This window comes from Pseudoalteromonas sp. Xi13 (assembly GCF_003952205.1).
In the GTDB taxonomy this organism is placed as follows: Bacteria; Pseudomonadota; Gammaproteobacteria; order Enterobacterales; family Alteromonadaceae; genus Pseudoalteromonas; species Pseudoalteromonas atlantica.
This window is the reverse complement of the sequence record NZ_CP034439.1, coordinates 3,485,344-3,542,083: the sequence shown is the minus strand read 5'-3', so window position 1 is coordinate 3,542,083 and position 56,740 is coordinate 3,485,344. Positions and strand designations below refer to the sequence as shown.

At 42.2% G+C, this 56,740-nt stretch carries 55 protein-coding genes and 4 tRNA genes (2 of these 59 running past the window's edge); 31 read left to right on the top strand and 28 right to left on the bottom strand.

Annotated features, from left to right (window positions below):
• Together ubiE and EJ103_RS16020 are read right to left on the bottom strand one after the other, a co-directional pair.
• A protein-coding gene (ubiE, locus tag EJ103_RS16025; protein WP_004587478.1) for a bifunctional demethylmenaquinone methyltransferase/2-methoxy-6-polyprenyl-1,4-benzoquinol methylase UbiE crosses the window boundary here: on the bottom strand, window positions 1-731 show its 5' portion. Its footprint begins 25 nt before the window's first position; 731 of the gene's 756 nt are visible here — the first part of the coding sequence; it begins with the start codon at window positions 729-731; its stop codon lies beyond the left edge, outside the window.
• A gap of 95 nt (window positions 732-826) precedes the next feature.
• Window positions 827-1,813, bottom strand: a complete 987-nt coding sequence (locus tag EJ103_RS16020; RefSeq protein ID WP_055019619.1) for a GGDEF domain-containing protein — start codon at window positions 1,811-1,813, stop codon at window positions 827-829.
• A gap of 355 nt (window positions 1,814-2,168) precedes the next feature.
• Between EJ103_RS16020 and EJ103_RS16015 the strand changes: the two genes are divergently transcribed.
• Together EJ103_RS16015 and EJ103_RS16010 are read left to right on the top strand one after the other, a co-directional pair.
• Window positions 2,169-3,947: a DUF885 domain-containing protein gene (locus EJ103_RS16015; protein ID WP_126008585.1), complete on the top strand. Its 1,779-nt coding sequence runs from the start codon at window positions 2,169-2,171 to the stop codon at window positions 3,945-3,947.
• Window positions 3,948-4,043: 96 nt separating this feature from the next.
• Window positions 4,044-5,525 carry an FMN-binding glutamate synthase family protein gene (locus tag EJ103_RS16010; RefSeq protein ID WP_004587481.1) on the top strand — a complete coding sequence of 494 codons (1,482 nt, stop codon included), beginning with the start codon at window positions 4,044-4,046 and terminating at the stop codon, window positions 5,523-5,525.
• 37 nt (window positions 5,526-5,562) lie between these two features.
• Here the strand turns inward: EJ103_RS16010 and mtnK are convergent, their stop codons facing one another.
• The gene (mtnK, locus tag EJ103_RS16005) at window positions 5,563-6,780 is read right to left on the bottom strand and encodes an S-methyl-5-thioribose kinase (RefSeq protein WP_126008583.1); all 1,218 of its coding nucleotides are present in this window, start codon (window positions 6,778-6,780) and stop codon (window positions 5,563-5,565) included.
• A gap of 128 nt (window positions 6,781-6,908) precedes the next feature.
• Between mtnK and mtnA the strand changes: the two genes are divergently transcribed.
• A complete protein-coding gene (gene mtnA, locus EJ103_RS16000) occupies window positions 6,909-7,934 on the top strand; it encodes an S-methyl-5-thioribose-1-phosphate isomerase (protein WP_126008581.1) in 1,026 nt (341 codons plus the stop codon).
• A gap of 48 nt (window positions 7,935-7,982) precedes the next feature.
• Here mtnA and EJ103_RS15995 read toward each other — a convergent pair whose 3' ends face one another.
• The 3 genes from EJ103_RS15995 to EJ103_RS15985 are packed head-to-tail and all read right to left on the bottom strand — an operon-like array spanning window position 7,983 to window position 9,828.
• Window positions 7,983-8,525 (bottom strand): acireductone dioxygenase, encoded by a 543-nt coding sequence (locus tag EJ103_RS15995; protein ID WP_126008579.1) that lies wholly within the window; start codon window positions 8,523-8,525, stop codon window positions 7,983-7,985.
• Window positions 8,522-9,205, bottom strand: a complete 684-nt coding sequence (gene mtnC / locus EJ103_RS15990) for an acireductone synthase (protein ID WP_121638139.1) — start codon at window positions 9,203-9,205, stop codon at window positions 8,522-8,524. The genes EJ103_RS15995 and mtnC overlap by 4 nt, the downstream gene beginning before the upstream one ends.
• Window positions 9,205-9,828, bottom strand: coding sequence for a methylthioribulose 1-phosphate dehydratase (locus EJ103_RS15985; RefSeq protein WP_004587487.1), 624 nt, complete (start codon window positions 9,826-9,828; stop codon window positions 9,205-9,207). The genes mtnC and EJ103_RS15985 overlap by 1 nt, the downstream gene beginning before the upstream one ends.
• 212 nt (window positions 9,829-10,040) lie before the next feature.
• Between EJ103_RS15985 and EJ103_RS15980 the strand changes: the two genes are divergently transcribed.
• The 3 genes from EJ103_RS15980 to EJ103_RS15970 all read left to right on the top strand — a co-directional run bounded on the left by EJ103_RS15980 (window position 10,041) and on the right by EJ103_RS15970 (window position 13,431).
• Window positions 10,041-11,183 (top strand): methionine aminotransferase, encoded by a 1,143-nt coding sequence (locus EJ103_RS15980; RefSeq protein ID WP_126008577.1) that lies wholly within the window; start codon window positions 10,041-10,043, stop codon window positions 11,181-11,183.
• Window positions 11,171-11,944 (top strand): amidohydrolase, encoded by a 774-nt coding sequence (locus tag EJ103_RS15975; RefSeq protein ID WP_126008575.1) that lies wholly within the window; start codon window positions 11,171-11,173, stop codon window positions 11,942-11,944. Before EJ103_RS15980 ends, EJ103_RS15975 begins: the two co-directional genes overlap by 13 nt.
• Window positions 11,945-12,012: 68 nt before the next feature.
• Complete coding sequence (locus tag EJ103_RS15970; RefSeq protein WP_126008573.1) at window positions 12,013-13,431, top strand: mannose-1-phosphate guanylyltransferase/mannose-6-phosphate isomerase; 1,419 nt, start codon at window positions 12,013-12,015, stop codon at window positions 13,429-13,431.
• A 28-nt stretch (window positions 13,432-13,459) separates the two neighbouring features.
• Here EJ103_RS15970 and EJ103_RS15965 read toward each other — a convergent pair whose 3' ends face one another.
• From EJ103_RS15965 to EJ103_RS15955, 3 genes are all read right to left on the bottom strand, one after another.
• Window positions 13,460-15,616, bottom strand: coding sequence for an ATP-binding protein (locus EJ103_RS15965; RefSeq protein WP_126008571.1), 2,157 nt, complete (start codon window positions 15,614-15,616; stop codon window positions 13,460-13,462).
• Between the two features lie 116 nt (window positions 15,617-15,732).
• The gene (locus EJ103_RS15960; protein ID WP_004587492.1) at window positions 15,733-16,389 is read right to left on the bottom strand and encodes a response regulator transcription factor; all 657 of its coding nucleotides are present in this window, start codon (window positions 16,387-16,389) and stop codon (window positions 15,733-15,735) included.
• Between the two features lie 219 nt (window positions 16,390-16,608).
• Window positions 16,609-16,980, bottom strand: a complete 372-nt coding sequence (locus tag EJ103_RS15955) for a histidine triad nucleotide-binding protein (protein WP_029772877.1) — start codon at window positions 16,978-16,980, stop codon at window positions 16,609-16,611.
• Between the two features lie 88 nt (window positions 16,981-17,068).
• Between EJ103_RS15955 and EJ103_RS15950 the strand changes: the two genes are divergently transcribed.
• Complete coding sequence (locus EJ103_RS15950) at window positions 17,069-17,680, top strand: DUF2057 domain-containing protein (protein ID WP_126008569.1); 612 nt, start codon at window positions 17,069-17,071, stop codon at window positions 17,678-17,680.
• Window positions 17,681-17,849: 169 nt separating this feature from the next.
• Here EJ103_RS15950 and EJ103_RS15945 read toward each other — a convergent pair whose 3' ends face one another.
• Window positions 17,850-19,694 (bottom strand): M1 family metallopeptidase, encoded by a 1,845-nt coding sequence (locus tag EJ103_RS15945; RefSeq protein WP_029774313.1) that lies wholly within the window; start codon window positions 19,692-19,694, stop codon window positions 17,850-17,852.
• Between the two features lie 133 nt (window positions 19,695-19,827).
• Here EJ103_RS15945 and murB point away from each other — a divergent pair, with 133 nt between their 5' ends.
• From murB to tuf, 8 genes are all read left to right on the top strand, one after another.
• Window positions 19,828-20,835 (top strand): UDP-N-acetylmuramate dehydrogenase, encoded by a 1,008-nt coding sequence (gene murB, locus EJ103_RS15940; protein ID WP_126008567.1) that lies wholly within the window; start codon window positions 19,828-19,830, stop codon window positions 20,833-20,835.
• Window positions 20,835-21,827 carry a bifunctional biotin--[acetyl-CoA-carboxylase] ligase/biotin operon repressor BirA gene (gene birA, locus EJ103_RS15935; RefSeq protein ID WP_126008565.1) on the top strand — a complete coding sequence of 331 codons (993 nt, stop codon included), beginning with the start codon at window positions 20,835-20,837 and terminating at the stop codon, window positions 21,825-21,827. The genes murB and birA overlap by 1 nt, the downstream gene beginning before the upstream one ends.
• Entirely contained in the window at window positions 21,824-22,549 is a 726-nt protein-coding gene (locus tag EJ103_RS15930; protein WP_126008563.1) for a type III pantothenate kinase, read from the top strand. The genes birA and EJ103_RS15930 overlap by 4 nt, the downstream gene beginning before the upstream one ends.
• A gap of 111 nt (window positions 22,550-22,660) precedes the next feature.
• Window positions 22,661-22,736 (top strand) — tRNA-Thr (locus EJ103_RS15925).
• Between the two features lie 40 nt (window positions 22,737-22,776).
• Window positions 22,777-22,861, top strand: a tRNA-Tyr gene (locus EJ103_RS15920).
• 45 nt (window positions 22,862-22,906) lie between these two features.
• Window positions 22,907-22,981 (top strand) — tRNA-Gly (locus EJ103_RS15915).
• Between the two features lie 11 nt (window positions 22,982-22,992).
• Window positions 22,993-23,068: transfer RNA gene (locus EJ103_RS15910), tRNA-Thr, on the top strand.
• Window positions 23,069-23,203: 135 nt separating this feature from the next.
• The gene (gene tuf / locus EJ103_RS15905; RefSeq protein WP_004589660.1) at window positions 23,204-24,388 is read left to right on the top strand and encodes an elongation factor Tu; all 1,185 of its coding nucleotides are present in this window, start codon (window positions 23,204-23,206) and stop codon (window positions 24,386-24,388) included.
• A 353-nt stretch (window positions 24,389-24,741) separates the two neighbouring features.
• Here the strand turns inward: tuf and EJ103_RS15900 are convergent, their stop codons facing one another.
• From EJ103_RS15900 to EJ103_RS15880, 6 genes are all read right to left on the bottom strand, one after another.
• Complete coding sequence (locus tag EJ103_RS15900; RefSeq protein WP_064384669.1) at window positions 24,742-25,938, bottom strand: dipeptidase; 1,197 nt, start codon at window positions 25,936-25,938, stop codon at window positions 24,742-24,744.
• A gap of 64 nt (window positions 25,939-26,002) precedes the next feature.
• Window positions 26,003-26,257, bottom strand: a complete 255-nt coding sequence (locus tag EJ103_RS15895) for a YheU family protein (protein ID WP_004589625.1) — start codon at window positions 26,255-26,257, stop codon at window positions 26,003-26,005.
• Window positions 26,254-27,246, bottom strand: a complete 993-nt coding sequence (locus EJ103_RS15890) for a hydrolase (protein ID WP_024033940.1) — start codon at window positions 27,244-27,246, stop codon at window positions 26,254-26,256. Before EJ103_RS15890 ends, EJ103_RS15895 begins: the two co-directional genes overlap by 4 nt.
• A gap of 111 nt (window positions 27,247-27,357) precedes the next feature.
• A complete protein-coding gene (locus EJ103_RS20175) occupies window positions 27,358-27,504 on the bottom strand; it encodes a hypothetical protein (RefSeq protein WP_004589623.1) in 147 nt (48 codons plus the stop codon).
• Between the two features lie 245 nt (window positions 27,505-27,749).
• The gene (locus EJ103_RS15885) at window positions 27,750-28,172 is read right to left on the bottom strand and encodes a TIGR02444 family protein (RefSeq protein ID WP_126008561.1); all 423 of its coding nucleotides are present in this window, start codon (window positions 28,170-28,172) and stop codon (window positions 27,750-27,752) included.
• Entirely contained in the window at window positions 28,156-30,078 is a 1,923-nt protein-coding gene (locus EJ103_RS15880) for an ATP-binding cassette domain-containing protein (RefSeq protein WP_126008559.1), read from the bottom strand. The genes EJ103_RS15885 and EJ103_RS15880 overlap by 17 nt, the downstream gene beginning before the upstream one ends.
• A 132-nt stretch (window positions 30,079-30,210) precedes the next feature.
• Here EJ103_RS15880 and EJ103_RS15875 point away from each other — a divergent pair, with 132 nt between their 5' ends.
• Window positions 30,211-30,414: a YheV family putative zinc ribbon protein gene (locus EJ103_RS15875; protein WP_004589620.1), complete on the top strand. Its 204-nt coding sequence runs from the start codon at window positions 30,211-30,213 to the stop codon at window positions 30,412-30,414.
• 23 nt (window positions 30,415-30,437) lie between these two features.
• Here EJ103_RS15875 and EJ103_RS15870 read toward each other — a convergent pair whose 3' ends face one another.
• Window positions 30,438-30,650 (bottom strand): SlyX family protein, encoded by a 213-nt coding sequence (locus EJ103_RS15870; RefSeq protein ID WP_004589619.1) that lies wholly within the window; start codon window positions 30,648-30,650, stop codon window positions 30,438-30,440.
• On the bottom strand, window positions 30,637-31,635 hold the full coding sequence (locus tag EJ103_RS15865) for a hypothetical protein (RefSeq protein WP_024033936.1): 999 nt from the start codon (window positions 31,633-31,635) through the stop codon (window positions 30,637-30,639). The genes EJ103_RS15870 and EJ103_RS15865 overlap by 14 nt, the downstream gene beginning before the upstream one ends.
• 204 nt (window positions 31,636-31,839) lie before the next feature.
• Here EJ103_RS15865 and fkpA point away from each other — a divergent pair, with 204 nt between their 5' ends.
• Window positions 31,840-32,586 (top strand): FKBP-type peptidyl-prolyl cis-trans isomerase, encoded by a 747-nt coding sequence (gene fkpA / locus EJ103_RS15860; protein WP_004589617.1) that lies wholly within the window; start codon window positions 31,840-31,842, stop codon window positions 32,584-32,586.
• A 58-nt stretch (window positions 32,587-32,644) separates the two neighbouring features.
• Here fkpA and EJ103_RS15855 read toward each other — a convergent pair whose 3' ends face one another.
• The gene (locus tag EJ103_RS15855) at window positions 32,645-33,115 is read right to left on the bottom strand and encodes an Rsd/AlgQ family anti-sigma factor (protein WP_004589394.1); all 471 of its coding nucleotides are present in this window, start codon (window positions 33,113-33,115) and stop codon (window positions 32,645-32,647) included.
• Between the two features lie 524 nt (window positions 33,116-33,639).
• Here EJ103_RS15855 and hemE point away from each other — a divergent pair.
• Window positions 33,640-34,704, top strand: coding sequence for a uroporphyrinogen decarboxylase (hemE, locus tag EJ103_RS15850; protein WP_024033935.1), 1,065 nt, complete (start codon window positions 33,640-33,642; stop codon window positions 34,702-34,704).
• Window positions 34,705-34,774: 70 nt separating this feature from the next.
• Here the strand turns inward: hemE and sthA are convergent, their stop codons facing one another.
• Both sthA and EJ103_RS15840 read right to left on the bottom strand, forming a co-directional pair.
• Window positions 34,775-36,205, bottom strand: coding sequence for a Si-specific NAD(P)(+) transhydrogenase (gene sthA, locus EJ103_RS15845; RefSeq protein WP_055255264.1), 1,431 nt, complete (start codon window positions 36,203-36,205; stop codon window positions 34,775-34,777).
• A gap of 13 nt (window positions 36,206-36,218) precedes the next feature.
• Window positions 36,219-37,352: a fatty acid desaturase gene (locus EJ103_RS15840; protein WP_055255265.1), complete on the bottom strand. Its 1,134-nt coding sequence runs from the start codon at window positions 37,350-37,352 to the stop codon at window positions 36,219-36,221.
• A 127-nt stretch (window positions 37,353-37,479) separates the two neighbouring features.
• Between EJ103_RS15840 and fabR the strand changes: the two genes are divergently transcribed.
• The 5 genes from fabR to leuD all read left to right on the top strand — a co-directional run bounded on the left by fabR (window position 37,480) and on the right by leuD (window position 43,185).
• Complete coding sequence (gene fabR, locus EJ103_RS15835) at window positions 37,480-38,112, top strand: HTH-type transcriptional repressor FabR (RefSeq protein WP_126008557.1); 633 nt, start codon at window positions 37,480-37,482, stop codon at window positions 38,110-38,112.
• 392 nt (window positions 38,113-38,504) lie between these two features.
• Window positions 38,505-40,058, top strand: coding sequence for a 2-isopropylmalate synthase (gene leuA / locus EJ103_RS15830; protein WP_004589389.1), 1,554 nt, complete (start codon window positions 38,505-38,507; stop codon window positions 40,056-40,058).
• Window positions 40,055-41,131 (top strand): 3-isopropylmalate dehydrogenase, encoded by a 1,077-nt coding sequence (gene leuB, locus EJ103_RS15825; protein ID WP_004589388.1) that lies wholly within the window; start codon window positions 40,055-40,057, stop codon window positions 41,129-41,131. The genes leuA and leuB overlap by 4 nt, the downstream gene beginning before the upstream one ends.
• A 54-nt stretch (window positions 41,132-41,185) precedes the next feature.
• A complete protein-coding gene (gene leuC, locus EJ103_RS15820) occupies window positions 41,186-42,586 on the top strand; it encodes a 3-isopropylmalate dehydratase large subunit (RefSeq protein WP_126008556.1) in 1,401 nt (466 codons plus the stop codon).
• Window positions 42,586-43,185, top strand: a complete 600-nt coding sequence (leuD, locus tag EJ103_RS15815) for a 3-isopropylmalate dehydratase small subunit (protein WP_004589386.1) — start codon at window positions 42,586-42,588, stop codon at window positions 43,183-43,185. The genes leuC and leuD overlap by 1 nt, the downstream gene beginning before the upstream one ends.
• A gap of 83 nt (window positions 43,186-43,268) precedes the next feature.
• Here leuD and EJ103_RS15810 read toward each other — a convergent pair whose 3' ends face one another.
• The gene (locus EJ103_RS15810) at window positions 43,269-44,780 is read right to left on the bottom strand and encodes a DUF3360 family protein (protein ID WP_126008554.1); all 1,512 of its coding nucleotides are present in this window, start codon (window positions 44,778-44,780) and stop codon (window positions 43,269-43,271) included.
• Between the two features lie 341 nt (window positions 44,781-45,121).
• Here EJ103_RS15810 and EJ103_RS15805 point away from each other — a divergent pair, with 341 nt between their 5' ends.
• Together EJ103_RS15805 and EJ103_RS15800 are read left to right on the top strand one after the other, a co-directional pair.
• On the top strand, window positions 45,122-46,108 hold the full coding sequence (locus tag EJ103_RS15805; protein ID WP_126008552.1) for a hypothetical protein: 987 nt from the start codon (window positions 45,122-45,124) through the stop codon (window positions 46,106-46,108).
• 43 nt (window positions 46,109-46,151) lie between these two features.
• Entirely contained in the window at window positions 46,152-46,745 is a 594-nt protein-coding gene (locus EJ103_RS15800; protein ID WP_126008550.1) for a hypothetical protein, read from the top strand.
• A 1-nt stretch (window position 46,746) separates the two neighbouring features.
• Here the strand turns inward: EJ103_RS15800 and EJ103_RS15795 are convergent, their stop codons facing one another.
• Window positions 46,747-47,121 carry a hypothetical protein gene (locus tag EJ103_RS15795; protein WP_126008548.1) on the bottom strand — a complete coding sequence of 125 codons (375 nt, stop codon included), beginning with the start codon at window positions 47,119-47,121 and terminating at the stop codon, window positions 46,747-46,749.
• Between the two features lie 98 nt (window positions 47,122-47,219).
• Here EJ103_RS15795 and EJ103_RS15790 point away from each other — a divergent pair, with 98 nt between their 5' ends.
• On the top strand, window positions 47,220-47,663 hold the full coding sequence (locus tag EJ103_RS15790; RefSeq protein WP_024033928.1) for a TerB family tellurite resistance protein: 444 nt from the start codon (window positions 47,220-47,222) through the stop codon (window positions 47,661-47,663).
• Window positions 47,664-47,666: 3 nt separating this feature from the next.
• Here EJ103_RS15790 and EJ103_RS15785 read toward each other — a convergent pair whose 3' ends face one another.
• Window positions 47,667-48,233 carry an NAD(P)H-dependent oxidoreductase gene (locus EJ103_RS15785; protein WP_126008546.1) on the bottom strand — a complete coding sequence of 189 codons (567 nt, stop codon included), beginning with the start codon at window positions 48,231-48,233 and terminating at the stop codon, window positions 47,667-47,669.
• A 117-nt stretch (window positions 48,234-48,350) separates the two neighbouring features.
• Here EJ103_RS15785 and EJ103_RS15780 point away from each other — a divergent pair, with 117 nt between their 5' ends.
• Window positions 48,351-49,250, top strand: a complete 900-nt coding sequence (locus EJ103_RS15780) for a LysR family transcriptional regulator (RefSeq protein ID WP_024033926.1) — start codon at window positions 48,351-48,353, stop codon at window positions 49,248-49,250.
• Here EJ103_RS15780 and norR read toward each other — a convergent pair.
• Window positions 49,243-50,799 (bottom strand): nitric oxide reductase transcriptional regulator NorR, encoded by a 1,557-nt coding sequence (norR, locus tag EJ103_RS15775; RefSeq protein ID WP_126008544.1) that lies wholly within the window; start codon window positions 50,797-50,799, stop codon window positions 49,243-49,245. The genes EJ103_RS15780 and norR overlap by 8 nt on opposite strands.
• A 160-nt stretch (window positions 50,800-50,959) precedes the next feature.
• Between norR and EJ103_RS15770 the strand changes: the two genes are divergently transcribed.
• Genes EJ103_RS15770 through hmpA form a run of 3 tightly spaced genes read left to right on the top strand, consistent with a single transcriptional unit; the run spans window position 50,960 to window position 53,663 of the window.
• A complete protein-coding gene (locus EJ103_RS15770) occupies window positions 50,960-51,229 on the top strand; it encodes a hypothetical protein (RefSeq protein ID WP_055255306.1) in 270 nt (89 codons plus the stop codon).
• Window positions 51,229-52,461 (top strand): NnrS family protein, encoded by a 1,233-nt coding sequence (locus tag EJ103_RS15765; protein WP_126008542.1) that lies wholly within the window; start codon window positions 51,229-51,231, stop codon window positions 52,459-52,461. The genes EJ103_RS15770 and EJ103_RS15765 overlap by 1 nt, the downstream gene beginning before the upstream one ends.
• 20 nt (window positions 52,462-52,481) lie before the next feature.
• Window positions 52,482-53,663 carry an NO-inducible flavohemoprotein gene (gene hmpA, locus EJ103_RS15760; protein ID WP_126008540.1) on the top strand — a complete coding sequence of 394 codons (1,182 nt, stop codon included), beginning with the start codon at window positions 52,482-52,484 and terminating at the stop codon, window positions 53,661-53,663.
• A gap of 60 nt (window positions 53,664-53,723) precedes the next feature.
• Here hmpA and EJ103_RS15755 read toward each other — a convergent pair whose 3' ends face one another.
• The 3 genes from EJ103_RS15755 to EJ103_RS15745 form a co-directional block, all read right to left on the bottom strand.
• Complete coding sequence (locus EJ103_RS15755; RefSeq protein WP_126008538.1) at window positions 53,724-54,092, bottom strand: hypothetical protein; 369 nt, start codon at window positions 54,090-54,092, stop codon at window positions 53,724-53,726.
• Window positions 54,092-55,711, bottom strand: coding sequence for a S41 family peptidase (locus tag EJ103_RS15750; protein ID WP_126008536.1), 1,620 nt, complete (start codon window positions 55,709-55,711; stop codon window positions 54,092-54,094). Before EJ103_RS15750 ends, EJ103_RS15755 begins: the two co-directional genes overlap by 1 nt.
• Before the next feature lie 108 nt (window positions 55,712-55,819).
• A complete protein-coding gene (locus EJ103_RS15745; protein ID WP_126008534.1) occupies window positions 55,820-56,479 on the bottom strand; it encodes an endonuclease in 660 nt (219 codons plus the stop codon).
• Between the two features lie 125 nt (window positions 56,480-56,604).
• Here EJ103_RS15745 and EJ103_RS15740 point away from each other — a divergent pair, with 125 nt between their 5' ends.
• A protein-coding gene (locus tag EJ103_RS15740) for a VOC family protein (RefSeq protein ID WP_054983318.1) crosses the window boundary here: on the top strand, window positions 56,605-56,740 show its beginning. Its footprint extends 215 nt past the window's final position; 136 of the gene's 351 nt are visible here — the first part of the coding sequence; its start codon is at window positions 56,605-56,607; the stop codon falls past the right edge of the window.

Genomic DNA, 56,740 nt, shown 5'->3' with positions numbered 1-56,740 from the left:
GCAACAATACCACCGGTTAGGTTTTGATACGTTGTTTGTTCAAAGCCTGCTTCTTCCATCATTGCTTTTAAGGTTTCTTGGTCTGGGTGCATACGAATCGACTCAGCTAAGTATTGGTATGACTCGCTATCGTTCGCCACTACTTTACCCATAGTTGGTAATAGATTGAACGAGTAAAAATCGTACGCTTTACTTAAAATTTCATGCTCAGGTTTGGAAAACTCTAATACTAATAAACGTCCACCTGGCTTTAATATACGGTACATAGAGCGAAGAGCTTTGTCTTTATCGGTTACATTACGTAGGCCAAAGGCAATCGTGATCACATCAAAGCTGTTATCTGGAAATGGCAGCATTTCGGCATTCATTTGCACGTAGTCGATATTGCCGACTAAACCCAAGTTGTGCAGTTTTTCGCGGCCCACTTTTAACATTGATGAGTTAATATCGCCTAAAACCACTTGGCCGGTGTCACCGACTAGTTGGCTAAATTTTGCTGTTAGGTCGCCAGTGCCGCCTGCTAAATCAAGGACGTGGTGGCCTTTGCGCACACCTGAGCTGGCTATAGTTTGACGTTTCCATAATCGATGTACACCAAAAGACATTAAATCGTTCATTACATCGTACTTTGCTGCAACCGAGTGAAATACGTCTGCAACCATTGAGGCTTTATCGTTTTCGGCTACGGTTTTATAGCCAAAATGCGTGGTCTTTTGCTCTGTTTCGTTCATGGTTAGTCTCTATCGTGGCAATAAAGACTAGTGTACTTGATTGTATACTGCAGGTGCAATTTGAATATGATTTATCAGGTAATTTAGCGTAAAACCTAGTGGCCAGCTGTAAAGCTACTTTGCCCCAGTGAGCGTGCTTTAAATGCCGCTTGCGAGGCTTTTTTAGCTAACTGGTTAAAGTCATCATTTTTGAGTTGCTGCGCTATGCCTAAAGATAAGTTAATGCCAGGCAGCTTAGTGCCGCTTTTTGAGCTAACAAAACGAAGCTTTTCTACGCCATTACGCACTTTTTCAGCAATAACATTGGCGGTTTCGGGGTCTATATCTGGCAGTAATACGGTAAATTGGTCCTTTGCTGTGCGCCCAGGTAAACCACTTTGAAAAACATATTTTTTTACTTGTTTAGCTACTTTGTTCAAAATAACTTCGCCAATTATATCGCCGTAATTATCTACAAAATGATCTAAATTATCTATTTGAATAGCAATTGCGCAAATTGATTTGTCTTGGTTGCTCCATAGTTGGGTTTGCTGCGTTAAATAATGACGTTTATACAGCCCCGTTTGTGAGTCAATAATGTGCTGCTTACGTAATTGCGCCAGCTGTTTTTGGGTTTTTTCGTGTAACTTTTTAGCTTTATATAGCTCGTGTTTAAAGTGCTTGTGTTGCTCAAGTAACGTGGCTGATTGGGTGTTTAACGTATCGAGTGCTTGGCGGCTTTGCTCTATATTATTCTCATCAAGCGTGTGCATGCACTCACTTACTTGGCCGGCAAAGCTAACAATTTGTTTTTCGGTTGATTGCGCATTGCGCGACAATGAATCAATAACCCCATTTACGTTATTAATCATTGCCACTTGCGTGGTATGCCCTTCGTTTAAAAACTCAAAGTAGAGCTGCTCAATCAAAATACTATCAATTTGGGCTTTATTAGTAATGGCCTCGTCTATGGCGTTATTTAGCTGAGGATTTACTTTACTAATATAGGTATAGGCAACGTGGTAATTTAACGGAGAGGGAGGCAGCGTATGACGTTCTAAAAACAGGCATACATTCGTCATTTTTTCTTGAGCTACAGCCATGGAATCATGGAACATCATTTTAACTACCAACTAAGTACGCATTAAATTACACATTAAAATAACTCTTCTATGAGGCGGCAATGCATCCAAGCTTTATTATTTTTTTACTACAATAATCGTTAAGCAGGCTATTTAAAAGTAAAAACCAGTATTAGTGAACTTAATTTTTTACTTTTGCTGCCTAATAGCTGATTTTATCATCAAAGAGCACGTATTTAGCTTAATTTAGGCGGATTCAGCTTATTTTACCCGCTCCAATTAAGCGTGTGTTATTGAGATTAATCGCATTTATCTTGCTATTTACTCAGCCTACGATAGTTTTGTGAAATCTATTGTATGGTTAAGTAAAACTAAAATGAATTATTCCTTACCCCCGCGAATTTGCCGCACACTGCTTGTGCTATCACTTTTTGGCACGCTAAGCGCATGTACATTAACAAGCCCCAACGCAAACACACAATTTGAACAAGTGGCGCAAAGTATTGTTGATTACCGCAAACGTGTTAATCCCTACACTCAGCCTGAAGGGGTTGATGGCTATTTATTACCTAATTTATCGGCTGAATTTTTAAAGCAGCAATATGAGGAAAAAACAGCATTATTAAGTCGTTTAGATGCAATTGATAGCGACCAGCTTTCAAGTGAAAACAGTATTAACCTCAGTATTATTCGTGCGCAAGTACAAAACAGTGTTGATGAATATGTATTTAATGCGCACTACATGCCGCTAACTTCTGAGTATGGGTTCCATTCTAGCTTGTCTTATATGATTAATAGTTCGCAGTACAAGCAACCACAACAGTTAGAAACGTATTTAGCCCGCCTTGAACAAGTGCCGCGCTTTTTTGAGCAAAATATACATTGGATGAAAAAGGGGCTCGAAACGGGGCTTACTCAGCCACAAGCGGTATTAGCTGGGTATGAAGACTCAATAAGCGCATACATAGTAGATGATGTAACACAGTCAGACTTTTACTCCCCGTTTAAAACGAACACAGCAGGGCTAAGTGAAAACGACTTTAAAGCGTTGCAGCAAAAAGCTAAACGCATCATAAAAAACGATGTTATTGCCTCTTACAAAGCGTATTTAACATTTTTTACTACGCAATATCAGCCGGGTGCACGTACTACGATTGGTATTTCGCAAACCCCTAATGGCAAGGCGTTTTATAAAAACCGCGCACAGTATTACACCACCACAAATATGAGCATTGATGAAATACATCAGCTGGGGTTATCTGAAGTGGCGCGTATCCGCAGTGAAATGCAGGCAATAATTAAAGAAGTAGGCTTTGAAGGCACGTTTGCCGATTTTATCCACTTTTTACGTACCGATCCGCAATTTTACGCCACCACTCCAGAGCAGCTATTAAAAGAAGCTGCTTATATAGCTAAAAAAATGGACGCGCAGCTGCCTAAGTTATTTCATACACTGCCACGTATGCCCTATGGCGTTGCACCTGTACCTGCAAATATAGCCCCTAAATATACAACAGGTCGCTATGTTGGCTCGAGCCGAAGCGATCAAGCAGGTTATTACTGGGTTAATACATATGCGCTAGATAAGCGCCCGTTGTATGTATTAGAGGCGCTGACCTTACACGAAGCCGTACCAGGGCATCATTTACAAATATCGCTTAATGCAGAGCTTGAAAACTTACCAAGCTACCGACGTGATGCCTACCTTTCGGCTTTTGGTGAAGGGTGGGGGCTTTATTCTGAATACTTAGGTATAGAAGCAGGCTTTTACCAAGACCCATACAGCCGGTTTGGCCGTTTAACCTATGAAATGTGGCGTGCAGCTCGTTTAGTGGTTGATACAGGTATGCACATGTACGGTTGGAGCCGCGAGCGCGCTATGAACTTTATGAGCGAAAACACGGCGCTTTCATTACACAATGTTAAAACCGAAACCGACCGCTATATTTCGTGGCCGGGGCAAGCTTTGTCGTACAAAATTGGCGAGCTGACTATTAAGCGTTTACGCACAGAGGCCGAGCAAGCGCTTGGGCCACGTTTTGATATTCGTGAGTTTCATCATCAAGTATTGCGTCATGGTTCAGTGCCGTTATCAGTGCTTGAAGAGCAAGTTCGTTTGTATATAAAAGCTGAGCTTGAAAACGCACAAAGCTAATTATCTAAAGGTATAAACCTTGAACAACGAAAGGTGTTGTGTCATTTTGACGCAACACCTTTTTTATTTTTAAAAACAGCCATCAAGGGGCCTTGGATGAGCGATTTTATTATTTTTAGTATTGATGTATTTGCGAGTATTTTTATTGTTGCATTAGGATTAATTGTACTTACCGTTATAGTTTTTTATTTTCGTGATATTACTCAAACAAAGCATGCAATTAGGCGAAATTACCCGGTTATTGGCCGCTTTAGGTACTTTTTTGAGCGCCAAGGCGAGTTTTTTAGGCAGTACTTTTTTGCCCTCGATAGAGAAGAAATGCCGTTTAACCGAGCAGAGCGCAGTTGGGTGTATCGTGCTGCAAAAGATGTCGATCGTACCGCTGCATTTGGCTCCACGCAAAGCTTAGAGGTAACAGGTACAGTGATGTTTATGAACTGTGCTTTTCCTACCTTAGATGAAGAGGCGCTGGACCCAAGTAATGTAACTTTAGGCCCTTATTGTAAAACGCCGTACACCACTAACTCCTTGTTTAATATATCGGGAATGAGCTTTGGTGCGCTCTCAAAACCGGCTGTCAGAGCGTTATCAAAAGGGGCAAAATTAGCCGGCTGCTGGATGAATACTGGTGAAGGCGGGTTAAGCCCTTATCACTTAGAGGGCGGAGCCGATTTGGTGTTTCAAATTGGTACGGCTAAATATGGTGTGCGTGACGAGCTTGGAAATTTAAGTATTGATAAACTTAAAGAAATTGCGGCGCATAAAAACGTAAAAATGTTTGAGCTTAAATTAAGCCAAGGTGCCAAACCAGGTAAAGGCGGTATGTTACCTGGTAAAAAGGTTAATGCTGAAATTGCTAAAATAAGGGGCATCCCTGAGGGTAAAGATTCAATTAGCCCAAATGGGCACCCAGAGATCAAAAAGCCAAGCGACATATTAGATATGATTGCCACAGTGCGAAACGCCACAGGCAAACCTACCGGCTTTAAAGCCGTTATTGGTGATTACACATGGCTAGAAACGCTATTTGCAGAAATAAACCACCGCGGGCTTGAATCAGCACCGGATTTTATCACTATTGATAGTGCCGATGGCGGTACGGGCGCAGCGCCACAACCCTTATTAGATTCGGTAGGTTTACCGCTACGCGAAAGCTTACCGCTGGTTGTTAATATGCTTGAAAAACACGGCTTAACAGGACGGGTTAAAGTCATTGTATCGGGTAAGTTAATTGTGCCCTCTAAGGTGGCATGGGCGCTTGCTTTGGGTGCTGATTTTGTTGTTTCTGCTCGTGGTCATATGTTTGCGTTAGGCTGTATACAGGCTATGCAATGTAATAAAGACACCTGCCCAACCGGTGTAACTACCCATAACGAGCGGCTACAGCGTGGGTTAAATGTTGCAGATAAAGCCCAGCGAGTTGCCAATTATAATAAATATATTCATTACGGTGCTGGCTTAATTGCCCACTCATGTGGTGTAACGAGTGCGCGGGAATTAAGGCGTAAACACGTGCGTATAGTGCAAGAAAGTGGGCTGTCGGAGCCGCTCGATAAAATTTACGAAAACTACCAATAACGGTATTGGTAGTAAAAAAGGCGCTTTGGCGCCTTTTTTAATTTAGCTGGCTTATTAATAAACTAAAAAAGGCATCTTTGTTGTCGCAGCTTTTGGCATTTAAAATAAGTTGCTCACCTAAGCTCAGCGTTTGTTTTTGTACTGCAAGGCGCGTATTTTCATCTTCAATGCTGTCAATATCTACCACATGCGCGAGCCCTATGGTGCGCCTAATTAGCTCTGTTCCACAATAGCCTATGGCGTCTTGTAATACGGTTTTCATAAAGTACTGTGGGTAGCCCTCGGTATTAAGGGTGCGATCTGTGCTGTGGTTGGCAATTAAAGCTAACCATTGTTGCTCAAATAAATTATAGCTTTCAACAATGCAGCTAAGTAAATGCGTTTGATAGTTTCGCCGTGCTACAAACTCTTCAATATGCCCTGCTTGTGCGCAGTAATTTAATAGTAAATTGCCAATAAAAGAGCCTATATCAAAGCCAACAGGGCCAAAAAAGCCAAACTCGGGGTCAATCACTTTAGTGGTATTGGTATCTACAAAAATACTGCCGCTGTGCATATCGCCGTGCAGCAATGTTTGCGGGTTAGATAAAAAATTAGCTTTTAATTTCGCAACTTCTAACTTAAGTGCCGTGTTATCACGCAAAGCGTGTACATGTGTAGTAAGTTGCTCGTCAAAGTGATTGCGTTCGTGATCTGTATACGGATCGCTAAAAAATAAATCTTCTGTAATTTGGCAAAGCTCAGGATTAGTAAATTGCTGTACGAGGGCCTTTTTATGCTGGGCGGTTAGGTAAAAATCTGAATTATAAAACCCGGTATGGCTTAAATACGTAGCTACGTGCTCGGCTAACTTAGGAAATTGCTCCGCGTTATTTTGCGCAGTGCGCAATATTTTTAAGTGACCTAAATCTTCTAAAATAGTAAGTGCGTAAGCTTGGTTATAGTGCAGTACTTTAGCGGTGTTTTGTGGGCAAATAGCGCCATGGTTAAGTAACACTTGCGCCTCTATACGGGCTCTATCAAGCGTGAGCGGCCATGATTCACCTACACAACGAGCATAAGGCAGTGCTTGCTTTAAAATAATGCTGTTATGGTGCTCATCGCTAATTCTAAATACTAAATTAAGGTTACCGTCTCCAAATTCGTACGCAGTTAAGTGTGCGCCAGCATTAAAAAAATCATACTGCTTAGAGTCAATTAGCGAGTTTACATATTCAATTGCGCGCTGCGCATCAAACGCGACATAGTTAGCCATAGTGAGTTCTCAAATAACCTTTTTGGGCATTCTATACCTTTAAATGTTTAGATGTCTACAAGTCTAACTTGAGAGTTATTCAAACTGATGTAAAATACCCTTACGCATTTTATTTAAGCAGCCTCACCATGCAAAACCTAATCGCAAGCAGTTTAAAATATGAAAACGGCACATTAAGTGTGCTTGACCAGTATTTACTTCCTCATCAGCAGGTATGGCACGAATGCCATAGTGTTGAGACGATGAAGGAGCTGATCATCAGTTTAAAAATTCGTGGCGCACCATTAATAGGCTTAGGTGCGAGTTTGCTGGTTGCTCATTTAGCGCGGCAGGGGGGAACTCAAGCGGCGCTTGCAAAAGCAATTGATGAGCTTGAAGCCACAAGGCCAACCGCTGTTAATTTAATGCATTGCATGGCTATATTAAGAGAGGCCCTTAAAAGCGATGATTTTGTAGCTGCTGTGGTGTGCAGCGCAGAGCGCCTTTTTATTGAAGACATTGCCCTATGTGAGCGTATGGCAACGCGCGGAGCTGAGCTTATAAACAGCGGCGACAATATTTTAACCCATTGTAATACCGGCGCATTAGCGACTGCTGGTATTGGTACAGCATTAGGCGTTATTTACAAAGCGCAGCAACAACACGGCAATATACATGTGTGGGTTGATGAAACGCGGCCCTTGTTGCAAGGCGGGCGTTTAACCGCGTTCGAACTTGAGCGCTGGCAAGTACCGTATACGCTTATTTGCGATAATATGGCAGCAAGTTTAATGGCCGCAGGCAAGGTAGATAAAATAGTGGTAGGCGCCGATCGTATTGCTGCTAATGGCGACTTTGCTAATAAAGTGGGAACTTATAATTTAGCTGTATTGGCCCATTTTCATGATATTCCTTTTTATGTTGTCGCGCCTTTAACTACGCTTGATACACAAACAGCTTGCGGTAGCGATATAGCAATAGAGCAGCGAAATAGCGCAGAGGTACGCGGCGTAAGTGGCAGTTTTGGTGAGGCGCTGTGGGCACCCACTAATGCCAATGTGTATAATCCCGCATTTGATGTAACACCTGCAAAACTAATAACAGCTTGGGTGTTAGATACCGGTGTTTACAATAAAAGTGATGTAGAGAGTGGGGCGTTAACAGCGCTTAAGTAGTTTTTAAACATCGCTCCACTTATCCCTTTGTGGAGCGTATTACGTTTGCTATGCGAGCAACGGAAACTGCTTCGCAATTTCAGACTCGGTGCTTTTTGCAACCCAGCCCTCGGTATTATTAAATAATCGAATGGCGGTAAATTCTGGGTCGCTCCCCATATCAAACCAATGTGGGGTAAGAGTTGGGACCGAAATTAAGTCACCTTGCTGGCATAATACTTGGTAAATTTTGGCATCAATATGTAGGCAAAATAACCCTTGGCCTTTTACAAAAAAGCGAACTTCGTCTTCACTATGAGTGTGCTCAAATAAAAACTTTTCTCGCATTTGTGCCGCTGCAGGATTACCTTTTGCAAGCGAAATAACATCTACCGTTTGGTAGCCATTTTGCGCTTTTAAGCGCGCTATATCATTTTTATACGCTGCAATAATTTGCTCATTTGTGGTGTGCTCATTAATGGGTGCGGTTGCTTGCCATTGTTCAAAACGTACATTTACTTTTGCTAATTGCTGAGTAATTTCGCTTAAATCACAAGTGTTTACCAGCGCATTACTCGGATTGTTGCTAGCATAAATTGTTAATTGGCTCATGCAAATTGCTCCAATTTAACTGTGCTAAAGTCATGTACGTATGGGTGCGCGCTATGTGCTTGGCCATCACGTATTAAGTGCAAGGTTTTAAGCCCTGCGGCTTTGGCTGCATCAAGCTCACCTGCCACATCACTTAAAAACAAGATTTCGTTAGCACTAAAGGGGAGCTGGTTAACTATAGTGTTATAGGCGGCTTGCTCTTGCTTTGCGCCGACTTTGGTATCAAAAAAATCATTAAACAGGGGGCGTATATCGCCATAGTCACTGTATTTAAAGAGTAACTGCTGCGCCCTCACCGAGCCTGATGAATACACATAGAGTGCGGTGCCTTGAGCGTGCTGAGCTTGTAAAAACTCAAACGCATCTGCGTATAGGTGGCCTTTAAAATCACCGTGCTCGTAGCCCGTTTGCCAAATTAGCCCTTGTATTTGCTTTAAAGGGGTAATTTTTTTATCTTCTTCAATCCACTTTAGTAACACGCTAATGACATTTTCTATATCGGCATCTGGCTCATTAATAATGGCTTTAACAGCCGCTATTTGCTCAGCGACATGGGTTTTATTTTCGTTTAAGCGCATAAACGTTGCTAGTTGTTTAGCTGCATACGGAAACAGCACCTCTTTTACAAATGAGATACGTGTTATGGTGCCTTCAATATCAGTTAAAATTGCTTTTATCATTATAGCTGTGCCCCAATACCTTCTATTTTTAACCGTTCGAGCTCGCAACTAAATAAAAACTCTAACCCTTCTAAGTGGCGAAGTGCTTGCTTGTAATTACGCCCTACTACATAAACGCCATGCCCACGAATTAACACTGCATGTTCAATGGGTGTATGTAAGTGGTGATCGCTAAGCAGCAAACTTAAGCGGTCTATGTCTTGGTCGTTTTCAAAAATAGGAATGCTGAGCGTATCTAAATGCGAGGTTACCCCACTGAGTGACTTTTGCATTTCGTAACCGCTTAAATTTAATGCATGGCTTTTAATTACACGCGATAGTACGGTGGCTGCTACTGAGTGAGTATGCAGCACCACGTTTGCGTGCGGAATAAGCTTATACATGCCTAGGTGCAGTTGCGTTTCGGCCGATGGGTTGCCAGCACCTTTAGTGCGATTACCTTGATGATCAAGCTCAATGAATGTGTGTGTACCGAGCTGACCTTTATCAAAGCCGCTAGCGGTAACCACATACCCTGTTGCGGTGCGCGCCGAAAAATTTCCGCCGGTGGCGGGAACCCAGCCTTTTTGACTGATCCATTTTCCGGCTTCAATAAGTTGCGAAATAGCGGTATTGTTGTGCATACATTCCTCACCAATGAGTGTAATACCAATGCGTAATAATACTTAATGCGTTTAAGGCGCTAAACCAAACGCGAGCTGCGTTTTTGCTACCTCAAAATAACTCAGTTAATTAAGCAAATTGATATAAAGCTATTTAATTTTAGACGGCTATACTTCTGTTTTAAGCAATGATAGCATCGCTTTAAGCGCAAAACCATCATTAAGGGCCTGTCGTGTTTGAAAGTAAATTACCAAATTTAAGTGTTAGTATATTTAGCCAAATGAGTGGCTTGGCAAGTCAGCATTCGGCAATAAATTTATCGCAGGGTTTTCCTGAGTTTGATGCGCCAGAACTACTGAAAAACCAGCTAAATTTTTATGTTCAGCAAGGGGTTAATCAATACTCGCCATCCAGTGGTGTGCCCCGTTTACAGCAACAAATAGCAAATTTAGTTTCGCGTAAATACGCGGCTAACATTGATGCAGCTGAGCAAGTTACGGTAACGTCGGGCGCCACCGAAGCATTATTTGTGGCTATTCAAACTATAGTACGCCCCGATGATGAAGTCATTGTGTTTGACCCCGCTTATGACTCTTACCAGCCCGCCATTGAGCTTGCTGGCGGTAAAACAGTTCATATTGCATTCCATGCCCCCGATTATGCTATTGATTGGCAAACGGTTCGCAGTGCAGTGAGCAAAAACACGCGCGCTATAATTATTAATACGCCACACAATCCAAGCGGAAAAATACTTAAAAGCGATGATATAAACGCGCTCAAATCGTTAGTAAGCGACCACGATTTATATGTAATAAGTGATGAAGTTTACGAACACATTACCTTTGATGGCGATAAGCACTTAAGCATGCTTTGTGATGAGCAACTACGTGAAAAAAGCTTTGTTATATCAAGCTTTGGCAAAACGTTTCACAGTACCGGCTGGAAAATGGGGTACTGTATTGCGCCTGCACCGCTTGCTATTGAATTTAGAAAAATACACCAGTATGTTACTTTTTCAAGCTTTACACCTGCACAACACGCATTGGCCGACATGCTTGAACAACAAGGCGAGCATGTCGATGAGCTGAGTAATTTTTATCAGCAAAAGCGCGACTTACTGGCACAGCACTTAAGTGACAGCCGTTTTAATATTTTACCAAGCCAAGGTACGTACTTTTTATTGCTCGATTACAGTGAGGTGTCTGATCTTAATGATGTGGATTTTTGCCACTGGTTAGTAGAGCAAGCTGGGGTTGCTGCTATTCCTTTAAGTGTGTTTTATAAGCAACCTTCAAATGATAAAGTGATTCGACTGTGTTTTGCTAAAAACGATGAAACCTTAATAGAGGCCGCGCAAATATTATGTCAACTTTAACGCTTACACTCGTTCAAAGTGCGCTGCATTGGCTTGATAAAGACGCCAATTTAGCCATGTTTGATAAAAAATTAGCAGCGATGAGCGCTCAACCTGATTTAATTTTACTACCCGAAACCTTCGCCACAGGCTTTGCTATTAACCTTGATTGCGCAGAGCCCGAAAATGGCAAAGTGCTGAGCTGGCTAAAAACCCAAGCACATAAACATAAAGCTGTTATTGCAGGTTCGGTTTTGGTTGCTCAAGGCGATAAAAAAGCGAATCGCTTTTATTGGGTGACCCCAAGTGGCGAGGTAAATTATTACGATAAACGTCATTTATTTCGCTTAGGCAGTGAGGGCGATTACGTTGTCGCAGGGCAAGCGCGTAAAACGTTTGAAATTAACGGTTTTAAGTTACTGCCGCAAGTATGTTACGACTTGCGCTTTCCGGTTTTTCAGCGCAACAATAATGATTACGATGTAATGATAAACGTTGCAAACTGGCCAGCAGTTCGTCGTCATATTTGGGATACGCTATTAATGGCGCGCGCTATGGAAAACCTATGTTATGTAGTAGCCGTTAACCGTGTTGGCGACGATGGCAATGGTGTTGCGCATAATGGCGGCACGGCTGTGTACGACTTTAAAGGCGATACACTCGCCAAAGCAAAAGACAATACACAAGAGTTACTTACCGTAACACTTGAAAAAGCACCGCTTGATGATTTTAAAGCCTCGTTTCCTGCTTATTTAGATGCCGACGCGTTTACCTTGGTATAAATCGCTAAGCATTAGCGCCTAGCCAATAAAGTGCTAAAATAGCCGCTGATATGTTTATTGGCGGCTTTATGAATACAACCCTTATAACACCGGTAATTTTAGCGGGCGGCATTGGCACACGGTTATGGCCGCTGTCTCGCCAAGCTATGCCTAAGCAATTTTTACCTCTGCTTGATAACAAACACTCACTATTACAAAGTACGTTAGCGCGTGTATCGGGCAAGGGGTTTGCAAAGCCAATACTTGTTTGTAACGAACAGCACCGTTTTATTGCTGCTGAGCAAAGTGCACAGGCCGCTCCTCATGCACTTTTGTTAGAGCCGCAGGGTAAAAATACCGCGCCGGCCATTGCGCTGGCAGCACACTACGCTTTACAGCAAGGCATAACAGGGCCAATACTGGTGATGCCTGCCGATCATCATATATCCAACTTTACTGAGCTCACACTTAAATTAAACGATGCAATTGAATTAGCCCAGCAAGGTATGTTGGTCACGTTTTCAATTACACCAACACAGCCCCACACTGGGTTTGGCTACATTAAGCAAGGTAGTAAAATAGTAGGCTCCAATTGCTATAAAGTGGCTGAATTTAAAGAGAAGCCAAGCTTGGCTACCGCTGAGCATTATTTAACTCAAGGCGGTTATAGCTGGAATAGCGGGATGTTTTTATTTACACCGCAAGCCTATTTAAATGAGCTAGAACGCTTTGCACCAAAAATTGCACACAGTGTTAGCGCGGCGGCTACTTTCTCTGACGATTTAGGGTTTACAAGGCCGGTAAGTGAGCCACTTAAAAACTGCCCAAGTGACTCTATCGATTACGCTATTTTAGAGCGCAGTAATAATGTAGCAGTGCTGCCTGTTGCTCTTAATTGGAGTGATGTAGGCAGCTTTAGTGCCTTGGCTAGCCTTATTAAAAAAGATGCACATGGCAATAATGAAAACGACAGCCATACCGCGCAAAATAGTACTAATAATTTCGTTATAAGCGAAAACGATCACAGCGTTGCTACCCTTGGGGTTAGCGACTTAGCTATTATTCATACCCACGATGCCACCCTCGTTGCCAATAAAAACAAGCTCGATGGTCTGCCTTTATTGCTCAAGCAATTAGCGGTTAGCCAAAGTGATAAACTCAATCACCATCAGGTTGTGTATCGGCCATGGGGCAATTACCGCACTTTGGTTGAAGGTGATGGTTTTAAAGTTAAAAAAATAACCGTAAACAGCGGGGCTAAACTTTCAACGCAGCGCCATCAGCATCGTGCAGAGCATTGGGTAGTGGTATCGGGTATTGCTGATGTTCGGATTGATGAGCAATTGCTAACTCTAAACCACGACCAATCTTGCTACATTGCAGCAAAACAAATACACAGCTTAGCGAACAATCAAAAAGAGCCGCTAATTGTCATTGAAGTACAAACTGGCACCGTACTAGATGAAAGTGACATAGAGCGTTTTGATGATAAGTATGGAAGAGAGTAAACAGCTTAATCTGCAATTGAAAAGCCCATTAACTCAACTGCCCGCGCACGTACTTTAAGTATTGTTCTAGGCTTCGCTGCCATAGCTCTAACGCCTCATCTAGCAGGTTGTTATGGGGTTTGTTATCAAGCAAGCGGCGCTCTATTTTTTTAAGCTCAATACCGTAACGGTTAAAGCCTAATTGCAGCGCGGTGCTTGCTTGGCGGTGCAATAATTTAATGCACTGCTCTGGTTGCTGGTCAATAAGTTCTTGGCATCGGGTTAGTTTAGTCCGTGCTGAGAGTACAAATTCATTGTAAATCGACGACACTTCATCCTCACTAAATGAGCTGGTTAGCGTTTCTGCTGCGGTTTCGTCGTATAAGGTGTCTACTAGCTCTACAGCTATATTTGTAGTTTGATTGGATTGTGAATCACTCAGTGCTTGGCGAAGCTTTTGCTGCTTAATTGGTTTGCCTACTATGTCTTTTATTCCCAGAGCTAAGTATTCTTTTACCTCGTCAGGGCTTAAGCTTGCTGTAAAAGCCAGTACGGGCGTGCGCTGGTTTTTATGCTCCAAACGCTGCAGTCGTTTTAATACTTCTTGGCCGGTAAAGTCTGGCAGGTTCATATCCAGTAAAATAACGTCAAAATGATGCGTTTGCAGCAGTTCAATAGCGCTTTTGCCATCTTTGGCGAGCTTTATTTTATGCTCATCTTCGGCCATAAATTCAATGGCAATTTTTTGATTTAAATCTAAATCTTCGACTAGCAGTACTTCAAGGCCGGTTAAGTAGTCTTTGTTTTGATGTCGCTGCTCTACCAAACTAAGTTCCCCTAGCGTAAAGGTGGTAGTAAAGCTAAATACGCTACCAGTGCCTAGTTGACTGGTTATTTCTAAACGGCTGCCTAGCTTTTCTAGTAAGCGGCTGGTGATGGCAAGCCCAAGGCCGGTGCCGCCTTTTTCTTTGCCGGCGCTACTTTGTACATAGGGTTCGGTTAAGTAGGCTATTTCGTCTTTTTCGATACCAGGGCCTGAGTCTTTAACGCTAATTTTTATGGTGTGCTCAAGCTGCCTGTCGCTTATTAAATCAACCTGAATTTTTACTATACCGTGGTCGGTAAACTTAATGGCGTTACCAACAAGGTTAATAATAATTTGCCTCAATTTTTGCTGATCGCAGTAGTAACAGGCTTGTTCAGGGATATTACATACCAGTTCAAACTTAAGCTGCTTTTGCTCCGCCAATGGGCTGAGTAATAAACACAAATTGTTTAACCAGGTTTTAAATTCAATGTCTTCTTCGTAAAGTGCTTCATCACTTTGATCTAGGCTTGCGTAGTCAAGCACTTTATCAACCAGTAAATTTAACGACTCGGCTGAATTAATGATGGCCTCACAATAGGCTTTATTGCGGGTGTCGGTGCTTTGGTTCATAACCAATTGGGCGCTGCCTAATATGCCATTAAGGGGGGTGCGAATTTCATGGCTAATCGTTGATAAAAACAGGCCTCTAATTTCTAAATCTTTTTGGGCTTTGTCGGCCAGCTTGTTAAGGTTTTTTTCTCTGCGTTCATTACACAAAAGCGCCATACCGGCGGCATAAAACATAGGTGCAATAACGCCATTTAAAAACAGTAAGCTGCTAAACCATGGGCTTTGCAATAGCAGGGGTTGTTCAATATTAACCATAAATAGTGAGCGGCTAATAAAGCTCAGGCCAACTAAAGTTAATATTAAAATGTAAACAATGGTGCCATTTGGGTAGGTTTTTCGGGCATATTTAATAAATAAAAACAGCAAAAAAGTGGCTTCTGCAATGTGCTGTACATCCGAGACGTAAATTCGCTCGCGTAAAGAAGGGTCAATAAAAGAATAATACCCCAACATTACTGCGCTAAACGCGGTAAAGGAGCACAGTAGCTTAAAGCCAATACCCCGATAATCTAAAAATTGGCATATAGCCAAGCTGTGCACAATTGATGCGCCAAACATCATACTGCTGGCAATACTAATCACAATAAGGTTGTGCGTTTTGCCAATAAGCGTAAAGCCAATTACTGCGCCTAGTAATAAAACCGGGTAAAAAATATAAAGCAGAGTACCTGGGGTACTTTTGTTGGTACGCCATGTTAAAAAGTTAAGAAGGGTCATTACAATAATAACGGCAATGCTGGCAAAAAAGAGGGTAAATGAGTCGAGCATAGAGGTTCCAGCAATGGGTACTTTAAATAGAGTAATAAAAAGCGATTAATTTAACAAGCATGCAGCATAAACAAAAACAGGCACCATAAGTGCCTGTTTTTAAATTACGAAATTGATTAACGAATTTCGTCTGGAATGTTTTGTTGAGCCCAAGATAGTAGCTCAATACGGTTACGACATTTAGTTTTTCTAAATGCGCTGTATAAATGTGTTTTAACTGTGTGCGGGCTGATGCTTAAATCTTCAGCAATTTCTTTGTTTTTAGAACCCTTACTCATTAACGAGATTATTGCTTTTTCTCGTTTAGTGAGTTTAATTGGCTCTATGTCACCTTCGGTCAGCTTGTGTAGTGCGTCTTTATTAAACTGCAGCATGCGGTTTAATGCATTACACATAATGTCACGTCTGTACCAAAGCTGATCTTCTAAAAGTAAGCGAATACCTTTCATTAATACATCAGCGTTATCTGTCGTATAAAACACGCCACGAATACCGCTCAACAGCGCGCGGTTAGCGAGCTCTGGGTTTTCGTCTAGGTTAAATAATACGATATCGCACTTGGTGCGCAGGTTAACTAGCTGTTCTTTTAGTTTACCCCATGCATCGTTACTTGATGTTTCAATGAACAGTAATCGAGTCCCTTCTGGTACATCTAAAATATTTGTACCCGTGGTTACGTCAAGGCCTTGCGTTTTTAACAAAGGTTCTAAAACGTTAATGCCAATGGTGTTAATTGGCTCTTGATCTAATAACAAAAAGGCTGAACTGCTCATGTTTTTATACTCTTTTTATAAAGCTGACTAGTTAAGTTTATCACGACTTCCACACCTTTTGTATTAGAAAGTCGGGTTTCGCCTTGTGAACAAGTACGATTTTACGATTATTTAAACATAAAATGTTGCAAATAAGTAATTATTTTTCACTTTATATACATGATAAACCATAACATTTGTAACTAGCTAAATACTAATAATTCCAGTGAATTTTTATTATTAAATTTTTAATTTTTTAGCTTCTTGATACGGAGGCCAGCCCATTTCTTTGCCTGCAAGCATATGTAAATGTATGTGATACACGGTTTGCCCGCCGTGTTTATTGCAGTTCATTACGACTCTGTAGCCATCGTCACTAAAGTTAAATTGCTTGGCTAATTTAGCAGCAACCTCGTATAAATTTCCAACTAAATGTGAGTTTTCGCTATTAATATCATTGATAGTGGCAATTGCTTTTTTTGGAATAATTAACACATGAAAAGGAGCTTGCGGGTTTATATCTTTAAATGCAAGGGTAGTGTCGTCTTCGTAAATAATGTCGGCAGGAATTTCGCGGTTAATAATTTTTGTAAATAATGTTTCTGTGCTCATAATCGTTTCAGTGTAAGGTTTGAATTTAAAGTCACTAATGACAAATTTTGTTTGCAGTGTCAAACTCAAAACAAATAAAGGAGTTTTTATGCGTAAACCAATGTTAATAACTGCAGCTGCGGCACTATTGATGAGTATGTCAGTAAGTGCCGGAAATATTCACTTTCCTGAAGAGTTAGTGCCTTTACAAGTCGGCGAAAGAGTGATTGAAAGCTCTCTATTTAGCCGCGTTGACGACATTGAACTTGAACCAGGCTCTTATCGATTAAAATTAAAATACACCGATTTATACGAGCTAGGCTTTGACGACCATGAGGTAATAGAGTCTGAACCGTTTTGGGTAGATATTACTATTGACGATAACAAAGACTACGACATGGTGTTTAATCGTGCCGATAACGCGGTATCAGCGAAAATATTTGCTGAGGCACCACAGGTAAGTTTAAAAGCAAAGGGCGCGTCTGTGGCACAGCCGCTTAGTGTTATTTCAAATACACAGCTTGCAAGTCAAAAGCCTGCTTTACAAAATACGGTGCCAGCGGGTCCAACGCGTCCAAGCCAACCTATAAAGCCTATTGCGCCTATTAATGGCAAAGGCATGCCAAGTGCACCGCAAATGCTAGAATTTTGGTGGCAGCAAGCCACGATTGCTGAGCGAAAGGCCTTTTTAGAAAAGGTAACGAACCAAGGCGCTGAATAATAAACTTATCTCAAGCTACTAATTTTAAGCGCTAACTGCGCTGAACTTAGTTACAGTTTTTAGCTTGAGAAAATTACAGTATTAAAAAAGGCCGATAAATCGGCCTTTTTTAATGGTTTTGCTGTTTTACCCTAAAGGTCTAAACACCTTTTGGGTTGGCACAGGTTGGCTATTTATCAAATAAAGCGTCAATGGTGCCTTGTGCAAGCGGGTGGTAGCCTGGGCGTGCTTTGATGTATACATCATGTGCCCATTCGCGCTTACCATTTTTAATAAGTGCTTTGTATAACGGCACAATTAATTTACGGCGGCCAATACCTGATAAGTGCTTATCAAGCGCTGGGTAAATAGGTTGGTAACCATTACCTACCGCTAACATAAACCATGCAAACGCGCGCTCTGCATTGGTTGATTGCGTTAAGTTAAATTGCTTATCAAGCTCGCTCATCTTATCTAAGCTTAAATCACGTGGTAGGTTATTTAAAAAGTGTAACCATTCGTGCACTGTCCACTGAGCCGTAGGTAATTGTGCTGCGCTTGTTTCACCTTTTAACCATGCTGCGCTTGCTGTATCTACTTTATCAAACGCATCCGATGTGGGGTTAGGTGCATCGCTTGGTAAACCTGGCTCAAAAATCCACTCATTCACTTTATCCATGCTTACAACGCCTGGATATTTTTCAATTAAGTTAGCTTTTAAATAAGTAACAAATTGCGCAGTGGTCAGCGATTTAAATGCAAACTCATTAAAGTAGGTCTTAACAAAGTCATCAAACTTATCTCGGCCGTATTTTTCTTCTAGGTAGATTAAAAATAGCTGCCCTTTAGTGTATGGCACTGAGCTAAATGCATCATCTGGATCGCGGCCATTAAGTTTTAAATTAAGGCGAGTATCGGGCGCATCAATCGTTTTAAGCTGAGCGCGTAAGCCTGCTGCATCTAAAGCTTGCTCCATTACGGCGCGGTCGCGGCCAAACACTTCTTCCATGATGCGGTTTTCAACGTACGAGGTAAAACCTTCGTTTAACCATAAATCTTCCCACGTAGCGTTGGTAACTAAGTTACCAGACCAAGAGTGTGCAAGCTCATGGGCAATAAGGTTTACTAAGCTTTTATCGCCAGCAACTACGGTAGGGGTAATAAATGAAAGGCGCGGGTTTTCCATACCACCAAACGGAAAGCTAGGCGGTAACATTAATAAATCGTAACGGCCCCATGCATACTCACCATACATTTCGTTGGTTTTGTCGATCATGGCTTGGGTGTCGTTAAACTCGGCAACCGAAGCGTCTAAAATTTCAGGCTCGGCAAATATACCTGTTTGTTTTGACATGGCTTTAAATTCTAAATTACCTGCACCAATCGCAATTAAGTACGGCGAAATAGCTTGAGGCATCTCAAAGTGGTAGTCGCCATCTTTGTATAGTGCGTCTTTGTTATCGGCGCTCATTACGGCACGTATATCTTTTGGTGTATGAATACGGGCAGAGTAAGTAACGCGCATGGCAGGGGTATCTTGTACTGGTAACCAGCTACGAGCGTGAATAGCCTGCGATTGGCTGTACATAAACGGGTGCGTTTTGCTGGCTGTTTGCTCTGGTGTTAACCATTGCAGGCCAGATGCTTCTGGGCGGCTGTTGTAGTAAATACGTACTTTTGGCGCTTGGCTTTTTAAAGTAATTGTTAGTTTTGAGCCTTTAACATCATCGCGATCTGCCAGTGTAAATTTAGCTTTGTGCCAATCGCCCGAGGTGTCTTGGTACATTACTTTATCAATGTCTAAGTCGCGGGTATCAAGTACCAGCTTTTTACTTGTGTCATTGTTCCACTTTAGCGTGTGCTCAACAAAACCTTCTAATTGCTTGTCGGCAAAATCGACATCTAAATCAAGGTTTAAGTGTGTTGTTACCACATCATCTAGGTTGGCGTATGAGTTTTGATCAATCGCGTTTGCCATTGCTTGCGAGCACATACCGGCCATAGCGAGGCTTAAAAAAAGAGGTTTAATTTTCATAAAATACCCTGAACACTAATAATAAGTGCAGGTTTTATATCATGATTGATACAGCGGGTTGAGTGATTTTTACATTCTTTGCGACAATAAGGTAAACTACTGCGATTAGTTACCAGTACACTCAGAGACCTTTGTGGCGCACTCATTAAAACCTTTACATACCTTTGCACTAAACAATCAATGCCAGCATTTTGTTGAAATAACCTCGGTTGAGCAACTTAAAGCACACCGTTTTAGTGTTCCGTTTTGTTTATTAGGGGAAGGTAGCAACACAATATTTTTAGAAAACTACGCAGGCACCGTAATTAAAATGGCCACTAAGGGCATTACTATTACCGAGCGTGAAAATGATGTACTAGTGAGTGCAGCTGCGGGCGAGAACTGGCATAAGCTAGTAAGCTATTTACTTGATAAAGATATTGCAGGGCTTGAAAACCTAGCGCTTATTCCGGGCACCGTTGGGGCGTCGCCGGTACAAAACATTGGTGCTTATGGTGTTGAGCTCGCTCAATTTGTAGAGTCGGTTGAATACATTGATATAGCCACAAAAACCAAAGTGACTTTAACTAACGCACAGTGTGAGTTTGCTTATCGTGACTCTATTTTTAAACATGCTTTAAAAAACAAAGCGGTGATCACTCAAGTTAATTTAGCGCTCCCTAAAATGTGGCAGCCAGTTTTAAGTTATGGCCCACTCAAAGTATTGCAAAATCCCACCCCTAAAATGGTATTTGAGCAGGTTATTGAAATTCGTAACGCTAAGCTGCCAAACCCATACACTTTAGCCAATGCGGGTAGTTTTTTTAAAAATCCGATTATTAGCAATGCGCGTTTAGAAGCGCTGCTTGTGCGGTTTGGTGATTTACCGCATTACCCCTATGGGGAAAACCATCACAAAGTGGCGGCAGGTTGGCTAATTGACCAAGCGGGCTTGAAGGGCTTTACAGTAGCAGGGATTGAGGTGCACCAGCAACAGGCGCTGGTATTAGTTAATCACGGTGATAGTAAAGGGCGCGATTTAATCACTATGATCACGCATATACAAAATACGGTGTTTACACGTTACGGCATAATGCTAGAGCACGAAGTAAGGCTTATAAACACAAAGAGTGAATGCCATATTATTACGGAGCACGCGTAATGAAAGCACCAGATGGAAATAAACTAGCTATATTAAACGCACTTAACCAAGGTGGCTTTGTATCGGGCCAAGTCCTTGGCGAGCAATTGGGTATAAGCCGCGCAGCAGTGAGTAAGCATATTCAAACACTGCAAGACATGGGGCTCGATATATTTAAAGTGACGGGTAAAGGTTACAGTTTAAACAATGCGGTGGGTTTGCTAAACCAAGCCGATATAACCAAACATTACCATGCATTAGGTGCCAATACAGCCCAAGTAGAAGTACACCCTATTATAGATTCAACCAACAGTGAGCTAATGCGCCGTATTCAAAATAAAGTCGCGCTTGAGTCTGGCACTGTTGTAGTTGCCGAAATGCAGCAAGCTGGGCGCGGAAGGCGAGGGCGGGTATGGCAATCTCCGTTTGGGGCTAATTTATATTACAGTTATTTTTGGCGTTTAGATGATGGCCTGCAAGCTGCTATGGGCGTGTCAATTGCAGTAGGGCTTGCGGTATACGATGCTATAAAAGCACTTTACGATATAGACATTGAACTTAAATGGCCAAACGACATATATATAAATAAGCAAAAACTAGCCGGAGTATTAGTTGAGCTAGATGGGCAACCGCAAGGCCCTTGTCAGCTAGTCATTGGTATTGGCATTAATCTACAAATGCCGCAAAACACCAGCGAACAGATTGATCAAGCATGGACTGATTTAAGCCAACACACCACCGCGCTTGATAAAAACCAGTTAGTTGCTTCGCTTACCTTTTATTTAGAGCAGCGTTTGGCAGATTACCAGCAAGACGGGCTAAACAGCATGTACGCACAGTGGAACGCCCTAAACGCCTTTGCAGGAGAATGCGTAGAGCTAAATACGGGGCACAGAAGCTGGCGGGGTATTTGTGAGGGTATTGATCAGCACGGCGGAATACGCATTCGCCAAGACGGCGAAGTTAAAAGTTACTATGGTGGCGAAATCTCGTTAAGAAAGGCCGAATTATGAAACTGCTAATAGATGTAGGTAATACGTCATTAAAAGCGGCCTTATGGCGCGAGCAACAAGCAACGCCCGTTTCTATGAGCGACGTGCCGTGGCAAGCAATAACTGAGGTTGTGTATGCTTGTGTAGGTAACAGTGAATTATTAAATGACGCGCTCACATTAGCCGCCAAAAAAAGCATTCCGTGTTGTGAGGCGCATGTTAGTAAAAATCTCAGTGGCTTAAGTTGCGCATATGAACAGGTTAGCAATTTAGGTATTGATCGCTGGCTTGCACTGGTGGCAGGTTTTACGCTTTACCCAAACAGAGCGTGTATTATTGTTGATGCTGGCACTGCAACCACTATTGATGTACTGAGCGGCGAAGGCGAGCACTTAGGAGGCTGGATATTGGCCGGCCTTGATTTAATGACTCGCTCATTAACACAAAATACTCAGCGCGTGTTTGATGATGCCAATACCCCCTTTTTAAACGAGCTAGGTAAAAACACACCCAACGGATTAAAAAATGGCGCACTGGTGGCAACATTAGGCGCTATTGAACAGGCCAAATATCAACTCAAACACGTAACAGGCGATCAAAAACCACAAATTTTGTGCGCAGGTGGTTACGGTTTGCTGTTACAGCAACAAATAAGTGGCAGTATTTTTGATTCTTTATTGGTTATGAAAGGATTAAATTATTGGCATGAGCTAAGTAAAAACGACGAAAAACGGCAAAATTAAGCACTTTTGCATGAATTGTGAGCATTTAAGCTAAAAAATTACATTTTTTTTAATTTTATAGTTGCATCATAATAAACCTTACTCTAATATCTCGCCCCGTACTAAAGCAGTGCCGACTTAGCTCAGCTGGTAGAGCAACTGACTTGTAATCAGTAGGTCAACCGTTCGACTCGGTTAGTCGGCACCACTTTCCTTTTACCGAAAGTGAATTAGTAAAGAATTATCGTGGAGGGGTTCCCGAGCGGCCAAAGGGATCAGACTGTAAATCTGACGGCTCAGCCTTCGCTGGTTCGAATCCAGCTCCCTCCACCACTTTATTCTTGACGGTTAGAGGTAGTTTAAGAACAGGTTCCTAAAGCGGGCATCGTATAATGGCTATTACCTCAGCCTTCCAAGCTGATGATGCGGGTTCGATTCCCGCTGCCCGCTCCAATTATGGTGTTGCTGATATAGCTCAGTTGGTAGAGCGCACCCTTGGTAAGGGTGAGGTCGGCAGTTCAAATCTGCCTATCAGCACCAGTCATATGAATCTCCTTGAATACTTCCTTTATCTGTCAGAAAAAACTATTTGAAATTTGAAAAAATTAAATTAATCTACCTCTGGTGGATTATTTTCATATGTAATCTAGATACACAAAACTGATAGGTTCCGTCATGGCAAAAGAAAAGTTTGAACGCGTAAAACCGCACGTAAACGTTGGTACAATCGGCCACGTTGACCACGGTAAAACTACACTAACTGCAGCAATCACTAACGTACTTGCAAAAGTATACGGCGGTGTTGCTAAAGATTTCGCATCAATCGATAACGCTCCAGAAGAGCGCGAGCGTGGTATCACAATCTCAACTTCTCACGTTGAGTACGATACACCAACTCGTCACTACGCACACGTAGATTGTCCTGGACACGCCGATTATGTTAAAAACATGATCACTGGTGCTGCTCAAATGGACGGCGCTATCTTAGTAGTAGCTGCGACTGACGGCCCTATGCCACAAACGCGTGAGCACATCCTACTTTCTCGTCAGGTTGGCGTACCTTACATCGTTGTATTCATGAACAAATGTGACATGGTTGACGACGAAGAGCTACTTGAGCTAGTAGAAATGGAAGTTCGTGAACTTCTTTCTGAGTACGACTTCCCAGGTGATGACTTACCACTAATTCAAGGTTCTGCTCTTAAAGCACTTGAAGGCGAAAAGCAGTGGGAAGACAAGATCGTTGAGCTTGCAGAAGCACTAGATTCTTACATCCCAGAGCCAGAGCGTGACATCGATAAGCCATTCATCATGCCTATCGAAGACGTTTTCTCAATCCAAGGCCGTGGTACAGTAGTAACTGGTCGTGTTGAAGCTGGTATCATCAACGTGAACGACGAAGTTGAAATCGTTGGTATTAAGGAGACTACTAAGTCTACTTGTACTGGTGTTGAAATGTTCCGTAAGCTTCTTGACGAAGGTCGTGCTGGTGAGAACATTGGTGCACTTCTACGTGGTACTAAGCGTGAAGACGTTGAACGTGGTCAAGTACTAGCTAAGCCTGGTTCAATCAACCCACACACTACATTCACTTCAGAAGTATACGTACTTTCTAAAGATGAAGGTGGTCGTCATACTCCTTTCTTCAAAGGTTACCGTCCACAGTTCTACTTCCGTACAACTGACGTAACAGGTGACGTACAGTTACCAGAAGGCGTAGAAATGGTAATGCCTGGTGATAACGTTAAGATGACAGTAACTCTAATCGCGCCAATCGCGATGGACGAAGGTCTTCGTTTCGCTATCCGTGAAGGTGGCCGTACTGTAGGTGCTGGTGTTGTAGCAACTATCGTAGAGTAATAGTTAGCCTAGCTAATTAATACTAAAAAGAGGTCACTTCGGTGGCCTTTTTTAATGCCTGAAGAAAAGTGTTTAGTTTTCAGTTTTCAGTTATCAGCTTTTAGCTGCTCGGCGTTAATATAAATAATCTTGTTTGGGCTAAATTTTTTCGAAGCCCGAAATATTTAACAAGCTACAAATTTTTCCAAAAAAAAACACGGCCAAGGCCGCGTTTATATATTAATATCATCTTGCTTACAGCTTACAGCTTACAGCTTACAGCTTACAGCTTACAGCTTACAGCTTACAGCTTACAGCTTACAGCTTACAGCTTACAGCTTACAGCTTACAGCTTACAGCTTACAGCTTACACGCTAGTGCTTTTTCGCATATGCTTCGGCTTGCTTCCAAACCCTTAGCGTATTTTCGCTTAAAATCTTTTTAATGTCTGAATCGCTGTAACCTCTGTCCATTAAGCCTTGTACTAGGTTAGGGTAGCTAGATACATCCTTTAAGCCAATCGGTAACGAATCGCCAACTCCATCGTAGTCAGAGCCAATGCCCACGTAATCAATGCCAATAAGCTCTACAACGTGATCAATATGATCAAGTACTTGCTCAAGGCTTGCAAACGGGAATGGGTTTTTAGCGCGGTACGCTGCATCAAAGTCTTTACTTGGCTTAGTGCCTTCTTTTTTAACGGTCTCTTTAGTGCTTTTAAGGTCTTTGTACCACGCACCGGCTTTAGAGGTTACAAAGCTTGAGCCAAAGTTAATTTGAATAACCCCGCCATTCTTTTTAAGCGCTAATAACATGTCATCATTCATATTACGCTCAAAGCCTGGCGTGTATTTGCGCAGTGAAGAGTGTGAAGCAATAACCGGCGTTTTAGATAGCTCCATTACCTGATAAAACGCATCATCTGATATATGTGATACGTCAATTAGCATACCGACGTTGTTCATTTCAGTAATTAGCTTTTTACCAAATGGGCTTAAACCTTTCCATTTACGGCGAATATCGTATGATGAGTCAGAAATATGGTTGCTTTGCGAGTGCGCAAGTGTGATGTAGCGTACACCGCGGTCAAAAAAGTGCTGAAGGTTTTCCATTTTTCCTTCAATTGGCGAGCCATTTTCCATGCCCATCGCAATTGACAGTTTACCTTGCTCAAATTGCGCTTCTATATCTGCAGTTGAGCTAGCAATAGCAAATTTTTCAGGGGCGCGCTGTGCAATGGCTTCCATGCTATCAATCATTTGATTGGCTAGCTGGTAGCTTTTACCTTTGCCTTCAAATTCTAAGTGAGCAGGAATATAAATCGACATAAAAGGGGCGTTTAACCCCCCTTGTACTGCGCGAGGGTAGTCAAAGTCGCCGCCTTCGGTGGCTTTAGTTACATCAACCCATTTTTCGTGGATGCGATAAGGTACATCAATATGGGTGTCGATTAAAATAGTGTCTTTTGCTAGTTTTACTGCTTTGTCTGACGGGCTTTTTACTTGCTCTGCAAAGGCTTGTGGTGTTAAAGCTAGTGATATGGCTACCACTAGAGTGCTGAGTTTTATCATGTTTTGGCTCTTTGGGTAAAAAGCCATTGTGTACGTTCAGCTCAAAAGTTACAAGTGTTAGGCGTTAATCAAACGACTGTGCTTCATGCTCTTCGCTTTGCAGTGCTTTAAATTCATTTTTTGAAATAATAGTGACCGACTCATGTAGCTCAGAAAAAAACACCATCGCTTCACCATTTCTAAGCTGCTGATTAACCTGCGCTACTTTACTTTGAATACTCACTTCTTGCTCACCGTAATCGGTGCCTTCACGAAGCACGTAGCTTTCAATTAGGTTATAGAGGGTGTCTTTATCAAGTTGTTCAAAAGGGATAATCATAACTGCTTACTGCTCGCTTTAGTGGGGACGTGCTGGCCAAAATAATGAGGGACGGCTTGTTCAAGCCAAAATACCGGCCTAAACGGATTATTACCGCTAATAAACCCTACGTGGCCGCCTTTTTCAGAGACACTCAGGGTAACATGCTCACTCACATCTTGCCTACTTGGCACGGCTTTAATCGACAACATTGGATCGTCCTTGGCATGAATTATTAACGTAGGAATCGCAATATGTTTTAAGTAGGGCATTGCGCTGGCTTGACGATAGTAATCGTGTGCGTTTTCAAAGCCATGCAGTGGAGCGGTTAGTTGATTATCAAACTCTAGCAAATCGTCAATTTTCATTAACTGCTCAGAGGTAATAGGTATTTGCTGCTTAATTTGTGGCAATTTACGCTGCATTGATTTTTTCATTCTATCGAGCAAGTACTTTTGATAAATCTTGCCTAAGCTTTTGCGAATAACATCGCTTGATGATGATAAATCATAAGGAGCCGAGACCACGGCTGCAGCACTTAAGGGGCAGTTTTCGCGCTCTTCGCCTAGGTATTTAGCCAGTACATTGCCCCCTAACGAAAAACCAACAGCCATAATAGGGCGGCTGGGAAATTGCTCTCTTAAATGATTTATAAAAAAAGCTAAATCGGCGGTATCGCCACTATGATAAGCACGCGGTAAGCGGTTAACTTCACTTGAGCAGTTTCTAAAGTGCATAAGTACTACGGCATAGCCTTGCTTTTTTAAGGCTTTCATCATGCCTTTGGCATAAAAGCTATTTATGTTGCCTTCAAGGCCATGTAAAACCACAGCAAGGGGAGCGTTTTCGTTATGAGGCAGCGACCATGCAAGTTCAATAAAATCGCCGTCGGGCGTATCAAGTTGCTCAAGTTCGTAGGACGTATTGTGAAATGGACGGAAAAAACGCGGCATTATGGTTTGAACGTGACGATTGGTCATCCACCATGCTGGTTTAAACTTATTGATCATGTTTGTACTACGCACTATGAAAAAAACGAAGCGTTAGTGTACCAAATTTTTCGCTTTATAAAATAAAAAGCGCCTAATCAGGAACCTGAGTAGGCGCTTTGTGCGTCGTGCTTAATGATGCTCGGGAACTTCAGCCTCGCTAATTTTTTTAATAAAGTAAAAAGCGTAAAATAGGCAAAGAGAAATCACTACGCCTAAAATCCCAAAAGACATAAATAAAACAGGGTCGCTAAAAAAGTCTCTAAAGAATACGTTCATGATTAATCTCCTCGTTCAGTTGATGGAGACATCATAAAGTGACTTTGCAAAGCATAATGTGATCGAGATCAAACTATTTCCCTGCGTGGAAAAAGTAACCAAGTAAAGTTGATGTAGATCATGTTTTAGGGGCTATTTCGTTCCTACTACAGCGCCTATAGGCTTTGAAGAATCAATCGGCTTAAAGATTTTTTGCACAAAGAAAATAGAATGAACATTTAGAGGAGGGTGTAAAAACTGACAGCCTAAGTCGCTTTCACATACAGCTCAATATTGTTTGGCTTTACAGCTTCTAAAAAGCTAAGTTTATTCGCTGTATCAATCAGTATTTCCTGTTGTTGCTTTTCAAGCTTTAACTCGGCGCTTAATAGCTCTTGGCGTATTTTTTCATAGTCGCTGATACTTTCTTGATTGGCTTTTAAATAACGACGAGCGGCGCGCAGTGGCTTAAGTGCCTGCGTATCAAACTCATTAATAGATGCTATTAACACACTGAGCTGCTCGGCATTAATGCTTAACTTAAGTGAGTCTAAATACAGCAAAAATAAGCATAGATTAACGTTTTTACCTTGCTGGTTTTGCAGTGCCAGCAAGGTTTGTTGTTGCCCAGGCTTTGCGTACAAAGCGCAGGCAAATTGCCAAAAGTCGTTTTTATTGAGCAAGTTCATCGGTAAAGGCCTGCTCTTTTTCTTCCATTTCTTCAAGCGCCATTAGTAGCTCTTCTTCAGTGTTGTTTACTTTAGGGGTAAGCGTTGCTTGCTTAGCAATTAGCTCTTTTAACTGGGCTTTGTTATCGTCGTTGTAGAGTGTGTTGTCGCCAAGGGCTACTTCAACTTCGCTAAGCTCTGCAGTAAATTTATCGAGCTGCTTTTCAAGCTTTTCAATTTGCTTTTTAAGCGGTTGAATGGCTTTTCTAAACTCAGCTTCTAGGCGCTTTTGCTCTTTACGGTTAACGCTTGGATTTGCTTTTGGCTCGTCAGGCTGCTGGCTTTTAGCGGCTTCTTTATTGGCATTGAGTAACCATTGGTAATACGCATCTAAGTCGTAACCAAACTGAGTGACTTTGCCATCATCGACTAAATAAAATTCATCGGCGGTGTTTTTAAGCATGTGGCGATCGTGCGATACGGTAACCATGGCGCCTTCAAAGCCTTGCAGTGCCATCACTAGCGCGTGGCGCATTTCTAAATCAAGGTGGTTAGTTGGCTCATCAAGTAGTAGTAAATTGGGTTTTTGATACACCAACATGGCTAGCACTAAGCGGGCTTTTTCACCGCCCGAAAACGGTGCCACGGGTTCAAGTGCTTTATCGCCAATAAATGCAAAGCCACCTAAAAAATCACGCAATGATTGCTCTGTGGCCTGTGGGTTTAAACGTTGAATATGGGTCACTGCGCTGGCTTTTAAATCAAGCGATTCAAGTTGGTGCTGCGCAAAGTAACCTATATTTAAGCCATGGTGTTGAACCACTTTACCTGCTTGCGGCTCAAGCTCGCCCGCTAATAGCTTTATAAGCGTTGATTTACCCGCGCCGTTACGACCGAGTAATGCAATACGGCTGCCAGGAACTAGGTTTAGCGCGATATTATTTAAAATAGTGACATCGCCATAACCTGCTTTTGCTTTATCTAGGGTCATTAGCGGGTTAGGCAGGGCTGTTGGCTCGGCAAATTCAAAGTCAAATGGTGAGTCGGCATGTGCAGGTGCCAGCTTTTCCATACGTTCGAGCGCTTTAACACGGCTTTGTGCCTGTTTGGCCTTACTGGCTTTGGCTTTAAAGCGAGTTATAAACTGTTCAAGATGGGCAATTTGCTCTTGTTGTTTTTCAAACATTGCTTGTTGTTGTAACAAGCGCTCTGCTTTTTGGCGTTCAAACTGTGAGTAGTTACCTTTGTACACATTAATAAGCTGTTTATCGACATGCCAAATTTGATCAACCACGGCGTCTAAAAACTCACGGTCATGAGATATAAGTACCAAGGTGCCTGTGTAGGCGCGTAAAAAGCGCTCAAGCCAGTAAACGGCATCTAAATCAAGGTGGTTGGTAGGCTCATCGAGTAATAGTAAGTCGGCATCGCGAATAAGTGCTTGTGCAAGGTTTAAACGCATACGCCAACCCCCAGAAAACGCGCTTACAGGGTTTTCTATTTGGTGATTAGCAAAGCCTAAGCCGTGCAGCAATTCGCCCGCTTTTGACTCTATGCTGTAGCCTTTAATATTTTCAAGCTGAATATGTACTTTGGCTTGGGTGTCACCATCGTTTGTTTGCTCAGCTTCACGCAGGGCAATGCGCAATGCATAGTATTCAGGGTGGCCTTGAAGTACATAATCAATGGCGCTTATTTCAAGGGCTGGGGTTTCTTGTTTTACAGAAGCAATAGACCAATCTTTGGGTATATTGCAATCACCCGCATCGAGTTGCAGCTCAGATTTTAATAAACTAAATAAGGTAGATTTACCACAGCCATTAGCGCCAACTAAGCCCACTTTGTGCTGTGGAAATAAAGTAGCCGAGGCATTTTTTAATAAGGCTTTTCCGCCACGAAGTAGTTCTATTTCTGAGATTTGGATCATGAATGCGTTACTTTACTGTGCCCTGGTTAAGTTGGCGCTATCATACCATAGAACGTATTGCTCTTATCAAGCGTATCAACATAGGAAGTTATACGATAAAATATGTGCAGTTCAAACCACAGGAAAAATGTTGTGAGACAAAAGAAGCGATTTATTGCTGGTGCATCGTGCCCTGAGTGTAAAGCCATGGATACCATGATGCTGTACAGAGAACATGATGTTGAAAAAGTAGAGTGTGTAGAGTGCGGCCACAAAATGGCGCAACCCGATAACGCTGTTCAGGCATCTACTCGCCAATTTGAACAAGTAATTGGTGTATTTAAACCGGGCGATTAACCCGGTTTTATTTTGTCGTGTGTTTAGTAATGTGGCGGAGGCGGCTCTTGCATTTGCGACATTAACGACGGCTGCTGCGCTTCTTTAAGTTTTTCTGCTAGTAACTCAGTTTGGCGCTTCATTTTTGCAAGCTGCTGTTGGTGTGCTTTTAGCTCGTCATTTAATATTTCTATTGTTTCGTCTTGAAAAGCAACTTTTGCCTCAAGCTCCATTAAACGATTTTCAATTGTGTTCATTTGCTTCTCGTATTGTAAAGTGCTCTGCAATTCCGCTCGAGCTCTCGGTTAACAACGACTTGCCGTTATCTATAAACGTTACATCTAGCACCACAGCCGATTTAGGCTTACTGCCTTCACGTGGTGTGACTTGCCAAGTTTGAATTTTCTCTCCGCTGGGTAACTGCCATAAGTCAACGCGCTTATTAGGCGAGCCTGTGGCCAGCAATGTGCCTTGTTCGTTAAAGCGTACCGCAGTAAAAATTTTCTGACGCGCAATATACGCCAGTTTACTCACAAGATCACCTGTAGTCAGCTTCCATACATGTGCTTGCTTCATACTATCTGCGGTAAATGCGTAGCGACCTTGTGGGTCTAGGGTTACTTGGGTAACACGCGTCGGGTGATTAAAGCGATGAATTACTTGCCCTGTACGTGTATCCCAAAAATAAGCAACGTAATCGTTTGAGCCGCTTAAGGCGTAGCGTCCATTAGGCGATAAATCAACGGTGTTTACTTTGTCTTGGTGGCCTAAAAACTCAATGCGGCGTCCGGTTTCTAGGTTTAAAAATACCACTACGCCGTCGCTTCTGCCGTATAAAACACTGCGGCCTTGGTTACTTATCGCAATATCGCGAATAGTGGCTTGTTGAATTTTATAATAGCCGCGGTTTTCGCCGCTGCTAATATCCCACACGGCAAAGGTGGTTTTTTCTGCGGTAACGGCCACGCTATTATCAAAGGCAATAGCCACAGCATACACTAGGCTTTCTTGTGATTGCTGTTGAAACCATTGATATTTTAGTACCTGCTGTTGATTATCCCACAGGGCGACCCCATGGTGAATGGAGGAGACTAGGCTGTATTTACCATCGTTAGATACTGCCGAGGAAAACGCACCCTGTGCTGCGTGTTCAAAGCGTTGTGCAGCTTGCTGTTTTTGATCGCTACAAGCTAGGGCTAATAAACAGCTAAAAGCGATTAAAAAAGTACGAAATATCGACATATTACAGGTATTTCCTCTTAACTCTTAGTGACTGAGAGGTTAGACTAGGTCACGTTGAAGGCCTAGGGTGTTTGTCTAATCACTATAATAGGTTAGGTTTTAATTTAGTTAGTTATTAAACAAGCAGCCTATCATGTAGGCCGTTAATCTTTAACTAGTAATAATACAATAAATGACAACTGCAAAGTGTGTCGGAGATTTAAAATGAAAAAGACGATTAGATTGTCATTGATTGCAGCGTCGGTTTTAGCGCTTACAGCTTGTAATCAAGAAGCAAAACAAGAACAAGCTGAAGTTAAATTAGACACTGTAGAGCAGCAGCAAGCATACGGTATTGGTGCATCAGTAGGTAACTTTTTAAATAAAGACCTAGCTGATAAATCAGAGATTGGTATTGAACTAGACCAAGCACTATTAATTCGTGGTTTTGAAGACGCGCTTGCTGGTAATGCAAAAATCGATGAAGAAAAAATCCGTGAAGTGCTAACTGAGCTAGATACATCAGTGCGTGCAAAGCAAGAAGCTAAAGCTAAAGTTGAGTCTGAAAAAAGCAAAGAAGCAGGTAAAAAATACCTAGAAGAAAATGCTAAAAAAGAAGGCGTAACAGTAACTGAGTCAGGTCTACAGTACGAAGTACTTAGCGAAGGCGAAGGCGAAAAGCCAGCAGCAACAGACGTAGTTAAAGTACATTACAAAGGTACTTTATTAGACGGCACTGAGTTTGATAGCTCTTATGCGCGTAACGAGCCAACTACTTTCCCTCTTAACCGTGTAATTGCGGGTTGGACTGAAGGTTTACAGCTTATGTCAGTAGGGTCTAAGTACAAGTTCACTATTCCTTCTGAACTTGCTTACGGCGATCGTGACCTAGGTAAAATTCCAGCTAACTCAACGCTTGTTTTTGAAGTAGAACTACTTGAAATACAAGATGACGAAGCACCTGCGCAATAAGCGGTAGCTTATAACGCAAAAAGGGACCATAACGGTCCCTTTTTTGTAGGCTATTTTATTAATCTGTGTGGTTAGAAAACAAATTATCTATTAGCTCATCTTCTAGTTCAAAACGCGCTTCTAACGTTTCGCCAAGTACCGACAAATCGTTATCAAACTCTGCTAATAAGTCCTCTTTATCTACTTCTGCGTATTTATCGTTAAAGTCTAAAGCAATATCTGTTGTGCTAGAAATGCGCGGGTAAATTGTATTTGCCAGCTCTTGGCTTTCAAGGCCTTTGCTTTCACAGGCTTTTGCAATGTCATCGTACACTTCAAAATGGCCGGCAGATAAGTAATCCATTAAAATTTGGCAAAATGATTGAATTTGTTCTGGCTCTGGTAAGGCGTGATCTTTTTTGTCGTATGGCGAAAACCCAGCCATTTTACAATAAAGTACAATTAACTCTTGGCGCTCGTTTAACCATTTATCAATGACAGTATGGCTACCACCCCATTTTTGTTGAGCTTTCTCTACGCGCGTCAGCATTACTGTTCTCCTAAGCTGGGTCACTTTTATGGTTAAATTTAAATTTTCTTATACATCAAGATATATTTTATTTAAGTGTATATCAACAAGTAAAAGGTATGAGCTGGTGCATGTGTGTATTTATTGTAGGTAAATTATTATTTTATTGCAGGCAAGAAAAAACCACCGGTTAAGGTGGCTTAATTTCTTGTTTTGGCCTGTTAATACAAGCTTTCTTATTGTTATAGAAGATTTTTGTTATTTTTATTATAAATATTTTTGTTATTGTTGTTTAAGATTTTTATTATTGTTCTTGTTAACGCGGGACAAACAATACCAAGGTTTTTGTTATGTTGCAAACATATTAACAAAAAGTTTTTATTGTTAGTTCTTTTTGGTTGTTTAATGCTCAAATGTGACTAAATAAGCAACAAACTAGGTTCTGTTAGCTGTAACACATGTTTTACGAGCTTAGCGATAGAGAGCCGGAGAATATGGTGGTACAATCTTGAACAATTTCTATAAGCCTCAGGATTATTTACGCTATGAGCGAATTAAAAAACGACCGTTATTTACGTGCACTTGCAAAACAACCCGTTGATGTAACACCGGTATGGATGATGCGCCAAGCAGGACGCTATTTACCAGAGTACCGTGCTACACGTGCACAAGCGGGCGATTTTATGAGCCTGTGCCGTAATGCTGAGCTTGCATGTGAAGTAACACTACAACCACTTCGCCGTTACCCGTTAGATGCTGCTATTTTATTTAGTGACATTTTAACTATTCCCGATGCTATGGGTTTAGGTTTGTACTTTGAAACCGGTGAAGGCCCTAAATTTGAAAACCCTATTTCGTCACTTGCTGATGTTAAAAAGATTCCTAAGCTAGACCCAACTGACGAGCTTGGCTATGTAATGAACGCAGTAAGTACTATTCGCCGTGAACTTAAAGGCGAAGTGCCACTAATTGGCTTTTCGGGTTCACCGTGGACACTAGCAACTTACATGGTTGAAGGTGGAAGCAGTAAAGTATTTGGTAAAATTAAAAAAATGGCGTTTGCAGAGCCGCAAACACTACATTTATTACTAGATAAACTAGCTGATTCAGTCATTGATTACTTAAACGCACAAGTAAAAGCTGGTGCGCAATCGTTAATGGTATTTGACTCGTGGGGCGGCGTATTAAGCCCGCGCGATTACAACGAATTCTCACTGCAATACATGCATAAAATTGTTGATGGTTTAATTCGCGAATACGACGGCCGTAAAGTACCGGTAACGCTATTTACCAAAAATGGTGGCCAGTGGATTGAAGCAATTGCAGCAACAGGCTGTGATGCAGTAGGTCTTGATTGGACTATTAATATTGGCGACGCTAAACGCCGTGTAGGCGATAAAGTTGCATTGCAAGGTAATATGGACCCGTCAATGCTTCACGGTACGCCTGATCGTATCCGCCAAGAAGTAGGCACTATTTTAGAAGACTTTGGCACAGGTGATGGCCACGTATTTAACCTAGGCCACGGTATTACACCAGATGTAGACCCAGAAAACGCCGGTGTATTTATTAATGCAGTACATGAGCTAAGCGCGCAATACCACAAATAACAGCAGTGGTATTAATAGCTATTAAAAAGCCCGCTATAATTAGCGGGCTTTTTGCTGTGTAGTAATCGGGTTAAGTAAATAATCTATTTAATCCATTTAACGCCGCAACACGGTAGGCTTCTGCCATCGTTGGGTAGTTAAATGTGGTATTTACAAAGTAGTCAACGGTGTTGCCAGCCCCTTTTTGTTCCATAATGGCTTGGCCAATGTGAACAATTTCTGAGGCACGCTCACCAAAGCAATGCACGCCAAGTACTTCTTTTGTTTCACTGTGAAACAATATTTTTAAACTACCTACTTCTGTACCCGCAATTTGCGCACGAGCCAAGTGCTTAAACTGAGCACGGCCAACTTCATACGGTACTTTTGCAGCGGTTAGCTGTTGCTCTGTTTTACCTACCGAACTCATTTCAGGAATAGTATAAATACCGGCCGGTATATCTATAATTAGCTTATCTTCGCAATTACCGCAGGCAATAGCATCGGCAGCTATACGGCCTTGATCAAATGCTGCACTCGCTAAACTTGGGTAGCCAATTACATCGCCTACTGCGTAAACGTTGTCTACCTCAGTTTGGTACATTTCGTTGACTTTAAGCTGGCCTCGACCATCGGCTTTTAAACCAATAGCTTCAAGGTTTAGCGTATCGGTATTACCTGTGCGCCCGTTAGCAAATAAAATACAGTCGGCTTTTACACGCTTGCCCGATTTTAAATGCATTACAACGCAATCTGAGCGCGTTTCTATACGGTCAAACTCTTCGTTATGACGAATAACAATACCGCTGTTCCAAAAGTGGTAGCTAAGCGCGTCAGAGATTTCAGCATCCATAAAGGCTAATAAGCGGTCGCGCGTGTTTACTAAATCTACCTTAGCGCCTAAGCCTTTAAAGATTGAAGCGTATTCACAGCCAATAACACCCGCACCGTATATAAGTACACGTTGTGGGTCGTGCTCTAGGCCTAAAATAGTATCGCTGTCGTAAATACGTGAATGGCTAAAGTCGACTTCAGGTGGGCGGTATGGGCGTGAGCCGGTAGCAATCACAATAGTTTTAGCGGTAATACGCTCTGCTGAGCCATCAAGGCGCTTAATTTCAACCGTGTGTTTATCTACAAAGCTCGCATCGCCTTGGTACATATGAATGCGGTTACGGTCGTAAAAGCTGCTACGTAAGTTTGACTGCTTAGAAATAACAGAACTTGCATGGCTTAAAATATCAGGAAACGTTAAGCGGCTAGGGCGCTCGCCAACATTAAAAAGTGGGTTTGCTTTGTATTCAATATAGCGGCTAACCGAGTGGCGTAATGCTTTTGAAGGAATTGTTCCCCAATGTACACAGCCACCGCCAACAGCTTGTTGGCGCTCAATAACCGCTACTTTTTTATCGTTTTTAGATAGGTTCATGGCGGTGCCTTCACCGCCAGGGCCCGTACCAATAATTATTGCGTCATATTGGAAACTTACGGGTGCTTTTTTCTGTTCTGGTTGTTTGGCCACAGCCACTCCTAAATTAATTAAAAGAGGCTTTTAATAACCTCGCATTAAGTGCTAGCCATGCCTGTTTTTGATTTTCCCAGGCGGCTTCCAGCTCATGGTATTGTGTCATTAATGCTGATTGTTCACACTGCTTTGCCATGTTATTTTTTTTAGCTTCTAACACTTGTTTTTGTAGTGAACAGTAATTTTGCAGCTTTTTCAGCAGTAAATCGTACTCTTGTTGTAATAATGTAAGCTTATCTTGCGCTAAAGGCAATTTTGAAAGGCGCGTTTGCGTTTTACTCATTAGCGTTTCGGCTTTGGCTTTTTCTATGCGCTCAACCGGGGTGCGCTTTAATTTACTGGCTAAACCGAGCGCTGCTAAAGAGCGGATCATCCATTTTGTTGGGTCGTAATGAAACCACTTAATACCGTTACGGTAATCGCTTGCAAAAATATGGTGGAAGTTATGGTAACCCTCGCCATAAGTAAATAACGCTAAAAAGCCATTATCGCGCGCAGTGTTTTTCTCAGTGTATGGGCGTGAGCCCCAAATATGAGCCAATGAATTAATGAAAAAGGTAAAGTGCTGGCTCAATACTAAGCGTAATAAACCTGCAAGTAGTAGCATACCCCACACATCGCCTACTAATAAACCAAGCACAAGCGGTAAACCGACATTCATGGCTATAACAAGCTTTAAGTAGTGTTTATGCTGCCACATAACAATTTTATTGCGCTGTAAATCGCGACAATTACTGTAATCGTTATAACTGTCGCCTTGGTAATCACGTAGCATCCAGCCAATATGGCTGTACCAAAAACCGTTAGTTGCGGCGTAGGGGTCTTTTACTGGGTCATCTACTTGGCCGTGGTGTATACGGTGATCGCTACTCCAGTGCAACGCACTGTTTTGCAAAGCAAATGCGCCACCAAGGGCAAAAATAAATTCTATTGCAGGGTGTACGTTATAGGCTTTATGCGCCCATAATCGGTGGTATCCGGCAGTAATAGATAGGCCTGCGTAAAACATACAGCCTACAAATGCAATCCAATGCGCGCTGGTAAATCCGTAATTAATGCCGTACCAAGGTACAAGTGTGACAGCCGCCAAAAAGGTTAGGCTAAAAAATAGGACGTTTGTCCAAATAATCGGTGGTTTATTCATCGTTTTTACTCTCAGCGTACAACTGTAAGCTAAAATAGTGTTTCAATCTCTTGGCGTCAAGTATTAGACTAGACAATTCGGCTAATTATCATTAAAACTTCATATAAATTTACTCAGGGAGCTGTGGATGTCGGGTGTTAGAGCACAACAGAAACAAAAAACACGACAAGCCTTAATAGAGGCGGCATTTAATCAGCTTAGTGCTGATCATAGTTTTTCTAATTTAAGCTTACGCGAAGTTGCCCGCGAAGCAGGTATTGCCCCCACCTCTTTTTATCGCCACTTTAAAGATATGAACGAGCTAGGTTTAACCATGGTCGACGAAGCAGGCTTAACCCTTCGCCAGCTTATGCGCCAAGCCCGCAGACGTATAGCCAGTGGCGGCAGCGTAATAAATACCTCGGTTGTAACCTTTATGGAGTTTATTGATAACTCAAGCAACCAATTTAGATTACTGCTGCGCGAACGTTCTGGCACCTCAAAAGCCTTTAGAGCCGCCGTAGCTCGTGAGGTAAAACACTTTATTTTAGAGCTTGCGCATTATTTAGAAAGCGAAACCAAGTGTGATTCAATTCATGCTTATATTCAGGCCGAAGCCATGGTAACACTAGTATTTAATGCCGGCGCTGAAGCACTCGATATAGAAGGTCAACAACGCGAAGAACTCATTGAGCGGGTTATTTGGCAGCTACGTTATATTACCCGCGGTGCAGGTCATTATATTCGGGAAACAAATAATCAGGTTAGCTTAAAAAATTAGCAATAAGTTAATCTAAGCACGCAAGTTTACTCAACACATTAATTTAAGCTAAAAAGTGTATCTGTGTGATTTATAAAACCTGAATATGCTATTTTTAGGTATATAAATTCCTTCAATGTGGGGTTTTTATTCCTTTGTTTGGAATATTTATGCTTGCACCAACTGCTTTGTAATGTTAAAAATAGGCCTCACTGAACACACACACAAGAAACAAGATGCAAAATATTCGTTTAATTACACTAAAACTTAACCTCTTACTGCTATGGTCAGTGAGCGGGGATTAGTGTGTTTGCATCGAGTTAAACACTAAAAACCCCGCAATTGCGGGGTTTTTTATTATCTCGCGGCTGGGATAAATTGAAATTTGGGTAACAGAGGAATGAGGGGCAGTTATGCAAGACAAAGATAAAGTATGGATTTTTGATACCACCTTACGTGATGGCGAGCAGGCACTTAAAGCAAGCCTTACAGAAGACGATAAAATTCAGCTAGCGCATACTATTAGCCGCTTGAACGTGGATGTGATGGAAGTGGGTTTTCCGGTTTCGAGCCCCGCTGATTTTCGCTCGGTGCAACGTATTGCAACCGAGGTTAAAGGCCCAATTATTTGTGGTTTAGCACGTTCAGTAGCAAAAGACATTGAAGCCTGTGGTGAGGCGCTTCGCACAGCACAGCAAAGCCGTATTCATACTTTTATTGCCACAAGCCCTTTGCACCTTGAACACAAATTACGTATGAGCCTAGACGATGCAACGGCCATGGCGGTTAAATCAATTAAATTAGCGCGTAACTACACTGATGATGTTGAGTTTTCGTGTGAAGATGCCGGGCGTACGCCGCACTGGGATTTATGTAAAATTGTTGAGCAGGCAATTAACGCCGGTGCCTCTACTATTAATTTACCTGATACCGTTGGCTTTGTAACGCCAGACGAATACGCCGCAATGATCCGCCATTTAATGAATAACGTGCCGAATATAGATAAAGCGCGTTTAAGTGTACATTGTCATAACGATTTAGGTTTAGCTGTAGCTAACTCGGTAGCCGCGGTACAAGCCGGTGCTCGCCAAATTGAATGTACAATAAATGGTATTGGTGAGCGTGCGGGTAACTGCTCGCTTGAAGAAGTGGCGATGATCATGAAAATGCGCAAAGACCACTTAAACGTACACACCGATATTAAAAGCGAAGAAATTTATCGCGCATCTCGCCAAGTGGCAAAAATATGCAATATGCCGGTACAGCCAAATAAAGCGATTGTGGGCGAAAACGCCTTTGCACATAGCTCGGGCATACACCAAGATGGCGTATTAAAAGCGCAAAATACTTATGAGATTATGTCGCCAGAAAGCGTCGGTGTGCCAAATAACCAATTAAATATGACCTCGCGTTCGGGTCGTCATGTTATTGAGCACCGCTTAGAAGAGTTAGGTTATCAAAAAGCTGACTACGATATGGACAGCTTATACGAAAGCTTTTTAGCGTTAGCTGATCAAAAAGGCACCGTATACGATTACGACCTTGAAGCCATGATTTACTTTAATCAAATTAACGACAAAGACGAAAAATACCAATTAGAGTTTGTAAACTCAGCGTCTAACTCACAGTCGGTAGCCAGCTCTACCATTGGGATGTTAATTGATGGCGAAGCAAAACAAGAAGCTGCTACAGGTAATGGCCCTGTTGAAGCCTCATTTGCGGCTATTGAGCGCTTAACTGGTATGAGCGTTGAAATGATTGAATACAATTTAGAAGCCACTGGCCAAGGCGCAAGCTCGCTTGGTCAAGTAAACATTATTGCTAAATACGATGGTCGCCCTTATCACGGTGCGGGTATTGCTGCGGATGTGGTAGAGGCGTCGGTACGCGCCATGATCCGTGTTTACAACTTAATTTATCGTGCACAAAAAGTGTCTGATTTAAAACAACAAAGGAAAGCAGGATGAGTAAAACAAACTACAGCGTTGCTGTATTAGCAGGCGACGGTATTGGCCCAGAAGTAATGGCAGCAGCAGAGCAAGTACTTGATGCTGTAAGCAATAAGTTTGGTTTTACCCTGAACCGTCAGCATCATGCTATTGGTGGCGCAGCCATTGACGAATTTGGTGAAGCATTACCACCAAAAACGCTAAGCGCGTGTGAAAACGCCGATGCCATTTTATTTGGCTCGGTAGGTGGCCCAAAATGGGAAAACCTACCCCCTAACGAGCAACCTGAGCGTGCATCGCTTTTACCGCTTCGTAAGCACTTTGGTTTGTTTTGTAACTTACGCCCAGCACAGCTTTTACCGGCGCTTAGCGCAGCATCGCCATTACGTGCAGATATTAGCGAAAAAGGCTTTGATATTTTATGTGTACGCGAACTTACTGGCGGCATTTACTTTGGTGAAAAAGGCCGAAGCGGCGAAGGCGCTGAAGAAGCTGCATTTGATACACAAACTTACTCGCGTAAAGAAATTGAACGCATTGCCCGTTTTGCCTTTGAAGCAGCAAAATTACGCAGTAATCATGTAACGTCGGTTGATAAAGCAAACGTGCTTGCATCAAGCGTATTATGGCGTGAAGTAGTTACCGAAGTAAGCAAAGACTACCCAGAAGTCAGCCTAGATTACATATACGTAGATAACGCAGCTATGCAATTAGTTAAACAGCCTAGCCAGTTTGACGTGCTACTTTGCGATAACTTATTTGGTGATATTTTGTCAGATGAGTGTGCGATGATCACAGGCTCAATGGGCTTACTACCATCGGCAAGCTTGAATCAATCGGGCTTTGGTTTGTACGAACCAGCCGGTGGCTCAGCGCCAGATATTGCTGGCAAAGGGGTTGCAAACCCGATTGCGCAAATTTTAAGTGCTGCACTTATGCTACGTTACTCATTAGGCCAAGACGAAGCAGCGCGCACTATTGAAAAAGCCGTAGCCGAAGCCGTAGAAGCAGGCGTCGGCACGCCAGATATCTACCCACAAGGTGGATACAGCACAAGCGATGTGGCAGCTGCCATCGTTTCACGTATTTAATATATAAATCGCAGCACCGTTATGCTGCGACTTAACAAAGTAGGGAATTAGCAAGTGGCCCAAACGTTATACGACAAAATTTGGCAAGCACATACCGTTGCCAGCATAAACGAGCAAACTGATTTACTTTATATTGACCGTCATTTAGTACACGAGGTGACATCACCACAGGCTTTTGCAGGCCTACGTGAAAAAAACCGTACGGTACGTTGCCCAGAAAAAACCTTTGCAACAATGGATCATAACGTATCGACTAAAAGCCGATCACTTGATGCCGCAAGCGAAGTATCTAAAAACCAGTTAATGGCACTTGATGCTAACTGTAAAGAGTTTGGCATTGTACTTTACGATTTAAACTCAATTAACCAAGGCATAGTGCATGTAATGGGCCCAGAACAAGGTATTACCTTGCCTGGCACTACCATTGTATGTGGTGATAGCCATACCTCTACGCATGGCGCGTTTGGCGCATTAGCGCACGGTATTGGTACGTCTGAGGTTGAGCACGTATTAGCAACGCAAACGCTACAGCAAAAAAAGGCAAAATCGTTAAAAATTCAAATTAACGGTGTGCTACGCCCAACTGTAACCTCTAAAGATTTAATTATGGCGGTTATTGGTAAGTTAGGTACAGCTGGCGGTACAGGTTATGTTGCTGAATTTTGTGGTGAAGGCATTGAAGCACTTTCAATGGAAGCCCGTATGACGCTATGTAACATGAGTATAGAAATGGGTGCAAAAGCAGGTTTAATAGCACCAGATCAAATTACGTATGATTACTTAAAAGGTCGCCCATTTGCACCTAAAGGCGCTGACTTTGACGCCGCAGTTGAATACTGGGAAACCTTAAAATCAGATGAAGGCGCAGAGTTTGACTTGATTGTTGAGCTTGAAGCTGACGACATTCAGCCGCAAATTACGTGGGGCACAAGCCCAGAGCAAGTAATTGGCGTTGATGAATGCATACCAGATCCTGACCAAGAACCAGATTTAATTAAAGCTGATGCTATACGCAGCGCACTTAGATACATGGACTTAAAAGCCGGCGATAAATTATCAAGCGCAAAAGTAGATACGGTCTTTATTGGCTCATGTACTAATAGCCGTATCGAAGATTTACGTGCAGCGGCAAAAATTGTTGAAGGTAAGCAGGTTGTAGCTGGCATCGAAGCACTTATCGTACCGGGCTCTGGCCTTGTTAAAAAGCAAGCCGAAGACGAAGGCTTAGCTGATATTTTTAAAGCGGCAGGTTTTGAGTGGCGCGAGCCGGGCTGTTCAATGTGTTTAGCAATGAACGACGACCGCTTAGAAGCGGGCAAACGCTGTGCATCTACGTCTAACCGTAACTTTGAAGGCCGCCAAGGCCGTGGCGGGCGTACGCACTTAGTGAGCCCTGCAATGGCAGCGGCTGCTGCAATACATGGTCACTTTGTTGATATAAGAGGAGAAGCCTAATGAGCGTATTTTTTAGTGGCTTAATGGCCCCACTTGATAAAAACAATGTAGATACAGACCAAATTATTCCAAAGCAGTTTTTAACATCAACCAGCCGTGATGGTTTTGATGCAGCACTGTTTTACGATTGGCGTTACCTAGAAAACGGCGAACCAAATCCTGATTTTATTTTAAATCGCCCATGCTACCAAGGCGCGCAAATATTACTAACCCGCGACAACTTTGGTTGTGGCTCATCACGCGAGCATGCACCGTGGGCGCTTAAGCAATATGGTTTTGAAGTAATTTTAGCGGAAAGCTTTGCTGATATTTTCTTTAATAACTGTGGCAACAACCAAATGTTAGCCATTGCGCTACCGGCTGATACGCTTGAGCAATTGTTTGTACTTAGTGAGCAACACGACGATATAAACATTCAAATCGATCTTGAAAACCAAACACTAACAAGCGATAAGTTTGCGCCAATTAGTTTTGATATTCGTAAAGATGTAAAAGAGCGTTTATTAAGTGGCTTAGATTTTATTGGTGTGACCGAAACGCTAAATCCACAAATTGATGCGTTTGAAAAACAACTTGCTGCTGAGCGCCCTTGGCAGTAACGAAAAGCAATTAATTACATATGAAAACAAAGCGCGGCTGAGTATATAAGCCGCGCTTTTTTTATGTTTAAGTCTTCTAATTATTAATGTCTAAAATCTGCCATTAGCGCAGGTATGCCTGGCAGCATACCAACAATAGCCATAACGGTAGTTAAAATAACAAACATAATTAGCGGAATAACCCAGCGGCTCATTTTAGTTAAATTAGCACTGCGCTCTTTACAGCCAATTAAGCCTAAGTTATCAAGCAGCATAGTCAGTGACCAACCAAAAGCAGGGTTAACCAAGCTTGAGGCAAACACAACAATAGCGGCCGATTGCGTTGTTTTACCTTCGCGTGTCATTTCCATACCCGCCTCAAGCAGCGGAATAAACACACCTACAATAAGCGCAACACACAGCACAGGTTGCCAAATGGCTAAATCCATCGGGTAGCCCCATAAACCCGCAATAATACAAAATACGGCTGTTAAAATGGCGCCTGCCGGAATAGGGCGTTTAGCAATAGCGGCAGGGACAATGTAAGTCCCCCACGATGAGGTAAAGTTAGCACCACCGGCCAGCGAGCCAAAGGTTTGTCTAACCGATGCGCTTAGCATGGTGTCGTCTATGTTCATTTGAACTTTTTCAGTGCGTTGCGGGTAACTAATTTTTTGAAATACTTGATGCCCTAAAAAATCCGGTGACCACATAGCCACAGCCAATACCGCAAACGGCAGCACAACCACAAAGCTTTCAAGCGTAGGTAAGCCAAGCATCCAGCCTGTGTTTTCGCCCCACCAATAAGCTGGGTTCATATTTGGTAAGCCCGGCGCAGTATTAAATTCAAACGGCGCACCGAGTGCAAATGCAACCACACCGCCAATAAGGCAGCTAAGCGGCACAGCCAACCAGCGCTTTTTAAAGTGCTCAAGTAACGCATACAATAAAATGGTCGCCAAAATAACAATAAATGCAATGTGCGCCATATCAATGGCCTCAGCCCATGCAAACAGCTTTTTAACCTGCGAAATTGTGCCAATAAAGCCTAAATATATAAGTAAGCCCCCGCACACACCTTTACTGGTTAAGCGTGCCAGCAAGCTCCCTCCTTTGGTTATGGCTAAAATAAAGCCAAAGGCACCAATCAGTAAGCCAAACGCCATAGGATGGCCGCCAGCGGCAACCACAATAGGAATAAGAGGAATAAGTGGCCCATGAGTACCCGCTAAGTTAGCGGTAGGTAAAATAAAGCCCGAAAACAAAATAATAAAAATAGAAACAATCAGTAATTCATAGCGTACGTTTTCTAACACAAACGCATCGCTTAAACCCAGTGGCGCTGCAAAAGTAGCGGCAATAGCACCTACCATAACGACTTTACCGATGGTGCCCGCCATAGCAGGAATCGTGTCTTCAAATTCAAAACGGTAGTCTCTAAATGGTAAATTAGGCCGCCAGCGTTTAGGCTGCATAATTTGCAGCTCGTGTTCTAGGTATTCGTCGCGGGTATTAAACTCTGAACTAGCTTTATGCTTATTTTGATAGCTGTTGGCATCATCTACGTGCGGTGCGCTTGTTTTTTCTGGCTCGTGACCCTTTGGGGTTACTGACATAGTCCCTCCTGTTACTCGTTGCTTATTTATTAATACGGCTTTTGTTAAAGCAAATGAATAGTGAAGGAGCAGAGTAGATCAGCTTTTACTCAGGAATGTATAGGCAAAAGGTCGTGTATGGCTTTATTTTATGCTAAATCATTGTGTTGGCATTCTTAAATGTAAAGTATATTTTGTTTAAAATCAGTGTGTTGATTTGTTTTTTTATGTGTTCTAATTTGGTGAAACATTGTAAAAACAAGGCTGTTATCCTTTAGTCTAAGTAGTGGCTTATGTATTTTAATTGAACTGAAATAGCGCATCTGCTAGGTTCAATGGTTACTCAAATAATAAGAAATACAATGCAAATTCAATCTCCTAAATCAATTGGTATTTTACTCGGTACGCTTTACGGCATATTTATGCGGCTGTTTGTGGAGCTGCTTGATACTTATAATTTAAGTAGCCTTGTATCCATTTCATTTATGTTTTTAGTGCCCGTTGCAATTGGCTATATTCGTATTCATTTTGAATTTAAAAGCTCAAATACATTAACTAAAAGGCAAATGGTGACAATTGCTTGGCAGCCAATTTTTGTTTTTTTACTTGTAAGCGTTATTACACTGCTGGAAGGCAGTATTTGTGTGGCAATGGCTTTGCCTGCCTTTATGCTCTTTGCAAGTATGGGTGGTTTACTGGCAGGCTTTATTAAAAACCGTCAAACAAAAAACGCTAACAGGCCTTTACTTTCAATAGCTTTGCTTCCTGTATTGCTCTCACCGATTGAGGTAAATTATTTACACTTATCAAAAACGTACGAAGTCACCAACTCTATAGTTATTGAAGCGCCTATAAATCGTGTGTGGCAGCAGCTTACAAATGTAAGCACCATAGAGCCAAAAGAATTGCCATTTTCGCTTACCCAATTAATAGGTGTACCTAAACCTTTAGAGGCAAATATGAATGCTACGGGGGTTGGGGCTGTTAGAACCAGTAAATGGCAAAAAGGAGTTAAATTTAAAGAAGTGATTACGGATTGGCAGCCAAATAAACAGATGCTTTATAGATTTGAGATAGACCCTGATGCTATTCCCGATGACGCACTCGATAAACACGTAAAACTAGGCGGGGAATACTTTTCACCTCTGTATGGTGGGTATGCGTTAAGTGAAGATAAAAGCGGCAATACGATTTTAACTTTAAAAACGACTGTGCAAGATAATACAAATTTTGGTGTTTATTCGCGAATATGGGGTGAGATGATTTTTCAAGACTTCCATTATTCACTTTTAACATTAATGAAAAACAGAGCAGAAAAGCCACTTGTCGCAGCTATTTCCCATTATTAACTTAAACCGCTATGGTATTAAAAAACTATTATAAGAGTACTTTATGAAATTATTAACGGCAGCAACGTTATTACTTGCCTCATCAGCGGCTATTGCGCGTCCTGCGCCTTTGGTATCTATACCTACACACGATGCATTTTTTAATAATATAGCTGCACATTGTGGTAAAGCGTTTGAGGGCAAAGTAAGCGTAGATAACGCAAAAGGCCCAAGCTCATTTGAGAATAAAAAACTAATTATGCATGTTCGTAAATGCACAGATAGCGAGCTACAAGTACCATTTCATGTGGGAGATGATGCATCGCGTACATGGCTCATTACTAAAACGGGCAGTGGTTTGAGCTTAAAGCATGATCATCGCCATGAAGATGGCAGCGACGATGCCTCAACTATGTATGGCGGTCATACTCTTGATGCGGGTTTTGCACAAATGCAGTCTTTCCCGGCCGATCAATACTCTAAAGAGTTATTTGTAGCACAAGGGATAGCGCAGTCGGCAGGTAATACATGGCAAATGTATATTTATCCTGAGGTATTTACGTATCGGTTAATTCGCCAAGGGCGCGAGTTTAAGGTGGACTTTGATTTAACTAAACCAATTACTCCACCAGCAGCGCCGTGGGGCTACGAAAAATAAACTATTTTTCTTTTTTCTTGGGTGCGTCACATTGTAGTAAAACGTTTAATGGTGGTTGATAAGCGCGTGGTTTAGTAGGAAAACGTTCGTACTCTTGCACGCCTTCAAGCACTTTTAACATAAAGGTTCTGCCGCGGCATAATCTGTCTGCGTGGCGCAGTAAAAACATACTTTGATTAGCAAAGTGTTTGTAATCGTCTGATTGTATTTCTATTTTATAGTTGTCTTCACCAATTTTGGTTTGGTAATAATGTACTTTGTTATCAAAGTCGTATGACTTTTCTTTTTCGCCTACTTCTGCAAAGGCGCTCCCTATACCAGAAAAGGCTAGCAATGCAGCGCCAACAACTAAATGCGGTGTGTATAAGCCTTTCATAAAAATGTATCCTTTAATTTGCGAACTTAATACCCATTAATAAAGCATTAAGTGCGATGTATTTAAGTTAAGTCTAACACCCAAAAAGAGAATATGTGATGTTCAAACAAATAAAACAACTGTTTGCCGCTTTTGACGAGCAACAGCCAAGCATAGAGCAGCATGATCTAAAAACAGCGGTTGCTGCGCTGCTTATTGAAGTAATGCGTGCTGATTCTAAGCTCGACCATAATGAACAACACACCCTGACTGTAACCTTAAAAAAATACTTTAATTTAACAGAATCGGAAGTTGATGAGCTCACCAACAATGCCGCTGGTAGCTTAGATGGGGCTATTGATTACTTTCAATTTTCTAAGCAGATTAACGATCACTGCAGTGCGGCGCAGCGCATTGAAATAATTGAGCTATTATGGCGATTGGCGTATGCTGATGGAGAGATAGACCCCCAAGAAGAGTATGTAATACGCAAAGTGGCTGGGCTTTTATATGTAGCGCACACCGATTTTATCGCTGCTAAATTAGCAGCGACACAATCGTAAAAATTAGCTTAATTTACTAGCAACAGAAACGAGCTGCTGCGTTAATACGCTAATTTTTTCTGCTGTGGTTGGGTCGCTAATTTTTCCATCTTCGTCAAATACAGTAAATGCAGATGGGATAGCGAGCTGATCGGCAAGTACTAACGAGCCAATCCCGCTTAAAATATCGCGTACATGGTTTAAGCCGCGCAAACCACCAAGCCCACCCGGTGATGTAGCAAATAACGCCACTACTTTGTTGCGAAATGCGGGGACTGCGCCTTGCTCAGTTCGCGATGCCCAATCAATTGCATTTTTAAGTGCAGCAGTAATTGAGCCGTTGTACTCTGGGCTTGCTAGTAAAATACCATCAGCATTACGCAGTTTATCTTTTAATAGTTGGGCATCGGTGGGTGTGCCTTGCGCTTCAATGTCTTCGCTAAATAATGGCAAATTTAACTCAGCGAGTGTAATTACTTCCACTTCAGCACCGGTTTGCAGAGCAAAACGAGCTGCTTCGTTAATGAGTTTTTGGTTAAAGCTGTCTTTACGCAGGCTACCCGCGAGCGCGATAATTTTTGGTGCTGACATAATTAAGACCTTTTATTGGTTGGGTATGACACTAATGTAGCAAATTTTTGCTTGTAGAAAACCCGAATAAACGCAACACTTATGTGCGTATATGCACATAAGTAGAAGGTGGGTAGCGTGGCAATAAAATTTGACGACTGGCAAGACGTAAAAGTTGCCTTTGAAGTGGCAAGGCTAGGTACTTTGACCGCCGCAGCAGAGGCATTAAGTGTGCACCATAGCACAGTGCTGAGACGCATAAATAACTTAGAGAAAAACTTAAATGTACGGTTATTTCATCGCCATGCGCGCGGATATAAAGTAACCGAAAGCGGGGCAAAATTATTTGAAACCGCACAAGCAATAGATAACTCACTCGAAGGTTTACATAATGCCATTGCCGCAGCCGATAGTGAGCTCAGAGGGAGCTTGTTACTGACTACCGTAAGTGGTTTTATGGATATGCTAAGCAACGTGTGTGAGCAATTTCAAACATTGCATCCGCAAGTGCAGCTAGAAGTGATTTTAGAGCAAAAGCGCTTAAGGCTTGACCACGGACAAGCTCATATAGCAATACGTGTAGGCCCCAAACCTGATGAAGGCGACTATATAGCGCAGCACTTAGCTAAGCTATCGGCCGGCCTATATGCGCACAAACGTTATATTGCTAAACACGGCATGCCAAAAACCTTAGATGACTTAAAGCAGCATAATTTTATATCGGGTATTGCGGGATTTAATGCGCGTGTACCGTACTTTAGCTGGGTTGATGAGTTTATTCCTCAGTCGCAAATTAAATTAAGAGTATCAGAAACCTCAGAAGCGGCGCGCGCGGTTATTAAAGGCTTAGGCATAGGGGGGTTGCACCAAAGCGCGATAGAAAATAACCCCGACGTAGTGCCTATATTGCACGACAAATTACATTGGGAGTTTGACTCTTGGTTGGTTACTCACCATTTAGTACACCGCACCGCGAAAGTACAAGCTTTTGCTGGCTTATTAAAAACCTACTTTAGTAACATGCCACACGTTAAATAGTTTTTTTAACTTTAATGCCTAGGCGTTTGGCAAGCCTAACTAGGTTGGCTCTGTCGAGTTCAAGGGTTCGTGCAGTAGCTGCCCAATTATAATTATGCTGTTTTAATTGCTCGGTAATAACCGTAAATTGCAAAGATTCAACGGCCTGTTTTAAAGGCTGATGATGGGCAGTGTGGGCGGTAATTGGCGTGCTAACGTGCGCGTTGTTGTTTGGTTGTTGGGTTAAATCGCAGTGCTCGCTTGTAATTGTTATTATTGGGTTTTGCCACTGGCTTTGTTTAGCTTTTAATGCGCTGCGGCTAATAACATGCTCAAGCTCGCGTACATTACCAGGCCAACTGTATTGGTTGAGCAATACTTGCGCTTCAGTGCTTAGCTTTAATTGTTTAATACCTAATTTACGGGCAGTTTGTTCAATAAAATAACCAGCCAGTAAAGTTATGTCGTGCTCGCGTTTATTAAGTGGCGGCACGGTAATAGGGTAAACACTTAGCCGGTGATATAAATCGGCTCTAAAGCGGCCTTGCGCTACCTCATGTTTTAAATCACGATTAGTGGCTGCTATTACCCTTACATCCACATATTTTGGCGTGTCTTCTCCCACTGTTTGTATTTCACCACTTTGCAACACCCGCAATAATTTGCTTTGCATAGCCAATGGTAGCTCGCCAATTTCGTCTAAAAATAACGTGCCGCCATCAGCTAGCTGAAACTTACCTTGGCGGGCATTTTGTGCGCCAGTAAATGAGCCTTTGGCGTGGCCAAAAAACTCACTCTCTGCAAGGTTCTCGGGAAGAGAGGCACAATTTAAGTGAATCAGCGGTTGATCTTTTCGGGCAGAATTTAAGTGAATATTACGCGCTACTAGCTCTTTTCCTACGCCCGTTTCTCCTAACACCAATACACTAAAATTAGAGGCCGCTACGAGTTTTATTTCATTTTTAAGCGTTTGCATTACAGGGCTTTGGCCAATAATTTCGCCGCCATCGCGAGTAAGTGCATCACGCGTTAGCGCTTGTACAAGGGCGTTTGAATGCTGTGCATGGTGTTTGTAATGGGCAAGCTCCAGGGCTGTTTTAAAATGCGCACTGCACAGTGTTTGTAAGGTGCTTAGCGTATCCACGCTGATACTGCTAAAGGCATTTGCGTTTAAGCTATCGAATGTAAGCACGCCTAGCAAAGTGCTTTTATCGTAAAGGGGTAAACCTAAGCAAGCATGCACAGGAATATCGCCCGTTTTGGCCAGCAGCAGGCCGTCGTATGGGTCGGGCAGGGGGCAGTCGTGTGCAAACTGTAATGCGTGGTTTGCACTACAAATGGCCGCTAATCGAGGGTGCTCTGCTATTTTAAAGCGCCTACCAAGGCTATCGGGCATCAGACCTTTGATGGCTAAGGGCTTAAGTTGCTCGCCCTGCACCACAAGTAATGCACTGGCATCACTAGGTATTGCACGTTCAACCGTTGCCAATAATTGATCAAAGCTGTGCTCGTGCAGCGTGCTTTGGGCAAGCTCTAAAGCCACTTGGGTAAGGTTGAATTGTTGGTTCATGTCAAAATGACCTATTCGTGTTTTTATGATTTAAATTAGAGTGTGTCATAAAGACTCAATTTGTAAAGTGTTTATATTTAACTTACTGAATATTAGTGTTTTATTTTATTGGCACACTATGTGTAATAGCTAAGTAACGTTAATGGTTGCTGAGGTAGTTATGAACACACTTACACTAAATAATGTAAACAACCAGGTTGAGTTAGGCGCATTTTTTAAATCGCTATTATTTACTGCTAATACAGTATTAGGGCTTAGCGCTATTTGTATGGTTGTGAGCATTTTAATTAGTTACCCGTACGCAGAGCACTTTTCGATGCAGGTACAAATATCAGCGCATATTAGTACGATTGTAGTGGCAGCTATTTTAAAAGTTAGTTATGTGCTGCGTTGTGTTGCTCAACATGGTTTAGGGCAGGAAGTACGCTAATGCGCCCACTAAATTTAACAGAGCCAATGCCAGCGCACATAGCTATTCATCACGTAACAAAATGGCCGTTATGGATGCTTGCATTTAGACCCTACTTTTTAGCAGGCGGTTTGCTGGCATTTTTATCGATAGGGTATTGGCTACTTATTTTAACGGGCTATGCTAGTTGGCACTTAACCATGCCAGCCACACTTTGGCACGCGCACGAAATGCTGTTCGGCTTTGCAGGAGTGGTAGCCGTCGGTTTTTTACTTACGGCGGCACAAACTTGGACAGGCGTTGAAAGTATAAATGGCAAAGCACTTATGCTGCTTACTTTTGTATGGATAAGTGCTCGTTTAGCGTTTTTTATAAAGCTGGCTGATTTTGCTAATGCTAATTTATGGCTTGTTACTGTGCTACAGCTAGCATGGTGGCTAGGGGCAATTACGGCACTGGCTAATATGCTAATAACAGCACGCAGTAAAAATAATTACCCTTTTTTAGTTATTTTAAGCGTGTTGTGCGCCCTTAATACTCTTTATTTACTACTTGTTTTAAATAACAACATGCAGCTTGCATTAGCTGTGGTTGACACTGCGGTACTGGTTGTCAGTTTACTGGTCGGCATTGTAGCAGGGCGGGTTATTCCTTTTTTTACAGCTAAAGGCTTAGCGCTTAGCGAGCAAGTACGCACTCATAAAATTGATAAAGCACTGCTGTATTTATCAATATTGGCAATTACTTTATTTTTTATCAGTAAATTATTTTTAAGCTCAATTAGCCCTGCATTAATTGTTGCAATAGTGGCTGCGCTTCACTTAATTCGCGCAAAACTTTGGTGGCATGCAAACGTGCTAAAAGTGCCTTTATTATGGTCTTTGCATTTTTCTTATTCTGCTTTAGGTGTTGGCTTAATGATGATTGCACTGAGCTTTTACACAAGCGAAGTACATTTTAAAGATGCGCTCCACCTTATCACTATTGGCACAATAGGGATGATGATTTTAGCCATGATGACCCGTGTATCGCTAGGGCATACAGGGCGCACGCTTAATACACCTAAATATATATCTGTTGCTTTTGCGCTTGTGCTGGTGGCAGCTATTACTCGCTCCATACTCCCTTTAATTATTGCGCCACACTTTGCTTGGCAGATCAGTGCCTTGCTGTGGTTAGTGGCTTTTTTGTTATTTTTAATTTACTGCACACCTATATTAACGCGGCGTCGTGTTGATGGGCGCCGTGGTTAGTTTACCTACAGGACTACATTATGTTATCTGATAAAACCATTGAGATTGTTAAAAGCACTGTTCCGTTATTAGCGCAAGCCGGCACGATTGTGACCGATCATTTTTATAAGCGACTATTTAGCCATAACCCAGAGCTTAAAAATATTTTTAATATGGCTAACCAAAACACCGGGCGCCAGCAATTTGCTTTGTTTAACGCCTTAGCGGCATACGCCCAAAATATTGATAACTTAGCGGTGTTAAAAGAGGCATTAGCGCGCATTAACCATAAGCACACCAGTTTAAATATTTTACCAGAGCACTACCCCATTGTTGGTGCTCACTTAATTGGCACCTTAAAAGAGCTAATACCAGAGCAGTTCACGCCGGATGTAGAATACGCTTGGCGTGAAGCTTACACACTGCTTGCTGATATTTGTATTACCGAAGAAGCGGCTTTATATGAGCACAGTAAAAATAAACACGGTGGTTGGGCGGGCACGCGCCAATTTGAAATAACCAACAAACAGGTTGAATCAGCACTCGTAACAAGTTTTACACTAACGCCTATAGATGGCAAAGCGGTGATTACCCATAAACCAGGCCAGTATTTAGGGGTTAAAGTTAAACCAGCGGGCGCTGAATATGAAGAAATTCGCCAGTATTCTATTTCACAAAAAGCCAATGGTAAAAACTACCGTATTAGCGTTAAAAAAGAGCTACAGCCAAAGCCTGGCATGGTGTCTAATTATTTACACTCACTAGCTCAAGGCGACGTAGTTGAACTGTACCCGCCGGCAGGTGATTTCTTTTTACGAAATAGTAAAAACCCAGCGGTACTTATTTCAGCAGGTGTAGGGCAAACCCCAATACTTGCGATGCTCGAAACGCTATTAAGCGATAACCCTAAGCAAAATATTATGTATTTACATGCGTGCGAAAATACGCAGCAGCACTCGTTTGCACACTATTTAAATGAATTAAGTACGGCTTATAACAGCTTGCAAACTATTACGTGGTTTAATCAAAGTAGTGAAGGGGCTGATTTTACAGGGTTAATGGACTTAACCGCCATAAAAACACAGTTACCTCTTACAAATGGCGATTTTTACTTATGTGGCCCCGCTGGGTTTATGGCGTTTGTGAAAAGCCAATTACTGGCACTCGGTGTTAAAAACGAGCATATTCATTACGAAGTGTTTGGTCCGCATCAAGACTTATAAACCAAGTGAAAAACGATAAAGGCACACAGTATTAATGCTGTGTGCCTTTTTAATAGTATTTTATTGTGCTTTACAACTTACGTTTTTAAGCTCAATAGACATATCTTTTTTAGGATAATAAAGCACGCACTGCTTGTCGATTATTTGTAAAACAAACTTTTCTGGCTTGATATTATGCGCGCCCATTATGGGCATACCATTTGAGTCTTTACTATTTCCATGGCTTAATAATAGCTCGCTGCGTTTAGTAAAAACGGTGTCGGCCAGTGTAACTAGTGTGCCGCCCTTTGCTTTTATAATCGCTTGCTGGAGCGTGGCTATAACGCCTGGGTTTACCTCGGTTAGTAGTGCAGGCTTAGCAGTGGCATTATTCATACTGTTACAGCCTCCAATAAATAATAAGGTTAATATTGCCAGTAGTTTAGCCATTACTTATCCTTATTTAACGTAGGCCATGTTAAATCCATATTGCCACGGTTAACGTTATTAGGTGCGTTTAAAGGTAATAGCTGCTTGCTATCGCCAGCAGCGCTTTGTACTTGCGTTTTAATACTCGCAGAGGCGGTGCTAACAGGGCACGTGCCGTTATTATCAATATGATAAAGCGCAGTAGAGAGTATCCCTTCGTTTGGATCGCCTAATTGATTATCAAAGTCGTCACTGACTACACAGCCTTTTACATCAGCATCAAACTGCGGTGTAGGCGTTGGCGTAAAGCCTGCTGCATATTCACCAAACCCTTTACTGTTAATACCGCTAAATTGAATGGTGTAATAGGTGGTGCCACAGTTATGTGTTGGGGTAAAACCGTATGGTTTACCGCAGGTTGTGTCGCCAATGAGCACAACTTCGGCGTCAATGCCTTTTAAGCCATTAATAAAGGCTTCTGATGCCGAACACGTACCCGATGTACTAAGCACATACACCTTAGATAGGTTTAAATCGGGGAGGCTTTCGCCAGTGCTAAAAAAAGTTGAGTAATCAATTTCTTCATCTATAAACGGAAAAGGCGACTCTACCGGTTGTTTATCGTTTTGCTGAGTTTGGTAATAAATACGGTTTTGAATGTTGGCGCTGCCCGCCACCATGTAAGCCAGCTGCGAAGAAAGCGCTAATAAACCGCCTCCGTTATATCTAAAGTCGATAACAAGCTCTTCTACGTTATCGGTTTTAAATTTATTAACTGCAGCAATTAAGCCTTCTTGGGCAATACCTATATGGCTATTAAACTGCATGTACCCTACGCTAGTGCCATTTGCAGTGGTAATGGTTTTTACGTTTTGTACAGGTGTTTGCTCTATGTTGCCGGCAGTTACGTTAAAGGTTTTTTCAGCGCCATCGTTACTGCGCACAACGATGGTGTGCGAGTCGCCATTAGTGGGGCTAAATAATCCTTCGTTTAAGGTATCTACGCCTGCTTGTGTGCTGGTATTAATGCTTACGCCATCAACTTCAAGTACGGTATCGCCACGTTGAAAACCAATTTGGCTTGCTGGTGAGTCGTCTTCTAGGTAGGCAACACGTAAAATTCTATCAGCTGGGTCGCCAATAAATGCCCAATTTATACCATAGCCTGAGGTTACACCTGATTGCGCTTCTTGAAAGTAGTCCTCAGAAGGCTCTGAAAAATGAAAATTATCTTTTTTATCACCAGAGTCGGTTAGTTCTTCGGTTTTTAGTTGGGCAAAATAATCGGCCACTGTAGCAAAGTTTTCAGGGTCGTTATCGGCTATTTCATCATACCAAAGGTAGGTTTCGTCGCTCCACGAGCGAAGCCAAAGCTTTTCGTAAAGTGCTGAGCCTGCTTGGTCAGGGTAGGGCTCATTATTATTAAACGGATCGTTACCTGTGCGTGGGTTTTCGCAAAAGTTTTTTAACTCCTCCGATGGCTCAAATACACCTGCCGTCCATGTCGGGGCTGTGTTTGCAGGAGGTGTGACGACTGGGTCGGGCGTTTCATTCATGCTGCTACCACCGCCACAGCCCACAAGCGTTAGGCTTGAAAGTGCAGCAATAATAGCGAGTGTTGCTTTATTATTTTTAAACATACAAAACTACTTTTTGTAAATAAGTTGTTTAAAATACTACAACACCCGCTCATTTATTCAACGTATTAGGTTCTAAATTATGTAAATGAGTGTATACATTTAGGTGTGCTACAGCTTACTTGCGCTGCTTTTATCTGCAAATGCTTGTTTTTGCCAGGCATCAAATAGCTTTTGTTGTTTAGCTGATATTTTTAAGCCGTATGTTTTTTGCATATAGGCGTAGGTGTCGGCAATGCGCTTACGGGCATAAAAAGGAGGCTCTACAACGCGTTGTTTAAAGTTAACCTTTACTTGGCAGCGGCCATATTGGGTAGCGTTTTCGCTAAGCATGCCAAAGCGATAGTTAGAGCGATCTGCGTTAATTTCGCCAATAGCAGGGGCTAAATTGTTTATATCGGCTTCCATTTTTCTAAATTTAGCACTGACCTTGCGACAGTTTTTACGACCACCGTTTTGCCAGCATTGTAGCTGGTGACCAAATTCCCACGCCGGCACTATATGCTCCCACTCTATACGCAGTGCACGTACATTAACCTTGCCAGAGGAAGTTAACGTATTACGTGGAATATAACCACAGTTGCTAGGGTCGGGGATTAGCTTTTTACCTTGTTTTTTAATGTTGCAGCCGCAGTAAAGGCTTTTGGCGTTTTCGGGTAGGGTTTTAATTAAGTGCCTTTTAGCCGTTGAAAAACGGGTAAATTCTTCACTCGATGCAGAAAAACAAATACAACAAGCCACAAAGGCCAAAATAAATTTAAGCATATCCATCACATACGTGAACTACAGGAGGCGCTAGTCTAAAGTTTTGCTGCTAAAAGATAAAGCCTGAACAAATTTGAATCCGCAATGCTTAGTACACTCTATACTGATATAAAAATAGCGAGGAGATGACTATGCTAGGTGCTTTTTCAATAAGTTTAACAGTTAAAGATATTAGAGCCTCAAAAGCGTTTTACGAAAAGTTGGGCTTTAGCGAGTTTGCAGGTGAGATAGAGCAAAACTGGCTAGTGATGAAAAACGGTGAGCATT

What these genes read in the sequence shown, in the direction of transcription:
- EJ103_RS15750 (WP_126008536.1), bottom strand. Translation starts at nt 55,711, where the DNA reads ATGTTTAAAAATAATAAAGCAACACTCGCTATTATTGCTGCACTTTCA.
- EJ103_RS15765 (WP_126008542.1), top strand. Translation starts at nt 51,229, where the DNA reads ATGCGCCCACTAAATTTAACAGAGCCAATGCCAGCGCACATAGCTATT.
- EJ103_RS15795 (WP_126008548.1), bottom strand. Translation starts at nt 47,121, where the DNA reads ATGAAAGGCTTATACACACCGCATTTAGTTGTTGGCGCTGCATTGCTA.
- EJ103_RS15955 (WP_029772877.1), bottom strand. Translation starts at nt 16,980, where the DNA reads ATGAGCACAGAAACATTATTTACAAAAATTATTAACCGCGAAATTCCT.
- EJ103_RS15810 (WP_126008554.1), bottom strand. Translation starts at nt 44,780, where the DNA reads ATGTCAGTAACCCCAAAGGGTCACGAGCCAGAAAAAACAAGCGCACCG.
- EJ103_RS15870 (WP_004589619.1), bottom strand. Translation starts at nt 30,650, where the DNA reads ATGAACACAATTGAAAATCGTTTAATGGAGCTTGAGGCAAAAGTTGCT.
- EJ103_RS15960 (WP_004587492.1), bottom strand. Translation starts at nt 16,389, where the DNA reads ATGAGCAGTTCAGCCTTTTTGTTATTAGATCAAGAGCCAATTAACACC.
- EJ103_RS15985 (WP_004587487.1), bottom strand. Translation starts at nt 9,828, where the DNA reads ATGCACAACAATACCGCTATTTCGCAACTTATTGAAGCCGGAAAATGG.
- leuD (WP_004589386.1), top strand. Translation starts at nt 42,586, where the DNA reads ATGAGCGTATTTTTTAGTGGCTTAATGGCCCCACTTGATAAAAACAAT.
- EJ103_RS15930 (WP_126008563.1), top strand. Translation starts at nt 21,824, where the DNA reads ATGAAACTGCTAATAGATGTAGGTAATACGTCATTAAAAGCGGCCTTA.
- EJ103_RS15865 (WP_024033936.1), bottom strand. Translation starts at nt 31,635, where the DNA reads ATGTCGATATTTCGTACTTTTTTAATCGCTTTTAGCTGTTTATTAGCC.
- EJ103_RS16015 (WP_126008585.1), top strand. Translation starts at nt 2,169, where the DNA reads ATGAATTATTCCTTACCCCCGCGAATTTGCCGCACACTGCTTGTGCTA.
- EJ103_RS15790 (WP_024033928.1), top strand. Translation starts at nt 47,220, where the DNA reads ATGTTCAAACAAATAAAACAACTGTTTGCCGCTTTTGACGAGCAACAG.
- EJ103_RS15855 (WP_004589394.1), bottom strand. Translation starts at nt 33,115, where the DNA reads ATGCTGACGCGCGTAGAGAAAGCTCAACAAAAATGGGGTGGTAGCCAT.
- hmpA (WP_126008540.1), top strand. Translation starts at nt 52,482, where the DNA reads ATGTTATCTGATAAAACCATTGAGATTGTTAAAAGCACTGTTCCGTTA.
- mtnK (WP_126008583.1), bottom strand. Translation starts at nt 6,780, where the DNA reads ATGGCTAACTATGTCGCGTTTGATGCGCAGCGCGCAATTGAATATGTA.
- birA (WP_126008565.1), top strand. Translation starts at nt 20,835, where the DNA reads ATGAAAGCACCAGATGGAAATAAACTAGCTATATTAAACGCACTTAAC.
- EJ103_RS15805 (WP_126008552.1), top strand. Translation starts at nt 45,122, where the DNA reads ATGCAAATTCAATCTCCTAAATCAATTGGTATTTTACTCGGTACGCTT.
- fabR (WP_126008557.1), top strand. Translation starts at nt 37,480, where the DNA reads ATGTCGGGTGTTAGAGCACAACAGAAACAAAAAACACGACAAGCCTTA.
- EJ103_RS15975 (WP_126008575.1), top strand. Translation starts at nt 11,171, where the DNA reads ATGTCAACTTTAACGCTTACACTCGTTCAAAGTGCGCTGCATTGGCTT.
- EJ103_RS15945 (WP_029774313.1), bottom strand. Translation starts at nt 19,694, where the DNA reads ATGAAAATTAAACCTCTTTTTTTAAGCCTCGCTATGGCCGGTATGTGC.
- mtnC (WP_121638139.1), bottom strand. Translation starts at nt 9,205, where the DNA reads ATGATAAAAGCAATTTTAACTGATATTGAAGGCACCATAACACGTATC.
- EJ103_RS15755 (WP_126008538.1), bottom strand. Translation starts at nt 54,092, where the DNA reads ATGGCTAAACTACTGGCAATATTAACCTTATTATTTATTGGAGGCTGT.
- hemE (WP_024033935.1), top strand. Translation starts at nt 33,640, where the DNA reads ATGAGCGAATTAAAAAACGACCGTTATTTACGTGCACTTGCAAAACAA.
- mtnA (WP_126008581.1), top strand. Translation starts at nt 6,909, where the DNA reads ATGCAAAACCTAATCGCAAGCAGTTTAAAATATGAAAACGGCACATTA.
- EJ103_RS15995 (WP_126008579.1), bottom strand. Translation starts at nt 8,525, where the DNA reads ATGAGCCAATTAACAATTTATGCTAGCAACAATCCGAGTAATGCGCTG.
- EJ103_RS15890 (WP_024033940.1), bottom strand. Translation starts at nt 27,246, where the DNA reads ATGATCAATAAGTTTAAACCAGCATGGTGGATGACCAATCGTCACGTT.
- fkpA (WP_004589617.1), top strand. Translation starts at nt 31,840, where the DNA reads ATGAAAAAGACGATTAGATTGTCATTGATTGCAGCGTCGGTTTTAGCG.
- EJ103_RS15785 (WP_126008546.1), bottom strand. Translation starts at nt 48,233, where the DNA reads ATGTCAGCACCAAAAATTATCGCGCTCGCGGGTAGCCTGCGTAAAGAC.
- EJ103_RS15885 (WP_126008561.1), bottom strand. Translation starts at nt 28,172, where the DNA reads ATGAACTTGCTCAATAAAAACGACTTTTGGCAATTTGCCTGCGCTTTG.
- EJ103_RS20175 (WP_004589623.1), bottom strand. Translation starts at nt 27,504, where the DNA reads ATGAACGTATTCTTTAGAGACTTTTTTAGCGACCCTGTTTTATTTATG.
- EJ103_RS15745 (WP_126008534.1), bottom strand. Translation starts at nt 56,479, where the DNA reads ATGGATATGCTTAAATTTATTTTGGCCTTTGTGGCTTGTTGTATTTGT.
- EJ103_RS15840 (WP_055255265.1), bottom strand. Translation starts at nt 37,352, where the DNA reads ATGAATAAACCACCGATTATTTGGACAAACGTCCTATTTTTTAGCCTA.
- tuf (WP_004589660.1), top strand. Translation starts at nt 23,204, where the DNA reads ATGGCAAAAGAAAAGTTTGAACGCGTAAAACCGCACGTAAACGTTGGT.
- EJ103_RS15900 (WP_064384669.1), bottom strand. Translation starts at nt 25,938, where the DNA reads ATGATAAAACTCAGCACTCTAGTGGTAGCCATATCACTAGCTTTAACA.
- EJ103_RS16020 (WP_055019619.1), bottom strand. Translation starts at nt 1,813, where the DNA reads ATGGCTGTAGCTCAAGAAAAAATGACGAATGTATGCCTGTTTTTAGAA.
- leuB (WP_004589388.1), top strand. Translation starts at nt 40,055, where the DNA reads ATGAGTAAAACAAACTACAGCGTTGCTGTATTAGCAGGCGACGGTATT.
- norR (WP_126008544.1), bottom strand. Translation starts at nt 50,799, where the DNA reads ATGAACCAACAATTCAACCTTACCCAAGTGGCTTTAGAGCTTGCCCAA.
- EJ103_RS15970 (WP_126008573.1), top strand. Translation starts at nt 12,013, where the DNA reads ATGAATACAACCCTTATAACACCGGTAATTTTAGCGGGCGGCATTGGC.
- leuA (WP_004589389.1), top strand. Translation starts at nt 38,505, where the DNA reads ATGCAAGACAAAGATAAAGTATGGATTTTTGATACCACCTTACGTGAT.
- EJ103_RS15895 (WP_004589625.1), bottom strand. Translation starts at nt 26,257, where the DNA reads ATGATTATCCCTTTTGAACAACTTGATAAAGACACCCTCTATAACCTA.
- EJ103_RS15880 (WP_126008559.1), bottom strand. Translation starts at nt 30,078, where the DNA reads ATGATCCAAATCTCAGAAATAGAACTACTTCGTGGCGGAAAAGCCTTA.
- EJ103_RS15770 (WP_055255306.1), top strand. Translation starts at nt 50,960, where the DNA reads ATGAACACACTTACACTAAATAATGTAAACAACCAGGTTGAGTTAGGC.
- EJ103_RS15965 (WP_126008571.1), bottom strand. Translation starts at nt 15,616, where the DNA reads ATGCTCGACTCATTTACCCTCTTTTTTGCCAGCATTGCCGTTATTATT.
- EJ103_RS16010 (WP_004587481.1), top strand. Translation starts at nt 4,044, where the DNA reads ATGAGCGATTTTATTATTTTTAGTATTGATGTATTTGCGAGTATTTTT.
- EJ103_RS15800 (WP_126008550.1), top strand. Translation starts at nt 46,152, where the DNA reads ATGAAATTATTAACGGCAGCAACGTTATTACTTGCCTCATCAGCGGCT.
- EJ103_RS15950 (WP_126008569.1), top strand. Translation starts at nt 17,069, where the DNA reads ATGCGTAAACCAATGTTAATAACTGCAGCTGCGGCACTATTGATGAGT.